At 64.2% G+C, this 55,727-nt stretch carries 61 protein-coding genes (2 of these 61 only partly in view); 38 read left to right on the top strand and 23 right to left on the bottom strand.

Translation table 11 applies throughout. From position 1 onward, the window contains the following. The 4 genes from CK220_RS06130 to CK220_RS06115 form a co-directional block, all read right to left on the bottom strand. Positions 1-638: the 5' portion of an ATP-binding cassette domain-containing protein gene (locus tag CK220_RS06130; protein WP_067003269.1), read on the bottom strand. Its footprint begins 133 nt before the window's first position; 638 of the gene's 771 nt are visible here — the first part of the coding sequence; the start codon lies at positions 636-638; its stop codon lies off the left edge, out of view. 2 nt (positions 639-640) lie between these two features. Then, a complete protein-coding gene (locus CK220_RS06125; RefSeq protein WP_095810647.1) occupies positions 641-1,717 on the bottom strand; it encodes an ABC transporter permease in 1,077 nt (358 codons plus the stop codon). A gap of 181 nt (positions 1,718-1,898) precedes the next feature. Beyond that, positions 1,899-2,840, bottom strand: a complete 942-nt coding sequence (locus tag CK220_RS06120) for a sugar ABC transporter substrate-binding protein (protein ID WP_095810646.1) — start codon at positions 2,838-2,840, stop codon at positions 1,899-1,901. Positions 2,841-3,208: 368 nt separating this feature from the next. After that, positions 3,209-4,240 (bottom strand): LacI family DNA-binding transcriptional regulator, encoded by a 1,032-nt coding sequence (locus CK220_RS06115; protein ID WP_095810645.1) that lies wholly within the window; start codon positions 4,238-4,240, stop codon positions 3,209-3,211. Positions 4,241-4,416: 176 nt separating this feature from the next. Between CK220_RS06115 and CK220_RS06110 the strand changes: the two genes are divergently transcribed. Genes CK220_RS06110 through CK220_RS06095 form a run of 4 tightly spaced genes read left to right on the top strand, consistent with a single transcriptional unit; the run spans position 4,417 to position 7,966 of the window. Beyond that, the gene (locus CK220_RS06110; RefSeq protein ID WP_095810756.1) at positions 4,417-5,523 is read left to right on the top strand and encodes a fatty acid desaturase family protein; all 1,107 of its coding nucleotides are present in this window, start codon (positions 4,417-4,419) and stop codon (positions 5,521-5,523) included. 46 nt (positions 5,524-5,569) lie between these two features. Continuing rightward, positions 5,570-5,884 carry a MocE family 2Fe-2S type ferredoxin gene (locus CK220_RS06105; RefSeq protein ID WP_071100904.1) on the top strand — a complete coding sequence of 105 codons (315 nt, stop codon included), beginning with the start codon at positions 5,570-5,572 and terminating at the stop codon, positions 5,882-5,884. A 17-nt stretch (positions 5,885-5,901) separates the two neighbouring features. Then, the gene (locus CK220_RS06100) at positions 5,902-7,119 is read left to right on the top strand and encodes an FAD-dependent oxidoreductase (protein WP_176478998.1); all 1,218 of its coding nucleotides are present in this window, start codon (positions 5,902-5,904) and stop codon (positions 7,117-7,119) included. A gap of 37 nt (positions 7,120-7,156) precedes the next feature. Continuing rightward, complete coding sequence (locus tag CK220_RS06095; RefSeq protein WP_095810644.1) at positions 7,157-7,966, top strand: 3-methyl-2-oxobutanoate hydroxymethyltransferase; 810 nt, start codon at positions 7,157-7,159, stop codon at positions 7,964-7,966. Between the two features lie 18 nt (positions 7,967-7,984). On the opposite strand, the gene CK220_RS06090 is transcribed toward CK220_RS06095, so the two are convergent. The 5 genes from CK220_RS06090 to hslV form a co-directional block, all read right to left on the bottom strand. Beyond that, positions 7,985-8,944 (bottom strand): DUF1402 family protein, encoded by a 960-nt coding sequence (locus CK220_RS06090; RefSeq protein WP_095810643.1) that lies wholly within the window; start codon positions 8,942-8,944, stop codon positions 7,985-7,987. Between the two features lie 129 nt (positions 8,945-9,073). Continuing rightward, positions 9,074-10,384, bottom strand: coding sequence for an ATP-dependent protease ATPase subunit HslU (gene hslU / locus CK220_RS06085; RefSeq protein ID WP_095810642.1), 1,311 nt, complete (start codon positions 10,382-10,384; stop codon positions 9,074-9,076). A gap of 5 nt (positions 10,385-10,389) precedes the next feature. Continuing rightward, positions 10,390-10,989 (bottom strand): DUF2585 domain-containing protein, encoded by a 600-nt coding sequence (locus CK220_RS06080; RefSeq protein WP_095810641.1) that lies wholly within the window; start codon positions 10,987-10,989, stop codon positions 10,390-10,392. Positions 10,990-10,994: 5 nt separating this feature from the next. Continuing rightward, positions 10,995-11,519 (bottom strand): GNAT family N-acetyltransferase, encoded by a 525-nt coding sequence (locus tag CK220_RS06075; RefSeq protein ID WP_095810754.1) that lies wholly within the window; start codon positions 11,517-11,519, stop codon positions 10,995-10,997. A 49-nt stretch (positions 11,520-11,568) separates the two neighbouring features. After that, the gene (gene hslV / locus CK220_RS06070; protein ID WP_095810640.1) at positions 11,569-12,120 is read right to left on the bottom strand and encodes an ATP-dependent protease subunit HslV; all 552 of its coding nucleotides are present in this window, start codon (positions 12,118-12,120) and stop codon (positions 11,569-11,571) included. 204 nt (positions 12,121-12,324) lie between these two features. On the opposite strand from hslV, the gene hisB reads away from it, so the two are divergent. The 9 genes from hisB (at position 12,325) to coaA (ending at position 18,098) form a co-directional block, all read left to right on the top strand. Continuing rightward, positions 12,325-12,924: an imidazoleglycerol-phosphate dehydratase HisB gene (gene hisB, locus CK220_RS06065; protein WP_095782136.1), complete on the top strand. Its 600-nt coding sequence runs from the start codon at positions 12,325-12,327 to the stop codon at positions 12,922-12,924. Between the two features lie 4 nt (positions 12,925-12,928). Continuing rightward, positions 12,929-13,402, top strand: a complete 474-nt coding sequence (locus tag CK220_RS06060; protein ID WP_095810639.1) for a DUF2628 domain-containing protein — start codon at positions 12,929-12,931, stop codon at positions 13,400-13,402. A gap of 1 nt (position 13,403) precedes the next feature. Next, positions 13,404-14,054 (top strand): imidazole glycerol phosphate synthase subunit HisH, encoded by a 651-nt coding sequence (hisH, locus tag CK220_RS06055; protein WP_095810638.1) that lies wholly within the window; start codon positions 13,404-13,406, stop codon positions 14,052-14,054. Further along, a complete protein-coding gene (locus CK220_RS06050) occupies positions 14,055-14,345 on the top strand; it encodes a DUF1330 domain-containing protein (protein WP_095810637.1) in 291 nt (96 codons plus the stop codon). A gap of 2 nt (positions 14,346-14,347) precedes the next feature. Further along, on the top strand, positions 14,348-15,094 hold the full coding sequence (hisA, locus tag CK220_RS06045; RefSeq protein ID WP_095810636.1) for a 1-(5-phosphoribosyl)-5-[(5-phosphoribosylamino)methylideneamino]imidazole-4-carboxamide isomerase: 747 nt from the start codon (positions 14,348-14,350) through the stop codon (positions 15,092-15,094). Further along, positions 15,091-15,930 carry an arginase family protein gene (locus tag CK220_RS06040; RefSeq protein ID WP_095810635.1) on the top strand — a complete coding sequence of 280 codons (840 nt, stop codon included), beginning with the start codon at positions 15,091-15,093 and terminating at the stop codon, positions 15,928-15,930. Before hisA ends, CK220_RS06040 begins: the two co-directional genes overlap by 4 nt. Continuing rightward, positions 15,927-16,721, top strand: coding sequence for an imidazole glycerol phosphate synthase subunit HisF (gene hisF, locus CK220_RS06035; protein WP_176479006.1), 795 nt, complete (start codon positions 15,927-15,929; stop codon positions 16,719-16,721). Before CK220_RS06040 ends, hisF begins: the two co-directional genes overlap by 4 nt. Before the next feature lie 9 nt (positions 16,722-16,730). Further along, positions 16,731-17,054 carry a phosphoribosyl-ATP diphosphatase gene (locus CK220_RS06030; protein ID WP_095810633.1) on the top strand — a complete coding sequence of 108 codons (324 nt, stop codon included), beginning with the start codon at positions 16,731-16,733 and terminating at the stop codon, positions 17,052-17,054. Positions 17,055-17,138: 84 nt separating this feature from the next. Next, on the top strand, positions 17,139-18,098 hold the full coding sequence (gene coaA, locus CK220_RS06025; protein WP_067002907.1) for a type I pantothenate kinase: 960 nt from the start codon (positions 17,139-17,141) through the stop codon (positions 18,096-18,098). Between the two features lie 114 nt (positions 18,099-18,212). Here the strand turns inward: coaA and CK220_RS06020 are convergent, their stop codons facing one another. The 4 genes from CK220_RS06020 to CK220_RS06005 form a co-directional block, all read right to left on the bottom strand. Next, positions 18,213-19,337, bottom strand: coding sequence for a phosphatase PAP2 family protein (locus tag CK220_RS06020; RefSeq protein WP_095810632.1), 1,125 nt, complete (start codon positions 19,335-19,337; stop codon positions 18,213-18,215). 58 nt (positions 19,338-19,395) lie between these two features. Continuing rightward, complete coding sequence (locus tag CK220_RS06015; protein WP_095810753.1) at positions 19,396-20,016, bottom strand: alpha-ketoglutarate-dependent dioxygenase AlkB; 621 nt, start codon at positions 20,014-20,016, stop codon at positions 19,396-19,398. An 87-nt stretch (positions 20,017-20,103) separates the two neighbouring features. Continuing rightward, positions 20,104-20,541, bottom strand: a complete 438-nt coding sequence (arfB, locus tag CK220_RS06010; RefSeq protein ID WP_095810752.1) for an alternative ribosome rescue aminoacyl-tRNA hydrolase ArfB — start codon at positions 20,539-20,541, stop codon at positions 20,104-20,106. Positions 20,542-20,624: 83 nt separating this feature from the next. Beyond that, complete coding sequence (locus tag CK220_RS06005; protein ID WP_095810631.1) at positions 20,625-22,235, bottom strand: phosphoenolpyruvate carboxykinase; 1,611 nt, start codon at positions 22,233-22,235, stop codon at positions 20,625-20,627. A gap of 342 nt (positions 22,236-22,577) precedes the next feature. Here CK220_RS06005 and CK220_RS06000 point away from each other — a divergent pair, with 342 nt between their 5' ends. From CK220_RS06000 to CK220_RS05920, 17 genes are all read left to right on the top strand, one after another. Continuing rightward, positions 22,578-23,279 carry a response regulator transcription factor gene (locus tag CK220_RS06000; protein WP_006201274.1) on the top strand — a complete coding sequence of 234 codons (702 nt, stop codon included), beginning with the start codon at positions 22,578-22,580 and terminating at the stop codon, positions 23,277-23,279. A gap of 136 nt (positions 23,280-23,415) precedes the next feature. Beyond that, the gene (locus tag CK220_RS05995; protein ID WP_095810630.1) at positions 23,416-25,200 is read left to right on the top strand and encodes a sensor histidine kinase; all 1,785 of its coding nucleotides are present in this window, start codon (positions 23,416-23,418) and stop codon (positions 25,198-25,200) included. A gap of 33 nt (positions 25,201-25,233) precedes the next feature. Continuing rightward, a complete protein-coding gene (locus CK220_RS05990) occupies positions 25,234-25,695 on the top strand; it encodes a serine kinase (RefSeq protein ID WP_095810629.1) in 462 nt (153 codons plus the stop codon). 164 nt (positions 25,696-25,859) lie between these two features. Continuing rightward, positions 25,860-26,261, top strand: a complete 402-nt coding sequence (locus CK220_RS05985; RefSeq protein WP_067002921.1) for a PTS sugar transporter subunit IIA — start codon at positions 25,860-25,862, stop codon at positions 26,259-26,261. After that, positions 26,258-26,554: an HPr family phosphocarrier protein gene (locus tag CK220_RS05980; RefSeq protein ID WP_095810628.1), complete on the top strand. Its 297-nt coding sequence runs from the start codon at positions 26,258-26,260 to the stop codon at positions 26,552-26,554. Before CK220_RS05985 ends, CK220_RS05980 begins: the two co-directional genes overlap by 4 nt. A 169-nt stretch (positions 26,555-26,723) precedes the next feature. Then, complete coding sequence (ahcY, locus tag CK220_RS05975; protein ID WP_095810627.1) at positions 26,724-28,124, top strand: adenosylhomocysteinase; 1,401 nt, start codon at positions 26,724-26,726, stop codon at positions 28,122-28,124. Between the two features lie 188 nt (positions 28,125-28,312). Next, positions 28,313-30,868 carry a PAS domain-containing sensor histidine kinase gene (locus CK220_RS05970; RefSeq protein ID WP_095810751.1) on the top strand — a complete coding sequence of 852 codons (2,556 nt, stop codon included), beginning with the start codon at positions 28,313-28,315 and terminating at the stop codon, positions 30,866-30,868. A 6-nt stretch (positions 30,869-30,874) separates the two neighbouring features. After that, positions 30,875-32,386, top strand: coding sequence for a tRNA (adenosine(37)-N6)-threonylcarbamoyltransferase complex ATPase subunit type 1 TsaE (gene tsaE / locus CK220_RS05965; RefSeq protein ID WP_095810626.1), 1,512 nt, complete (start codon positions 30,875-30,877; stop codon positions 32,384-32,386). Further along, positions 32,383-33,105 (top strand): nucleotidyltransferase family protein, encoded by a 723-nt coding sequence (locus CK220_RS05960; protein WP_095810625.1) that lies wholly within the window; start codon positions 32,383-32,385, stop codon positions 33,103-33,105. The genes tsaE and CK220_RS05960 overlap by 4 nt, the downstream gene beginning before the upstream one ends. Beyond that, on the top strand, positions 33,102-36,221 hold the full coding sequence (gene addB / locus CK220_RS05955) for a double-strand break repair protein AddB (protein WP_095810624.1): 3,120 nt from the start codon (positions 33,102-33,104) through the stop codon (positions 36,219-36,221). The genes CK220_RS05960 and addB overlap by 4 nt, the downstream gene beginning before the upstream one ends. Then, entirely contained in the window at positions 36,218-39,730 is a 3,513-nt protein-coding gene (gene addA / locus CK220_RS05950; RefSeq protein ID WP_095810750.1) for a double-strand break repair helicase AddA, read from the top strand. Before addB ends, addA begins: the two co-directional genes overlap by 4 nt. A 74-nt stretch (positions 39,731-39,804) precedes the next feature. Beyond that, positions 39,805-40,128 carry a thioredoxin gene (trxA, locus tag CK220_RS05945; protein WP_095810623.1) on the top strand — a complete coding sequence of 108 codons (324 nt, stop codon included), beginning with the start codon at positions 39,805-39,807 and terminating at the stop codon, positions 40,126-40,128. Positions 40,129-40,260: 132 nt separating this feature from the next. Beyond that, positions 40,261-40,542, top strand: a complete 282-nt coding sequence (locus CK220_RS05940) for a cupin domain-containing protein (protein WP_095810622.1) — start codon at positions 40,261-40,263, stop codon at positions 40,540-40,542. A gap of 74 nt (positions 40,543-40,616) precedes the next feature. Beyond that, a complete protein-coding gene (locus CK220_RS05935; protein ID WP_095810621.1) occupies positions 40,617-40,865 on the top strand; it encodes a type II toxin-antitoxin system VapB family antitoxin in 249 nt (82 codons plus the stop codon). Next, positions 40,862-41,275 (top strand): type II toxin-antitoxin system VapC family toxin, encoded by a 414-nt coding sequence (locus tag CK220_RS05930; RefSeq protein ID WP_095810620.1) that lies wholly within the window; start codon positions 40,862-40,864, stop codon positions 41,273-41,275. The genes CK220_RS05935 and CK220_RS05930 overlap by 4 nt, the downstream gene beginning before the upstream one ends. A gap of 39 nt (positions 41,276-41,314) precedes the next feature. After that, the gene (locus CK220_RS05925; RefSeq protein ID WP_245428986.1) at positions 41,315-41,476 is read left to right on the top strand and encodes a hypothetical protein; all 162 of its coding nucleotides are present in this window, start codon (positions 41,315-41,317) and stop codon (positions 41,474-41,476) included. A gap of 99 nt (positions 41,477-41,575) precedes the next feature. Then, entirely contained in the window at positions 41,576-41,839 is a 264-nt protein-coding gene (locus CK220_RS05920; protein ID WP_095810619.1) for a hypothetical protein, read from the top strand. Positions 41,840-41,871: 32 nt separating this feature from the next. Here CK220_RS05920 and CK220_RS05915 read toward each other — a convergent pair whose 3' ends face one another. The 6 genes from CK220_RS05915 to CK220_RS05890 form a co-directional block, all read right to left on the bottom strand. Continuing rightward, complete coding sequence (locus tag CK220_RS05915; RefSeq protein ID WP_095810618.1) at positions 41,872-42,291, bottom strand: VOC family protein; 420 nt, start codon at positions 42,289-42,291, stop codon at positions 41,872-41,874. A 29-nt stretch (positions 42,292-42,320) separates the two neighbouring features. Continuing rightward, on the bottom strand, positions 42,321-43,646 hold the full coding sequence (locus tag CK220_RS05910) for a folylpolyglutamate synthase/dihydrofolate synthase family protein (protein ID WP_095810617.1): 1,326 nt from the start codon (positions 43,644-43,646) through the stop codon (positions 42,321-42,323). Positions 43,647-43,858: 212 nt separating this feature from the next. After that, entirely contained in the window at positions 43,859-44,785 is a 927-nt protein-coding gene (gene accD / locus CK220_RS05905; RefSeq protein WP_095810616.1) for an acetyl-CoA carboxylase, carboxyltransferase subunit beta, read from the bottom strand. 97 nt (positions 44,786-44,882) lie between these two features. Further along, positions 44,883-45,722 (bottom strand): tryptophan synthase subunit alpha, encoded by an 840-nt coding sequence (gene trpA / locus CK220_RS05900; RefSeq protein WP_095810615.1) that lies wholly within the window; start codon positions 45,720-45,722, stop codon positions 44,883-44,885. A 2-nt stretch (positions 45,723-45,724) separates the two neighbouring features. Beyond that, positions 45,725-46,975, bottom strand: a complete 1,251-nt coding sequence (gene trpB / locus CK220_RS05895; protein ID WP_095810614.1) for a tryptophan synthase subunit beta — start codon at positions 46,973-46,975, stop codon at positions 45,725-45,727. Between the two features lie 91 nt (positions 46,976-47,066). Next, entirely contained in the window at positions 47,067-47,726 is a 660-nt protein-coding gene (locus CK220_RS05890; protein WP_095810749.1) for a phosphoribosylanthranilate isomerase, read from the bottom strand. 110 nt (positions 47,727-47,836) lie between these two features. On the opposite strand from CK220_RS05890, the gene CK220_RS05885 reads away from it, so the two are divergent. After that, the gene (locus tag CK220_RS05885) at positions 47,837-48,055 is read left to right on the top strand and encodes a hypothetical protein (protein ID WP_095810613.1); all 219 of its coding nucleotides are present in this window, start codon (positions 47,837-47,839) and stop codon (positions 48,053-48,055) included. A 43-nt stretch (positions 48,056-48,098) separates the two neighbouring features. On the opposite strand, the gene CK220_RS05880 is transcribed toward CK220_RS05885, so the two are convergent. The 4 genes from CK220_RS05880 to CK220_RS05865 all read right to left on the bottom strand — a co-directional run bounded on the left by CK220_RS05880 (position 48,099) and on the right by CK220_RS05865 (position 51,491). Then, positions 48,099-48,857, bottom strand: a complete 759-nt coding sequence (locus CK220_RS05880; RefSeq protein WP_095810612.1) for a M48 family metallopeptidase — start codon at positions 48,855-48,857, stop codon at positions 48,099-48,101. 119 nt (positions 48,858-48,976) lie between these two features. Then, positions 48,977-49,459 (bottom strand): DUF2852 domain-containing protein, encoded by a 483-nt coding sequence (locus CK220_RS05875; protein ID WP_067002952.1) that lies wholly within the window; start codon positions 49,457-49,459, stop codon positions 48,977-48,979. Between the two features lie 116 nt (positions 49,460-49,575). Continuing rightward, on the bottom strand, positions 49,576-50,718 hold the full coding sequence (locus CK220_RS05870) for a benzoate/H(+) symporter BenE family transporter (protein WP_095810611.1): 1,143 nt from the start codon (positions 50,716-50,718) through the stop codon (positions 49,576-49,578). A gap of 2 nt (positions 50,719-50,720) precedes the next feature. Continuing rightward, on the bottom strand, positions 50,721-51,491 hold the full coding sequence (locus tag CK220_RS05865; protein WP_095810748.1) for an alpha/beta hydrolase: 771 nt from the start codon (positions 51,489-51,491) through the stop codon (positions 50,721-50,723). 213 nt (positions 51,492-51,704) lie between these two features. On the opposite strand from CK220_RS05865, the gene infC reads away from it, so the two are divergent. The 7 genes from infC to pheT all read left to right on the top strand — a co-directional run. After that, on the top strand, positions 51,705-52,241 hold the full coding sequence (infC, locus tag CK220_RS05860) for a translation initiation factor IF-3 (protein WP_095810747.1): 537 nt from the start codon (positions 51,705-51,707) through the stop codon (positions 52,239-52,241). A gap of 278 nt (positions 52,242-52,519) precedes the next feature. Beyond that, complete coding sequence (locus CK220_RS05855; RefSeq protein WP_067324658.1) at positions 52,520-53,167, top strand: isoprenylcysteine carboxylmethyltransferase family protein; 648 nt, start codon at positions 52,520-52,522, stop codon at positions 53,165-53,167. 182 nt (positions 53,168-53,349) lie between these two features. Beyond that, on the top strand, positions 53,350-53,553 hold the full coding sequence (gene rpmI, locus CK220_RS05850; protein WP_027166935.1) for a 50S ribosomal protein L35: 204 nt from the start codon (positions 53,350-53,352) through the stop codon (positions 53,551-53,553). 39 nt (positions 53,554-53,592) lie between these two features. Further along, positions 53,593-53,994 carry a 50S ribosomal protein L20 gene (gene rplT, locus CK220_RS05845; protein WP_040968947.1) on the top strand — a complete coding sequence of 134 codons (402 nt, stop codon included), beginning with the start codon at positions 53,593-53,595 and terminating at the stop codon, positions 53,992-53,994. A 186-nt stretch (positions 53,995-54,180) separates the two neighbouring features. After that, the gene (gene pheS / locus CK220_RS05840) at positions 54,181-55,233 is read left to right on the top strand and encodes a phenylalanine--tRNA ligase subunit alpha (RefSeq protein ID WP_245428984.1); all 1,053 of its coding nucleotides are present in this window, start codon (positions 54,181-54,183) and stop codon (positions 55,231-55,233) included. Continuing rightward, positions 55,230-55,667 carry a GFA family protein gene (locus CK220_RS05835; RefSeq protein WP_095810609.1) on the top strand — a complete coding sequence of 146 codons (438 nt, stop codon included), beginning with the start codon at positions 55,230-55,232 and terminating at the stop codon, positions 55,665-55,667. The genes pheS and CK220_RS05835 overlap by 4 nt, the downstream gene beginning before the upstream one ends. Further along, positions 55,664-55,727, top strand: the start of a protein-coding gene (pheT, locus tag CK220_RS05830; protein WP_095810608.1) for a phenylalanine--tRNA ligase subunit beta. It continues 2,345 nt past the right edge of the window; the window shows 64 of its 2,409 coding nt (coding positions 1-64); its start codon is at positions 55,664-55,666; its stop codon lies beyond the right edge, outside the window. Before CK220_RS05835 ends, pheT begins: the two co-directional genes overlap by 4 nt.

Below are 55,727 nucleotides of genomic sequence, written 5' to 3'. Positions count from 1 at the left end.
AGGTCGAACACCTGGCGCATGTTGTGGCTGATCAGGATCAGCGGCTCGCCGTTCTCCTTCAGCGTGCGGATGATGTTTTCGACCTGCGCCGTCTCCTGCACGCCGAGCGCCGCCGTCGGCTCGTCCATGATGATCAGCTTGGAAGCGAAGGTCGCGGTCCTGGCGATCGCCACGCATTGGCGCTGCCCGCCCGACATGTGGCGGATGGTGCTGGAGAGGTTCGGGATCTTCACCGCGGTGCGGATCAGCGCCGCCTCGGTCGCCCTGCGCATCGCCTTGCGGTCGAGGATCGAGAAGGGGCCGAGGTTGAACAGCACCTTCTCGCGGCCGAGGAAGAGGTTCGACGGCACGTCGAGGTCGTCGGCCAGAGCGAGGTTCTGGAACACGGTCTCGATGCCCGCCTCGCGCGCCTCGATCGGGCCGGCGAAATTCACTTCCTTGCCGTCGAACCAGATCTTGCCGTCGGTGCGCTGCTCGACGCCGGTGATCTGGCGCACGAAAGTCGACTTGCCGGCGCCGTTGTCGCCCATGATGGCGACATGCTCGCCCTTGCGCAGCTCGAAATTCGCCTCCTGCAGGGCGTGCACGCCGCCATAATGCTTGGTGAGGTTTTCGGTTTTCAGAACGATGTCGGACATGGTCAAGCTCCTATCGCCCGGCGGCGTTGGCGCCATTGATCGAGAACGACTGCGCCGACGATGATCACGCCCTTGACCATCTCCTGGTAGTAAGCGTCGAGGCGCAGGAAGGTGAAGCCGGAGATGATGACGCCGAAGATCAGCGAGCCGATCACCGTGCCTATAATAGACCCGCGGCCGCCCGAGAGCGAGACGCCGCCGATGACCGCCATGGCGATGGCGTCGAGCTCGTACATCACGCCCATGCCGGCCTGGGCGGTGAGGTTCTTGGAGGAGAGCACCACCGCGGCGATCGAGGCGAGGATGCCGGCAATCACATAGACCAGCACCTTGTGGTTGGCGATCTTGATGCCGGACATGCGCGCGGCATCCTCGTTGGAGCCGATGGCGTAACAGTGCTTGCCGTATCGGGTGTAACTCAGGATGAGCTGGAACAGGATCGCCAGTGAAATGAAGATGATGACCGGCATCAGCCCCTTGCCGATGGCCGCGAAGCTGTCGGTCGGGAACGAGATCGGCTGGCCCTTCGACCACCATTTGGCGATGCCGCGCGCCGTGACCATCATGCCGAGCGTGGCGATGAACGGCGGAATGCGGGTGTAGGCGATCAGGGCCCCGTTGATCAGGCCGGCAATCAGGCCGCAGCCGATCGCGACCAACAGCGGCACGATGACCGGCAGGTCGGTCCAGCCATAGGCGATGAACATCGCCTTCGGATTGGGATTGCCGTTGACGGTCGCAACCTGCGCGAAACTCATGGCGATCATGGCGGTGGCGCCGACGATCGAGCCCGAGGACAGGTCGATGCCGCCGCAGATGATGACCTGCGTGACGCCGATGGCGATGATGCCGACGATCGACACCTGCAGGATGATGATCTGCAGCCGTTGCTCGTTGAAGATAGCATCGACGTTTTCGCGGGTGTTGAAGAGGAAGCTGTCGCCGAGGAAGACGCGGCCGATCAGCTCGAACGCGCCGACCAGGATGACCAGCGCCAGGAACACGTTGAACTCGGCAGGCCAGGGGCGCTTCTTGGCGTCATAGCTCAGCCCGCCAATGCCATGCGATGTCTGTGACACGTCTTCTTCCTCCGAATGACCGCGCCCGCTCTCCCGCCCGGTGGGGCGGGAGAAGGAAGGGAACGACGCTGCTCTGTCTGCAGCCGATTTCAGCCAGCTCGATGCGTCGGAGCGCCGCTCCAGATTTGTCCTCACGCAAGTCCGTACGGAAAACTTCCGCTGGAATTGCGTTGGCGCGGCCTCAGTTCTTCTTCAGGAACTTGTCGATGTTCGCCGGCGTCACGAGCTGGAAGGGGATATAGACCTTGTGCTCCACCTTCTCGCCCTTGGAGAGCTTCAGCGCCGCATCGAGCGCGCCGGCGCCCTGGCCGGCCGCGTCCTGGAAGACGGTGACGTCGAGATCGCCCGCCTGCATCGCGGCCAGCGCATCCTGGGTGGCGTCGACGCCGCCGACCACGACCGACTTCATGTCGATATTGGCGGCCTTCATCGCTTGGATCGCGCCGATGGCGCTTTCGTCGTTGTTGGCGATGACGCCGTCGAACGGCTTGCCGGACGACAGCCAGTTGGTCATCAGATTCTGCGCTTCGTCACGCTTCCAGTTCGAGGTCTGCTTGTCGATGATCTTGATGAAGCTGCAGTCCGGCGTGGCAATCACGTCGTCGATATCCTTGGTGCGCTGCACCGCCGCCTGATTGGAGAGCTCGCCCATGATCACATAGACATTTGCTTCCTTCTTGCCGGCTTCCTTGAACAGGCGGCACACCTCCTTGGTCTCGAGCGTGCCGGACTCGGCTTCGTTCGAGGCGACGAAAGCCTGGTTGTCGGGCAGCTTGTCGACATTGACCGGCTCGCGGTTGACATAGACCAGCGGGATCTTGGCCGCGGCCGCCGCATCCGACATCGCCTGAGTGGCCGAAGTGTCGACCGGGTTGACGATGATCGCGTCGACGCCCGAAGCGGCGAAGTTCTTGATCTGGTCGAGCTGCTTGGCCACGTCGTTCTGCGCATCCTCGACCTGCAGTTCGACGCCGTCCATGCCCTTGGCCTGGGCGATCATGCCGTTGCGCAGCACAGTCAGGAAATTGTCGTCGAAAAGAGCCATCGAGACGCCGATCTTGGCGGCGAAGGCGGACGAACACATCAGCGCCGAAAGCGCGACGCCCAAAAGCAGTTTCTTCATTTTAGTTTCTCCTCCACTTGGTGTCCGGCTGCACCGATTGAACCGGAATCCCCGCTCATTCCGGGGAATCTCTCCCATGGCCCTTCCGGCGGCGTTTTCCTCGCATAATGGAACGCCTGGTCCTCTGTTTGAAACAGATGTTCCGGAACGAAAGAACCAAAATACCCAGTTGGTGAAATATTTATTCCATTTCGCTTGCAGCCGTCAAGGGAGATTCGAAATGGACGTGCCGGTTTTTCGATGGAGGCAAGCGTGCAGCGCCCTCGCGGTCGGGCAGGCAAACGTTCTGCGGCGGAATCCTGGGCGATTTCACGTCGCGAAAGAATTCCATCAGCCTGATGGATCACATCATTCCAACGCGCGGCGGCTTAGATGTTTTCCGGCAGATAGATGTCGAAGGGGAGAAAAGTCTGGCCGGGCGCATTGGCGGCGCCGCTCTCGATGGCATGCGCCATCAGCCCGACAAGCTCGCGGCAGAGCGCCGCCAGCGGGGTCGAGATCACCATGGTGAGAATGTTGTCGGCGAGTGCGGCGCGCGATTCGGCGTTGATCTCGTTGCAGATGACCACCGGCATATGCGCCGGCTTCGCCGCCCTCAACGCCGCGACCGCGCCCTCCATGCCGCCGCCGGCGACATAGCAGCCGGCAAGGTCGGGATGCCGGGCCAGAAGATCGAGCATCGCATCATGCGTCACCTGGTTGGCCTCCAGGTTGACCAGCGTCTCCATGACCGTGAAATCCGGCGCATGCTCGCGAAAATAGGAGCGGAAGCCGATCTCGCGCAGCTCGTGGCCATGGAAGCGGTGGCTGCCGACGAAAAGCGCGACCTTGCCTGGCTTCCTGGCCGCCTTGGCGATCATCCAGGCTGCGGTGCGTCCGACCTTGCGGTTGTCGAGCCCGACATAGCCTTCGCGGATGCCGGCGGCGAAGTCGGACAGCAGCGAAAAGACCGGCTGCCCTCGCGCCTTCAGCGCTTCCACCACCGCCGTCAGGGTCGGATGGTCCGGACCGACCACGGCGATGGCGCTGGATTTGGCTGCCAGCTTGCGCATCTGGGCGGCGATCTCATCGGGCGCCAGCGAAGCGGCGAAGTCGATCGTCGCAGTGCCCCGGAAACGTTGCGATTGCGAGACCGCAAGCTCCAGCTCACGCGCGAAATCGCCGTAGAAAACGTCATTGCCCCGCAGCAGCAGGAAGCCGAGACGGTACTCGGGCAATTCCTGGCGCATGCGTTGCCTGATCAGGCCGGCGGCGTGATAGCCGATGTCGGTCGCCGCCTCGTAGACGCGGCGCGCCGTCTCCTCGCGCACCGGCAGGCGATTGTTCAGCACCCGGTCGACCGTGGCGACGCTGAAGCCGGAAACGCGCGCGAGATCGGTGATTGTCGGCCGCTTTGCCATGAGCGCTCCATCACTTGCCTGACTCAGATTAGCTCATTCTGATAGAAAATGATAGAATCTATCTTTGTGACATTGAGGCTATCATGGCTTGGCGCTATGGTGAAGTCGAAGCCAGCCATAGGCGAGGCGCGGCATTGCCGAGGGCCATTCGCCAGGTGCTGATGGAGGAACCCGCAATGACGGCAATCTCGTCTCCGGCGCCGTCCGGACGCGACTACAGCCTGACCGGCCGCGACGCCAAGCGGGCGGTTGAGAACGGGCTTTCGGCGGCCGAGTGGTACCATACGGAGATCCCGCGCAAGCAGATGAAGGAGCTGATGCAGCGCTCCGACCAGCCGGCGATCCGCGACACCATCATCTGGCTCGGTGCGCTGATCCTCAGCGGTGCAGGCGGCGCCTGGTTCTGGGGCAGCTGGTGGTGCGTGCCGTTCTTCTTTGCGTATGGCACGCTCTACGGTTCCTCGACCGACTCCCGCTGGCACGAATGCGGCCACGGCACGGCCTTCCGCACCCAATGGATGAACGATGCGGTCTACCAGCTCGCCTGCTTCATGATCATGCGCAATCCGGTGACCTGGCGCTGGAGCCATGCGCGCCACCACACCGACACCATCATCGTCGGCCGCGACCCGGAGATCGCCGTCATGCGACCGCCGGACCTTTTGCGTGTTGTGCTGAATTTTTTCGGCATGCTCGATGCCTGGCATGCAATGACCGACATGGTGCGCAATGCCGCCGGCATCATCAGCGCCGCGGAAAAGACCTTCATTCCGGAACAGGAGCAGCCCAGCGCCATTCGCATTGCCCGTATTTGGCTCGCCATTTATGTCGCGACCTTTGTGCTGGCGCTCTATCTGCATTCATGGCTGCCGCTGATGCTTGTCGGCCTGCCCCGCCTCTACGGCGCCTGGCATCACGTCATGACCGGGCTGCTGCAGCATGGCGGGCTGGCCGACAATGTCATCGACCATCGGCTGAACAGCCGCACCGTTTACATGAACCCGATCAGCCGGTTCATCTACTGGAACATGAACTACCATGTGGAGCACCACATGTTCCCGATGGTGCCCTACCACGCGCTGCCGAAGCTGCATGAGATGATCAAGCACGACCTGCCGGCGCCGACGCCGTCGATCCTGGCCGGCTACCGCGAGATGATCCCCGCCTTCCTGCGCCAGCTGCGCAACGAGGACTACTTCCTCAAGCGCGAGCTGCCGCCGACGGCAAAGCCCTATCGGGAAGAGCTGCACAACGACAATCCGGTAGCGGCCGCGGCCGAGTGAGCGGATCCGACACAAGCGACAACGAAGAATTTCGCCGGAGGACGACATGAGCGACTGGGTCGAGGCCTGCGCGGCCGGAGACATCGACGAAGAGGACGTGATGCGGTTCGATCACGCCGGCCGCACCTATGCCATCTATCGCAGCCCGGAGGACGAGTATTTCGCGACCGACGGCCTGTGCTCGCATGAGAAGGTGCATCTGGCCGATGGGCTGGTGATGGACGACATCATCGAATGTCCGAAACACAATGGCCGCTTCAACTACAAGACCGGCGACGCGCGCGGCGCGCCGGTCTGCGTCAATCTCAAGACCTATCCGGTCAAGGTCGACGCCGGCAAAGTCCTCATTCAGGTCGGGTGACGGCGGTGGCGGGAGGAATGGTCATCATCGGCGCCGGCGAATGCGGCGGGCGCGCTGCGCTCACCTTGCGCGACCTCGGTTTCGACGGGCCAGTGACGCTGGTCGGCGACGAGCCGCATCTGCCCTATGAACGGCCGCCGCTGTCGAAGGAGGCGATGACCAGCGAGGCGCCCCTCATCAAGGCGATCGCCAGCGACGAGCTTCTGGGCGAACGCTCGATCCGCCACATCCATTCCGTTCGGGCCGTCGCGATCGACCGCGCCGCGCATCTCGTGCGCCTCTCCGACGGCTCTTCGCTTGCCTATGACAAGCTGCTGCTCGCGACCGGGTCCGTGCCGCGCAAGCTGCCGATGCCGGGTCTGGGCGGCCGTTGCGTTTATCTCAGGACCTTCAACGACGCGCTCGCCATCCGCGCCCATCTCAAGCCGGAGAACCGCGTCGCCATCATCGGCGGTGGTTTCATCGGCCTCGAGCTTGCCGCTTCGGCGCGCAAGCTCGGCGCCACGGTCGCGGTGCTGGAGGCGCAGCCGCGCATCCTGATGCGCGGCGTGCCGGCCGAGATCGCGGAAGTCATTCATAAGGCGCATGAGGCCGAAGGCGCGAAGGTGCTTACCGGCCAAGGCATCACGGCGATCGCCGATGACGGCACAAGAGTTCGCATCACGCTTGCCGACGGGCAGGAAATTGTCGCCGATTTTGCCGTGATCGGCATCGGCGCCGTGCCGGTGACGGCGCTCGCCGCCGAAGCAGGACTGGCGATCGACAACGGTATCGCCGTCGACGGGAACCTGCGCAGCGCGGATCCGGATGTTTTTGCGGCCGGCGACTGCTGCTCGTTCCCGCTCGCCGTCTATGGCGGCCGGCGCGTGCGGCTGGAAGCCTGGCGCAACGCGCAGGAGCAGGGCGCGCTCGCCGCGAAGAACATGCTGGGCGCCAACGAGGCGCATGCCGCGGTGCCGTGGTTCTGGTCGGATCAATATGGGCTTACGCTGCAGATCGCCGGACTTTCGGACGAGGGCCGCTCGACCGTACGGCGCGACCTCGACGACGGCGCCTTCATTCTGTTCCACCTGGCCGAGGACGGCAGGCTGGTCGCCGCCAGCGGCATCGGCCCCGGCAATGCGGTGGCGCGCGACATAAGGTTGGCCGAGATGCTGATCGCCAAGCGGGCGATGCCCGCGCCTGAGGCGCTCGGCTCGCAATCGGTCAAGCTGAAGTCGCTGCTGGCGGCGTAGACCCGAATAATCGCTGGAACCGAGGGGATCCACGGACATGGCACGCAACAGACCGACCGTCGCCGATTTGCAATCGCTGAAGGGTAAGCGCCAGCTTTCGAAGCTGCGCGTTTTCTCGCTGGAGGAGGCCGAGGCCGCCGAGCGTGCCGGCATCGACCTCATCTCGGTCCCCTACGATCTTATGTTCGACCCGCGTTTTCGCGACGCCGCGCCCACCTGCTTTGCCATTCCCGGCGACGAACGCATCAAGCTGGGTGCAACCACCGACGAGATCCTGCGCATGGCGGTGAAGCTGCGCGCGGCCAGCGCTGACGCCATGTATTGCTCGGCCAGCTTGCAGACCATCCGCCGGCTGCGCGACGAGCATATTCCGGTCTGCGGTCATGTCGGGCTGATCCCGGCGCACGCGACCTGGACCGGCGGCTTCAAGGCGGTCGGCAAGACGGCCGAGAGCGCCGCCCTCGTCTGGAAGCAGGTCAAGGACCTCGAAGCGGCCGGTGCCTTCGCCGCCGAGATCGAAGTTGTGCCGGCCGCGGTTGCAAGCGCGATCTCGCGGCGGACGCCGCTGATCATGATCTCGATGGGTGCAGGCGCCGGCTGCGATGCGCAATATCTGTTCTCGGAAGACGTGCTCGGCAGCAATCGCGGCCATTATCCGCGCCATGCCAAGCGCTACCGCGACTTCGCGGCGGAATTCGACCGCCTGCAGAGCGAGCGCATCGCCGCCTTCCGCGAATATGCCGACGATATTCGGTCGGGCGCCTATCCGGAGCCGCGGCACATGGTCGAGGCGGATGCCGAGGAAATGCGCAAGTTCGAGGCGTTTCTCGTCTCGGAAGGCTACTGAGCCACCCGGCTCAGCCCGCTAGAACAGCGTCTTCAGCTCGTCCAGCTTGTCGTTGACCAGCCAACCGTAATAATTCTCCTCGGGCAGCTTTTCCGGTTCCCCGGCGGCGCGACGCTTCTCGTTCTCCTCCTCCAACGCATAGGCGCGCTGCTCGGGGTTGCCGACATTGTAGAGCGTGGCGGTCAGGCCCGGATTGTGCGAGATGTCGAAGCCGGCGATGCTTTTGTAGGCGTCGATCGATTTCCTGATGGTCGCAGCGACGTAAGGCAGCGTGAGGTCGGGATCCATGATGGTCTTGTAGACCGTGTTCGGGTCGTTGACGTCGAGTTCGGGCAGGCCGGAGACCTCGTGCACGAGATCGCTCATCTGCAGCGCCGTCAGCGGGTTCAACTGGCCGAGTCCGAAAGTCTGGCCGGCATAGTAGGGTTGGAAGAAAGTGGCGCCGAAGCGGTCGTTAGGGAAGCTGGTCCCGCCGACTGTCTTGCCGCGGAAGGAATGGTTCCACACCTGCTCGCGGCATTCCCAAAGATCGTAGCTGTCGGTTATGCCGGCGCATTTCTGGAATTGCGGCCGCTCAACGAAATCGCTGACGTCCTCCCCTTCATAAGCAAAGGTGAGCTTGCTCGACAGGTAGGACATCGCCTTGACGTAATAGGTCTGCAGCCGATCATAGGCGTCCACATTATAGGTGTGCTCGCCGACGATGGCGCCGACGATGTGCATCGGATCGATGCCATAGGCGGCCGCCACTTTCCTGATCTTGGCGCGCAGCTCGGCATCGTTCTGCAGCAGCGCGTAGACCTTGCGATACTTGGCCTGGAAGCTGGTGTTGGTAGCCTGGGTGCGCCGGCTGGAAGCGCCCGGAATATCCGGCTGCACGCTGTTGCGATTGCCCGGCGGCACCATGGTCGCCGCGTTCGCCGTTGCCACCGCCGCGGCCAATGCCAGGCCAACAAAAAGAAGTATGCGTTTCTTCATCCACCGCCGCCTTCAAGTCGGCGGCAAACTAGGTAAAGCGCATGGGAGAGTCGAGACGAGGCAAGCCTCCGACGGGACGAAAGCTGGCCAGATGGTACCATCTGGCCACACATCGCCGGGCTTCGCCTGTTAGAGGATGAACCGTGACAGGTCGGTGTTGCGCGAGAGATCGCCGACATGCTTCTGCACGTATTCGGCATCGATGGTGACCGCCGTGCCGTGGCGGTCCGGCGCGTCGTAGGAAATCTCGTCCAGCACCCGCTCCATCACCGTCTGCAGCCGTCTGGCGCCGATGTTCTCGACATTGGCGTTGAGGTCGACGGCAATGCCGGCGAGCGAATCGATGGCGTCGTCGGTGAAAGCCAACTCGACGCCCTCGGTCTTCATCAGCGCAATATACTGCTTGATGAGGCTGGCCTCCGTTTCGGTGAGGATGCGGACGAAATCCTGCTTCTCCAGCGCACGCAGTTCGACGCGGATCGGCAAGCGGCCCTGCAGCTCCGGAAGCAGGTCCGAAGGCTTGGAGACGTGGAAGGCGCCCGAGGCGATGAAAAGAATATGGTCCGTCTTGATCGGCCCGTATTTGGTCGCAACGGTGGTGCCTTCGACCAGCGGCAGCAGATCGCGCTGAACGCCTTCACGCGAGGGGCCGCCCGAAATGTCGCTCCTGGCCGCGATCTTATCGATCTCGTCCAGGAACACGATGCCGTCATTCTCCGCTGATTCCAGCGCCCGGCGAACCACCTCGTCCTGGTCGAGTAGCTTGTCGGACTCGTCACTGATCAGAAGCGCGTAGGATTCCTTGACCGTCGTCTTGCGGGTCTTGGTCTTCCTGCCGCCCATCGCCTTCGACAGCATGTCGTTGATGTTGAGCACGCCGATATTGGCGCCCGGCATGCCGGGGATCTCGAAGCCTGGCATGCCGCCAGTGCCGGTGTCCGCCACCTCGATCTCGATCTCCTTGTCGTCGAGCTCACCGTCGCGCAGCCGCTTGCGGAAGCTGTCGCGCGTGGCCGGGCTCGCGGTCTTGCCGACCAAGGCTTCGAGCACGCGCTCTTCGGCGTTGATGTGGGCGCGCGCATTGACGTCCTCGCGCATCTTCTCGCGCGTCAGCCCGATGGCGACCTCGACGAGATCGCGCACGATCTGCTCGACGTCGCGGCCGACATAGCCGACCTCGGTGAACTTGGTGGCCTCGACCTTGACGAAAGGCGCGCCGGCCAGCCGCGCCAGGCGGCGCGAGATCTCGGTCTTGCCGACGCCGGTCGGGCCGATCATCAGGATGTTCTTGGGCATCACCTCTTCGCGCATCTGGCCGTCCAGCTGCTGGCGGCGCCAGCGGTTGCGCAAGGCGATCGCCACGGCGCGCTTGGCGTCTTTTTGGCCGATGATGAAGCGGTCGAGTTCCGAAACGATTTCGCGGGGAGAAAAGGTGCTCATATTACTCAAATTCCACTTTGCCACTGCCTGATGGACTCGAACGGATGCAGCAGCATGATCACGTTGAGCGTCAGATTGTCCCGGATGATGTAGCCCGTGCCGAACTCGAAAATGAGCGCCAGGGCCACGATCACCCATATAGGGAGCTTTCGCGCCATCACAAATCCGAGCGCCATGAACAGCGTGTCGGACACCGAATTGATGATGCTGTCGCCGTAGTAGTTGAGAGAGATAGTGCCGGCGCGGTAGCGGTCGATGATGTAGGGGCTGTTTTCCAGGACTTCCCAGCCGCCTTCGATGAGGACGGCGAAAGCCAGCCTCAGCCCGACCGGCGAGCGCGGGAACAGAGCCCAGGCCAGCGCATAGAACAGGAAGCCGTGGATGATGTGCGAGAAGGTGTACCAGTCGGCGATGTGCTGGGAATTCTCCGAGCTGTTCACCACACCGTGCCAGAGCTTGACGTAGCCGCAGGTGCAGATCGGCGGATGGCCCATGCCGTAGAGGATGCCGGCCTGGAAAACGACCAGAGCCAGCACCAGCAGCAATCCCATGCGCCAGCTGTCTTCATAGGCAGAAAGCGTCTTGTCTTGCCCGGATGCGGTCATTGTGATCAGTCCCCCTCTTCTTTGTCGCTTTCGGCCGCATCGACGGCCATCAGCACGACGTCCCCATATTCCGAATGCCTGCGGCCGATCGGCCTGAAGCCGGCCTTTTCATAGGCACGGATGGCGCGGCCATTGTCGGGATGTGGATCGATGACGACGCGCGGCGCGCCTTCCTCGAACAGTTCCGCGACGAACTGGCGGACGATGGCCGAGCCATGGCCGATACCGACCAGGTCCGGCGGCCCGATCGACACATCGATGCCAAGCGTGCCGAATGGCTGGTCGGCGTAAGGATGGTCGTCCTCGAGATGCGGATCGTAGCTCTGCAGGTAGGCGATCGGCCTGCCGCCCAATTCGACGATCAGCGGCTCCACCGAAACCGAATCGATATGCTCGCGTATCTCGGCGATCTCCTTTTCCGGATCGCCCCACCATTCGGCGATATGCGGCTCGGCAAGCCAGCGGGCGATCATCGGCAGATCCTTTTGGGTGACCGGCCGAAAATCGTAGCTGTCTTCCTGTTCGACCATGATCTTTTCCAAAAACCGGTTCCCATTTTTTGGGATCATGGCCGGCCGCCTAGGCGGCATCGAGCGTTTCGACGACGAAGCTGCTGTTGGTGTAGACGCAAATATCGGCGGCGATCTGCATTGCCCTGCGGGCGATCTCCTCGGCGTGCTTGTCGGTGTCCATCAGCGCGCGGGCGGCGGCCAGCGCGTAGTTGCCGCCGGAGCCGATGGCCATGACGCCATGTTCCGGCTCGAGCACGTCACCGGTGCCGGTCAGTGCCAGCGAGACCGACTTGTCGGCGACCAGCATCATTGCCTCCAGGCGGCGCAGATAGCGGTCCGTGCGCCAGTCCTTGGCGAGCTCGACGCAGGCACGCGTCAGTTGGTCAGGATATTGTTCGAGCTTGGCTTCGAGGCGTTCGAGGAGGGTGAAGGCGTCGGCGGTGGCGCCGGCAAAACCGGCAATGACACTGCCGTCCTTGCCGATGCGTCGCACCTTGCGGGCGTTGCCCTTCATGATGGTCTGGCCAAGGCTGACCTGGCCGTCGCCGGCGATGACAACCTTGCTGCCCTTGCGCACGGTGACGATGGTCGTGGCGTGCATGGTCAGTTCATTCGACATTTCCTGCTCCGATTCGCGCTATCCCTCAAAGGCGATTGGCGCGGTACGAGTGACTTTGATCGGCCATATGTATGCATAGGGCGAGTGATTGCAAACCGTCCGACGGCAAGGCCGATACGGTCCGGAATGGCAACTGGCAATCGCCGGATCATGCTGATAGAAGGCTCTCGTTTTCAAGCCCGCGCCTCTGAACAGGACAGACTGATGCCGCCCCGTTCCGCAGAAATCAGCCGCAAGACCAAGGAAACCGAGATTTCCGTATCGGTTCATGTCGACGGCACGGGTAAATCCGACATTTCGACAGGTGTCGGCTTCTTCGACCATATGCTCGATCAGCTGTCGCGTCATTCGCTGATCGACATGACGATCGAGGCCAAAGGCGATCTTCACATCGACGACCATCACACGGTCGAGGATACCGGCATTGCGATCGGCCAGGCGCTGAGCAAGGCTTTGGGGGAGCGGCGCGGCATCATGCGCTATGCCTCGATCGACCTGGCCATGGACGAGACGCTGACCCGGGCGGCGATTGACGTTTCCGGCAGGCCGTTCCTGGTCTGGAACGTTTCCTTCTCGTCGCCGAAGATCGGCACATTCGACACCGAGCTGGTGCGCGAATTCTTCCAGGCGCTGGCGCAGAATGCCGGCATCACGCTGCATGTGACCAACCACTACGGCGCCAACAACCATCATATCGCGGAAACCTGCTTCAAGGCCGTGGCCAGGGCGCTGCGCGTGGCGCTGGAGCCTGACCCGCGCCAGCCCGATGCGGTGCCGTCCACCAAGGGATCCCTGAAAGGATAACCCTATGGCCATCTATGTCGTGATGGAGCCGCCCGCGGGCGGCAACACGGAGGACGCCACCCTGGTGCGCGACAGCTTCACCTGGCTCGGCTTCCTGTTCTCGCCGATCTGGCTCGCCTGGCATCGCCTCTGGATCGAGGCCCTGCTCACCTTCGCGGCCATGGCGGCCCTCTCCATGCTCGGCGAGAAACTAAGCCTTGAATGGGCTGGATCGGCGCTCTCGCTGCTGGTGTCGCTCTATATCGGCTTCGAAGGGCAGGCCCTGCGGATCGCGGCGCTCCGCCGCCGCGGCTGGCGGGAATGGGGTGTCGTCGAGGCCGGCAGGCTCGGCGATGCCGAGGTCCGTCACGCGCTCGAAGCCAACGAGCGCGCGCAGGACCAGTCGCCGATGCCGCACATCGTGCCCGACACCAACCTGGCGCGGCCGGCTCAGACGGGCATGGCGCTGGGGCTGACCCATACGCCGGGAAGGCCCTGACATGCGGGTTGCGATCATCGACTATGGGTCGGGCAATCTGCGCTCGGCCACCAAGGCCTTCGAGCGCGCCGCGCATGAAGCGGGCATCGCAGCGACCATCGATCTCACGGCGGACGCCGAGCGGGTGCGCAGCGCCGACCGCATCGTCCTGCCGGGCGTCGGCGCCTATGCCGACTGCGCGGCCGGCCTGCATTCAGTGGCCGGCATGTGGGAAGCGGTGGAAGAGGCGGCGCTTCGCAAAGGGCGGCCGTTCCTCGGCATCTGCGTCGGCATGCAACTGATGTCGGAACGCGGGCTGGAAAAGACCGTCACTAAGGGTTTTGGCTGGATTGCCGGCGACGTCAAGGAAATCACGCCCAAGGATCCGGCACTGAAAATCCCGCAGATCGGCTGGAATACGATCGAGCTCGCGCGCAAGCATCCGCTGTTTTCGGGCATCGAGACCGGTCCGAAAGGGCTGCACGCCTATTTCGTCCATTCCTATCACCTGGAGGCGAGGAACCCGGCCGAAGTGGTGGCGACGGCCGACTATGGCGGCGCGGTGACGGCGGCCGTTGCCCGCGACAACTTTGCCGGCACGCAGTTCCATCCCGAGAAAAGCCAGGCGCTCGGCCTGGCGCTGATCACCAATTTCCTCAATTGGAGGCCCTGAATGAGCAAGAAGGGCTACTGGATCGCCATGATCGATGTCCGCGACCCGGACACCTACAAGAAATACATCGAGGCCAACGCAAAGGCCTTCGCCAAATTTGGCGCGAAGTTTCCTGTTCGGGCCGGCCGCCATACCGACCCGGAGGGGGCAACGGGAAACCGCCATGTCGTGGTGGAGTTCGACTCTTACGAGAGGGCGCTCGCCTGCTATGAGTCGCCCGAGTACCAGGAAGCCTTGAAATTCCGGCTGGCGGCATCGACCGGCCACTTCGCCATCGTCGAGGGCGCCTGATCGTGATCCTGTTTCCGGCAATAGACCTCAAGGACGGCAAATGCGTGCGCCTGAAGCACGGCGACATGGCAACCGCCACCATCTACAACGATGACCCGGCGGCCCAGGCAAGAGCCTTCGAAGAGCAAGGCTTCGAATGGCTGCACGTCGTCGACCTCAACGGGGCCTTCAAGGGCCAGAGCGTCAATTCCGCGGCGGTCGGCGCCATCCTCAAGGCGACGAAGAACCCGGTGCAGCTCGGCGGCGGCATCCGCACGCTGGCGCAGATCGAGGACTGGCTGGACCGCGGCCTGGCGCGGGTCATCCTTGGCACCGTTGCGGTGCGGGAGCCCGAACTGGTCAAGGAGGCCTGCAAGACCTTTCCCGGCAAGGTAGCTGTCGGCATCGACGCCAAGGGCGGCAAGGTGGCGGTCGAGGGCTGGGCCGAAGCCTCGGAACTCGGCGTCATCGAATTGGCCAAAAAATTCGAAGGCGCGGGCGTGGCCGCCATCATCTACACCGACATCGACCGCGACGGCGTGCTCTCCGGCATCAACTGGGATGCCACCATCGACCTCGCCGAGGCGGTGTCGATCCCGGTGATCGCTTCCGGCGGATTGGCCTCGATTGCCGACATCGTGCGTATGACCATGCCCGATGCGAAGCGCCTGGAGGGCGCGATCTCCGGCCGCGCGCTCTATGACGGACGCATCGACCCGGCGGAGGCGCTCGCCATCCTGCGCGGCAACCACGCGGAGGCACGAGCGTGAACATCTCGATCATCCTGGCGTCCTATGACAGCGGCCACTTTCACGGCCGCTGCGGGCAAGGCCCCGATGCGCTGATCTCCGGCGGACTGGCCGAGGCGCTGAAGCTTGCCGGTCACGACGTCGAGGTGCGCGACATCGGCAAGGTCGTCGAGGACGAGCAGGAGCGCGAGATCGGCACGGGATTTGCCGTCTGCAACACCGTTTCGGGCGAGGTCCGCATCGCGCTGGACAATGGCCGGTTTCCCATCGTTCTGGCCGGCAACTGCCTGACCAGCGCAGGCGCGGTGGCCGGTGAAGGCGCGGACGCCATCATCTGGGCCGACCAGCATGGCGACCTCAACACGCCCGAAACCTCCGCCTCGGGCTTCCTCGACGGCATGGCGCTGGCAACCGCGCTTGGCTTGTGCTGGCGGCGCATGGCGGCGCAGATTCCCGGCTTCAAGCCGATCGAGCCGGCCCGCTGCGTCCTGGTCAACGCACGCGACCTCGATCCGGCCGAGACAGAGCTTTTGCAGGAGCTGCCGATCATTCGTACCGAGTGTCCGGACTGGGCAGCCGCCGCGGCGAAGCTGAAGGCCACGGGTGCGGAGCGCATTCATATGCATGTCGACCTCGACGTGCATGATCCGGAAAAACTGCAGGCCAATCGCTACGCAACGCCTGGCGGCCCGGCGCCGGAGCAGGTCCGCACCGCGATGTGCGGCCTTGCCGGCCCGCTCAGCATCGCCGGACTTACCATTTCCGCCTACGATCCGGCGTTCGACCCGAAGGGCGAGGTGCCGCCGCAGGTCGGCGAGCTGGTGGTCGACCTTTTGTCGACCATGGAGGGGCGCTGATGCTGAAAGCCCGCGTCATTCCCTGTCTCGACGTCAAGAACGGCCGCGTGGTCAAGGGCGTCAATTTCGTCGACCTGGTCGATGCCGGCGATCCGGTCGAGGCCGCCAAGGCCTATGACGCGGCGGGCGCCGACGAGCTCTGCTTCCTCGACATCACCGCATCGTCCGACAATCGCGAGACGATCTTCGACGTGGTCGCCCGCACGGCCGAACAATGTTTCATGCCGCTCACCGTCGGCGGCGGCGTGCGCCAGGTGGCCGACATTCGAAGGCTGCTTCTGGCCGGCGCAGACAAGGTATCGATCAACACGGCGGCAGTGAAGAACCCGGATTTCGTCGCGGAAGCTGCCGACAAGTTCGGCAACCAGTGCATTGTCGTCGCCATCGACGCCAAGAAAGTATCGGCGGCCGGCGAGGCCGACCGCTGGGAGATCTTCACGCATGGCGGGCGCGAGAAGACCGGCATCGACGCGGTCGAGTTCGCCAGGAAGATGGTCGATCGCGGCGCCGGCGAGATCCTGCTGACCTCCATGGACCGCGACGGCACCAAGGCCGGCTACGACATCGCGCTGACCCGCGCGATCGCCGATGCCGTGCGTGTGCCGGTCATCGCTTCGGGCGGCGTCGGCACGCTTGATCACATGGTCGAAGGCATCCGCGACGGCCATGCCGGCGCCGTGCTTGCCGCCTCGATCTTTCATTTCGGCACCTACACCATCGCCGAGGCCAAGGCGCATATGGCGGGCGCCGGCCTGCCGGTGCGGCTGGACTCGACTGTGCATCGGACTTAAACCACTGCTATGGCTGAATTTTCGCTCGCCGAGCTGGAAACGATAATCCATCAGCGCGCCCATTCCGGCGACCCGGAGTCATGGACGGCGAAACTGTTCGCCAAGGGTATGGACAAGGCGGCGCAGAAGCTCGGCGAGGAAGCGGTCGAGGCCGTGATCGCCGCCGTTCGCGGCGACAGGCAGGCGCTCGTTTCGGAAAGCGCCGATCTTCTGTATCATTGGCTGGTCGTCCTCGGGATCGCGGGCATTCCGCTGGCGGACGTGCTGAAGGAGCTCGAGGGCCGCACCGGCCGCTCGGGCGTCGCCGAAAAGGCGTCCCGGTCCCGGGGCTGACCGCTAAAGACGGATAGAGCATGATGTCGTCCGAAAACCGCTCCACACTTTTCGGCATCATGCTCTAGGAGGGCAGGAGACTCGATGGACCAGCTTGCTCCGACCGAGAAATACTCCCCCTTTCGTTTCTTCTCGGCCGAGCAATGGTCGCAGTTCCGCGCCGACACGCCGCTCACGCTGACCGAGGACGAGATCGACCGGCTGCGTTCGCTCAACGACCCGGTCGACCTCGAAGAGGTCAAGCGCATCTATCTCTCGCTTTCCCGTCTGCTTTCGGCGCATGTCGAGGCGAGCCAGCTGCTGTTCAGGCAGCGCCAGGCCTTCTTCAACGCGCAGGATGTCGTCAAGACGCCCTTCATCATCGGCATCGCCGGCTCGGTCGCGGTCGGCAAATCGACCACGGCGCGCGTGCTCAAGGAACTGCTGGCGCGCTGGCCGTCGAGCCCGAAGGTCGATCTCATCACCACCGACGGCTTCCTCTTGCCGAACGAGATCCTGCGCCGCAACAATCTGATGGAGCGCAAGGGCTTTCCCGAAAGCTACGACGTCGGCGCCCTGCTCCGCTTCCTGTCCGGCATCAAGTCGGCGCAGCGCGACGTCCGGGCACCGGTCTACTCGCACCTGACCTACGACGTCATTCCGGGCGAGTTCGTCACCATCGACAGGCCGGACATTTTGATCTTCGAAGGCATCAATGTTTTGCAGCCGGGCAAGCTGCCGAAGGACGGCAAGATCGTGCCGTTCTTGTCGGATTTCTTCGACTTCGCCATCTATATCGATGCCGACGAGAAGCTGATACACCAGTGGTACACCCAGCGCTTCATGCGGCTGCGTGAGACTGCCTTCCGCAACCCGGACTCCTTCTTCCACCGCTATTCGCAGCTCTCGGAGGATGCCGCCCGCGCCATCGCCGAGGGCCTGTGGAGCAACATCAACCTGAAGAACCTGCGCGAAAATATCCTGCCGACCAGGGCGCGCGCCGATCTCATCCTGCGCAAAGGCGCCAACCACCTGGTCGAAGAGGTGGCGTTGCGGAAACTCTGATCCAATCCGGCGGACCGGCAGCAGTCCTAAAGCGCATCGCGCTGGCGCCGATTCAGGCGACGCGCTTTCCAATCTTTGTCCTGATCGGCGTCGGCTTCGACAAGCAGGCGGGTCTCAGCAGACCGTAGCGGCCGCCACGGGACGGTTGACGACTCCGATCGGCATGCTCGGCACGAGGCGACGGTCCGCAGGGATCAGCTTGCGAGCGACGATGTAAATCACACACACGACGATGACGGCGACATAGCCGTCTATGGCATAGTGCCATGCCAGATAGACCGAACTGACCGCAACAAAGGCCACGTAGAACAGAGCGAAGGCGCCGAGAAGGCGGCTGTATTCGCGCACGAACAATGCATTGAGCATCGCAAGACCGACGTGAACGCTTGGAAACGCCGAGATACCCGTGGCAAAGTCGGTCCGCTTGGCCTCATACAGCGACCATAGATATTGCTGGTAGGCCGCAGCGGAGTTGCTTGACGCAGCCCCGCGGGCCAGGAATGCAAGCTGTTCACCAAACCGCGCCGTGTCTCCCGTGACCGCGCCGTAAAATGCCGGACCCGCCGACAGGAACAGCGCCGCCAGGATGTTCCCGACGAGGATCCAGACTGCCATAAAGCAGGCGAGATAGCGCGTTCGGACCGATGCCACCATCGGCGATGTCGCGACGAAGAACAAGCCGACGAAATTCAGCAGAAACCAGAAGACGTTGTAGTTCCATTCTATTATGGCGCGCACCAGATCACTTTCGGCCACGGAGTAGAGCCAGCGCCATGGATCGGCGCCCAAATGGAGGAAAGCGTCGATGTCGGCGTGCAAGACATCGAATTGAAAACCGCCTTGCCAGGCTGACATTCCGTTTTTCACGGAAGTGAAATTGCCCTGAAAGATCATGAGCGCCATCAGAAGGCACAATCCCGATAGCGAGTATGCCAACCGCCCGGTGGAAAACACTCTTTTCGCAACCAAACGTCGCCGGGAATTGAAGCGATGTATAATGAGAATGGTGTCGGCAAGAATGGCTATTGTGGGCAGTGCGAAGCCGTTGAGAGAAATCCAGGACCCGAAATATATCGAGAAGGCGAGGCGGTCGGCGGCGCCAATCGCGTTCAGAAAGATCAGCCCAGCCAAAACGTAAATGACGATGGCCAGATAGAGACCCGAATCCCTGCGAACGAGTTGGGCTGCTTCCGTGACGATTGCCCACAGGCCGCGGAGGACCGAATAGCTTTCCGTCATTGCCGAGCCCCAAGCTGCAGTAGCTGCCCGTCCTTATGAGAAAAACTTGTAGATTTGGTTAGCTTGCGGGCACCGTTACCCGCCGCAGCGTAAGATTAATCCGGCCGCCATTCCTCAACAGCGCCGAGGTCGCGGGGTAGATACGGTCGACGCCGTGGAATGAGAGGCGCCCCTCGCCGCCGAGCACGACGACATCGCCGCTCTTCAGCCTGAACGACTTCGCGCCGCCTTCGCGCGTGGTCTGACCGACCCGGAACAGGCAGTCGTCGCCGAGCGACACCGAAACGACGGGTGCCGCGAAATCCTGCTCGTCGCGGTCCTGGTGCAGGCCCATCTTGGCCTCGCTCGAATAGAAATTGACGAGGCAGGCTTCCGGCGGATGCGGATAGGCCGCCACCTCGCGCCACACTTTCAGCAAGGCTTCGGGGATCGGCGGCCAGGGCGCGCCTGTCACCGGGTGCTCCGGCTGGTAGCGATATCCGCGCTCGCGGTCCGTCACCCAACCGAGCGCGCCGCAATTGGTCATGCGCACGCTCATCTCCTTGCCGGTGCGCGGCATGGCAGGCACATAGAGCGGCGCCGCCTGCACGATCCGCCTGATTTCCTCGACCAGCGCTTCCTGGTCCGTGCGCGGAAGATAGCCCGGCATATGGCGAACGCCCTTGGGCAGAACGAGCATGGGATTCGATCCGATCGGTTCGTCCGAGCATGCCACCGGCAGAACGGCTTCGCGACCTGAAAGCCGCCACCGTCGGATCTCGGCTCCTTAGTCGCTTTCGACCCGGCCGCGCAGCTTCTTCACCGTCGAGCGCCCGGCCTTGGTCTTGAGGCGCCGCTCGACGGCGCCCTTCGACGGCTTCGTCTTCTTGCGCGGCGGCGGCGGCGGCTCGGCCGCCTTGGCGACCAGTGCCGTCAACCTGGACCGCGCGTCGGCGCGATTCTGCTCCTGGGTGCGGAAACGCCCGGCTTCGATGACGATGACGCCATCTTTGGTGGCGCGCTGGCCGGCGAGCTTGATGGCGCGCTCCCGCACCCGCTCCGACAAGCCCGGCGCATTCGCGGCGTCGAAGCGCAGCTGGACGGCGGTCGCCACCTTGTTGACGTTCTGGCCGCCCGGGCCGGAAGAGCGGATGAAATCCTCGTGCAGGTCGTCCGGATGGATGACCGCGTCACTGGCGATGATGATCCTGTCGTCGGCATTCATGCGCACAGTCATGGCGCGGCGGCGGGAAAAAGAAAAGGCCCGGCCGAAGCCGGGCCGTGGGGGAAAGATGTTCGGAGCGGCAGCTATTCCGCCGCCTCCTGCAGGCGCGGTGCCGCGCCGCGGATGGCCGCGTCGACATGCGTTTCGAATTTCTCGAAGTTGGCGGCGAACATGTTGACCAGCTTGGAGGCCTGCCGGTCATAGGCCGCCTTGTCGGCCCAGGTCGAGCGCGGATCGAGAATGGCGCCGTCGACGCCCGGCACCGCCACCGGCACCTCGAAGCCGAAATTGGCGTCGGTGCGGAATTCGGCGGCACTGAGCGAGCCGTCGAGCGCCGCGCCGAGCAGGGCGCGCGTCACCTTGATCGGCATGCGACGGCCGGTGCCATAGGCGCCGTCGGTCCAGCCGGTGTTGACCAGCCAGCAATCGACGCCGTGGCCGGCGATCAGCTCACGCAGCAGATTGCCGTATTCTGACGGATGGCGCGGCATGAAGGGCGCGCCGAAGCAGGTCGAGAAGGTCGCCTCGGGCTCCGTGACGCCCTTTTCGGTTCCGGCGACCTTGGCGGTATAGCCGGAAAGGAAGTGATACATCGCCTGCGCCGGCGTCAGCCGGGCGATCGGCGGCATGACGCCGAAGGCGTCGGCCGTCAGCATGATGATGTTCTTCGGATGGCCGGCGCGGCCGGTCCTCGAGGCATTGGGAATGTAATCCAGCGGATAGGCGCAGCGCGTGTTCTCCGTCAGGCGGCCGTCGTCGAAATCCGGCACGCGGGCGTCGTCGAGAATCACATTCTCCAGCACCGTGCCGAAGCGCTGCGTGGTGGCGAATATCTCCGGCTCCGCCTCGGCCGACAGTCTGATCGTCTTGGCGTAGCAGCCGCCTTCGAAGTTGAAGATGCCGTGCGGCCCCCAGCCGTGCTCGTCGTCGCCGATCAGCGTGCGCGATGGATCGGCCGACAGTGTCGTCTTGCCTGTGCCGGAAAGGCCGAAGAAGACGGCCGCGTCGCCGGCGGGTCCCTCATTGGCCGAGCAATGCATCGGCATCACGCCTTTTTGCGGCAGCAGGTAGTTCAGCACGGTGAACACCGATTTCTTCATCTCGCCGGCATAGGACGTGCCGCCGATCAGCACGATCTTGCGGGTGAGATCGACCGCGATCACCGTCGCGGCGCGGGTGCCGTGGCGGGCCGGGTCGGCGCGGAAGGACGGCAGATCGATGATCGTCATCTGCGGCACGAAGCGGTCGAGCTCGGCGGCTTGCGGGCGGATCAGGAGATTGCGGATGAACAGCGAATGCCAGGCGAATTCCGTCACGACACGAACCGGCAGCTGGAACTCGGCGTCGGCGCCGCCGACGAGATCCTGCACATAGAGATCCTTGGCCGCAGCATGGGCGCGGAAATCGGCAAGGAGCGTCTCGAACTGCGCCGGCGAGATCGCCTTGTTGTTATCCCACCAGACATGCGGGGCGGTGCTGTCGTCACGCACGACGAACTTGTCCTTAGGCGAGCGTCCGGTGTGCTGGCCGGTTTCGGCAACCAGCGCGCCCTGCGCAGTCAATTTCGCCTCACCGCGGCCGATCGCTTCCTCATAGAGCTCGGCGGCGCCGAAATTATATCGCACCGTGCCCGTGGTCCTCAGGCCGATCGCGTCAATAGCGCAGTCGGGGTTGCGTTTGCCGGCTTCCGACATCAAATTTCCTCTCCGGATTTTGGCCGCGTCTGACCGGTCATTGCCGGAACGCGCAAGGGATTGAGATAGGGTCACAATCAGAAAAGGCGAATGATATCAAATCATTAATCGATTTAAAAAATTTGAAAGTTGTTTAAATCGTTTATATGTGCAAAAAATCGCAGAGGTTGCCCAAAGGATTGGCAGGCTTCGTTCGTCCAATCCGGTTATGGGTGCGATCGTGTGTAGCGGCAGGCCGCCCGTGACTTCGGACAGGGCCCGTGCCACATTTTGTACCCAATTTGTCCTGCAAAAGCCCTTTCTCGACGACAGAAGGGACAGCTCATGAGGGAGCCGCTTGAAATGGCAACAATCGCGCTTGTCGACGACGACCGCAATATTTTGACTTCGGTGTCGATCGCGCTCGAATCCGAGGGCTACCGCGTCGAAACCTACACCGACGGCGCGTCGGCGCTCGAAGGCCTGGCGGCGCGGCCGCCGAACCTTGCCATCCTCGACATCAAGATGCCGCGCATGGATGGCATGGAGCTGTTGCGCCGGATGCGGCAAAAATCCGACCTGCCGGTGATCTTCCTGACCTCGAAGGACGACGAGATCGACGAACTGTTCGGCCTCAAGATGGGCGCCGACGACTTCATCCGCAAACCGTTCTCGCAGCGCTTGCTTGTCGAGCGGGTGCGCGCGGTGCTGCGCCGCACCAGCGCCCGCGAGGCGGCCGCCAAGGCGCCCAGCCAGCAGGCGCGCTCGCTCGAGCGCGGCCAACTGGTGATGGACCAGGAGCGGCACACCTGCACCTGGAAGGGCGAGCCGGTGACGCTGACGGTGACCGAGTTCCTGATCCTGCATTCATTGGCGCAGCGCCCCGGCGTGGTAAAAAGCCGTGATGCGCTGATGGATTCGGCCTATGATGAGCAGGTCTATGTCGACGACCGCACCATCGACAGCCACATCAAGCGGCTGCGCAAGAAGTTCAAGGCCGTCGATGACGACTTCGAGATGATCGAAACCCTTTACGGAGTCGGGTACCGGTTTCGGGAAGCTTGATATAGTGAATGTGATAGCGAATAGTGAATGGTGAATGGTGCGAGCGGCCAGCACCATGACCTCGGCCCTACCTTTGAGGCCCATTTTCCATTCACCATTCACTATTGACCATTCACCGGACAGGGACTGCTAGTTGATGGCAGTGGAAGTAGAGCGAGGCAGGCGGGCGGGCGCGGCGAAGCGCCCGTCGCGTATCGTGCCTGCATTCCTGTCGAAGATCACGGTGCCGATGCGCCGCTTCCTCGGCCACCACATCTTCTCCAGCCTGACGCGGCGCATCCTGTTTCTCAACCTGGCCGGCCTCGCCGTGCTGGTCACCGGCATCCTCTACCTCAACACCTTCCGCGACGGGCTGATCGACGCCCGCGTCGAAAGCCTGATGACGCAAGGCGAGATCATCGCCGGCGCCATCGCGGCCTCGGCGACGGTCGAGACCGACTCGATCAGCATCGATCCGGAAAAGCTGCTCGAGCTGCAGGCCGGCGAAAGCCTGGGGCCAGGCTCCGACCAGCTCGACAATCTCGACTTCCCGATCAATCCCGAGCGCGTGGCGCCGGTGCTGCGGCGGCTGATCTCGCCGACCCGCACGCGCGCCCGCATCTACGACCGCGACGCGAACCTGCTGCTCGATTCGCGGCATCTCTATTCGCGCGGCCAGATCCTGCGCTACGACCTCCCGCCTGTCGACGACGAGCAGCCCGATTTATTGGAGCGCGTCGAGAAATTCGTCTTCGACTTCTTCCGCAACAAGGACCTGCCCGTCTATCACGAACAGCCCGGCGGCAATGGCGCGGCCTTCCCCGAAGTGGTCAAGGCGCTGACCGGCAGTCCCTCGACCATCGTGCGCGTGAGCGAGCAGGGCGAGCAGATCGTCTCGGTGGCGGTGCCGATCCAGCGCTTCCGCGCCGTGCTCGGGGTTTTGATGCTGTCCACCGAAGGCGGCGACATCGACAGGATCGTCGCAGCCGAACGCAGGGCGATCCTGCGCGTGTTCGGCATCGCGGCGCTCGTCACGGCCATCCTCTCGCTGCTGTTGGCCTCCACCATCGCCAATCCGCTGCGGCGGCTGTCGGCTGCCGCCGTACGGGTGCGGCGCGGCGTCAAGAACCGCGAGGAGATCCCTGACTTCTCCGACCGTCAGGACGAGATCGGCAATCTGTCGATCGCGGTGCGCGACATGACAAACGCGCTCTATGCGCGCATCGAGGCGATCGAAAGCTTCGCCGCCGATGTCTCGCACGAGCTCAAGAATCCGCTGACCTCGCTGCGCAGCGCGGTCGAAACGCTGCCGCTGGCCAAGAACGACACCTCACGCGCGCGCCTGATGGAAATCATCCAGCACGACGTGAAGCGGCTCGACCGGCTGATCACCGACATTTCGGACGCGTCGCGGCTCGACGCCGAATTGGCGCGCGAGGATGCCTCGACGGTCGATCTGAAGAAGTTCGTCACCGATCTTGTCGCGGTCTCGCGCGAGGCGACGCGCAACAAGAAGTCGGTCGAGATCGAGCTCAAGGTCGCCAAGCTGCCGCAGGGCGTCAAAGGCTATGTCGTCGTCGGCCATGATCTGAGGATCGGCCAGGTCATCACCAACCTGATCGAGAACGCGCGTTCCTTCGTTCCCGAGGAACACGGCCACATCACCATCTCGCTGGCGCGCGCCGGCAAGTTCAACATCGTCACCGTCGACGACAACGGTCCGGGCATCAGAGCCGAAAAGATCGACCGCATCTTCGAGCGCTTCTATACCGACCGGCCCGCCGGCGAGGCGTTCGGCCAGAACTCCGGCCTGGGCCTGTCGATCAGCCGCCAGATCGTCGAAGCGCATGGCGGAACGCTGACGGCGGAAAACATCCCAGGGACCAAGCCGGGCGAGATCAAGGGTGCGCGCTTCGTGGTGACGCTGCCGGCCGAAGGCTGATCTCCGTTCCAGACACGATTCGAAGAAACGATCATGTCCGATCCTGCCGTGAAGCCCGAAAATATCCACGCAACGGCGATCCTGATCGGCGATCGCGGCGTCCTCATCACCGGGCCGTCCGGCGCCGGCAAGACGACGCTGGCGCTGACGCTGATCGACCATTGCCGGGTGCGCGGGCTATTTTCGCGGCTGATCGGCGACGACAGGCTGCTTGCCGCCCCGCGTCACGGGCGGCTGGTCTGCCGGGCGCCGGCCACCATCGCCGGTCTCGCCGAGGTGCCTGGCTTCATTCCGAGCCCGCTGCCGTTCGAGCCGGGCGGCGTGATCGACCTGCACGTCCGGCTGGTGCCGAAAGAGGAAATGGCCCGCTTCCAGGAAGAAATCAGCGAGCCGGTCGCGGGCTGCCCGGTGCCGCGCATCGATCTTGCCGAGCGCAATGTTGTCACAGGTGTGCCGGCCGTGATGGCGCGGCTGTCGATACCGCCTTTTTCATGATCCGGTCCGTATTTTTTGCTGCAATGCGTCAAAATGGCCCGGGCCCTCGCAATTTTGGGCTTGTCAACCGGCCGTGCGTCGACAAGATAGCGCTCCCGCCGCCTGGAATGGTTGGCGAACATAAAATACGCCAGTGAAGCGGCGATGACGGGAGCCACCAAAACATGATCGGACTCGTGCTCGTGACGCACGGTCAACTCGCCACCGAGTTCCGGCATGCCGTCGAACACGTGGTGGGGCCACAGGACAATTTCGAAACGGTCGCGATCGGCGCCGATGACGACATGGAGAAGCGCCGGGCCGACATTGTCGACGCCGTGGCGCGCGTCGACACCGGGGCCGGCGTCATCGTGCTCACCGACATGTTCGGCGGCACGCCTTCCAACCTCGCCATCTCGGTGATGGAATCGGGCCGCACCGAGGTTATCGCCGGCATGAACCTGCCGATGCTGATCAAGCTCTCCTCGGTCCGCAAGGGCGACAACATGGCCGCCGCGCTCGACGAGGCACAGGCCGCGGGGCGCAAATACATCAACGTCGCCAGCCAGCTCCTGAGCAGCAAATGAACGCCCATGCGTCGGAAAAGGACGAGGTGGTGCGAGAGTTCCCGATCGTCAACCAGCGCGGCCTGCATGCCCGCGCCTCGGCCAAGTTCGTCCAGGTCGCCAGCGGCTTCGACGCCACCATCCATGTCGAGAAGGACGGCGTGAAGGTCGGCGGCACCTCGATCATGGGCCTGATGATGCTGGCGGCAAGCCCCGGCTATTCGATCCGCGTCACCGCCACCGGTCCGCAAGCCGGTCCGGCCATGGACGCGCTGGAGCAATTGGTCGCCTCGCGCTTCGGCGAGGAAATCTGAGGGTCGCCGACCCTAACGCGCATTGTCTCGAAGACATGCACGAATAAAGATTTCTTTATATCCCATTGTCGTTTGGCAGCCGATCTGCTAGTCAGGCCCGCAATCCGCGCCCTCCATGCGCCGTCCCGGCGCCGGCGCGCTTTGAAGACAATCACACCGGAGCACTGCCATGACGGGTAGCAAGGACTATGTGGTCGCCGACATTTCGCTTGCCGGCTGGGGCCGCAAGGAGATCGAGATCGCCGAAACCGAAATGCCGGGCCTGATGGCCTGCCGCGAGGAATTCGGCGACAAGAAGCCGCTCAAGGGCGCGCGCATCACCGGTTCGCTGCATATGACCATCCAGACCGCGGTGCTGATCGAGACGCTGAAAGCGCTGGGCGCCGATATACGCTGGGCCTCCTGCAACATCTTCTCCACCCAGGATCACGCCGCCGCGGCGATCGCCGAGGCCGGCATTCCGGTCTTCGCCATCAAGGGCGAGTCGCTACAGGACTACTGGGATTACACCGACCGGATCTTCCAGTGGGCCGACGGCGGCACCTCCAACATGATCCTCGATGACGGTGGCGACGCCACCATGTACATCCTGCTCGGCGCGCGCGCGGAGGCGGGTGAGGACGTGCTGTCCAATCCGGGCAGCGAAGAGGAAGAGATCCTGTTCGCCCAGATCAAGAAGCGCATGAAGGCTTCGCCCGGCTTCTTCGCCAAACAAAAGGAAGCGATCCGCGGCGTAACCGAGGAGACGACCACCGGCGTCAACCGGCTCTACCAGTTGCAGAAGAAAGGCCTGCTGCCCTTCCCGGCGATCAACGTCAACGACTCCGTCACCAAGTCGAAATTCGACAACAAATACGGCTGCAAGGAATCGCTGGTCGACGGCATCCGCCGCGGCACCGACACGATGATGGCCGGCAAGGTCGCGGTCGTCTGCGGCTACGGCGATGTCGGCAAAGGCTCTTCGGCCTCGCTCCGCGGCGCCGGCGCTCGCGTCAAGGTGACCGAGGTCGACCCGATCTGCGCGCTGCAGGCGGCGATGGACGGCTACGAAGTGGTCACGCTGGAAGACGCAGCCCCCACCGCCGACATCGTCATCACCACCACCGGCAACAAGGACGTCGTCACGCTCGACCATATGCGGGCGATGAAGGACATGGTGATTGTCGGCAACATCGGCCACTTCGACAACGAGATCCAGGTGGCGTCTCTGCGCAACCTGAAATGGACCAACGTCAAGCCGCAGGTGGACATGATCACCTTCCCGGACGGCAAGCGGATGATTCTTCTGTCCGAAGGCCGCCTGCTCAACCTCGGCAACGCCACGGGCCATCCGAGCTTCGTCATGTCGGCTTCGTTCACCAACCAGGTGCTGGCTCAGATCGAGCTCTTCACCAAGCACGGCCAGTACCAGAACCAGGTCTATGTGCTGCCCAAGCACCTCGATGAGAAGGTGGCGCGGCTGCATCTCGGCAAGCTTGGCGCACGTCTCACCGAGCTCTCTTCCGAGCAGGCGGCCTATATCGGCGTGACGCCGCAGGGCCCGTTCAAGCCTGAGCACTACCGCTATTAACCAAAACGACAATATCTACAACATATTGAAGCCGGGTGTTGACTTTCCGCCCGGCTTCATTTTTTGCGCCTGTGATTCTTCACGCCGATTCCGGCAGGCGTTATTGTTGTGATTCGCGGTCCGGGGACAGTTGGGCCGGGGACGCATTCAGGGCGGTCTTGCATTCAAGCGGCGAAAAGGACCAAGACATGCCGGGGGATAACCCGCCACGCGCGGGAAAGGCCGTTTCCGGCGGCCACGAGGATTCGATCACGACCGGCTCCGCCGCGACGGGCGGCGCTCTCCTATGGCGCGCCGGCGCCCGTCTCGGCACGCTTCTTGCCACCGCCACGTTTGCCGCCCCATCGCTTAGCGTTGCGGCGCATGCCGATACCGGCGCGGCCGCGGCGGTCAGCACGGTCGAGGTGATGCAACTTGCCATGTTTGCCGGCGTCATGGGGGCAGCACTGGTCTCGGCCATCTTCCTGATCCGCGAGCGGGCACGGACGGCGTCGCAAAATGTCCAGCTCAGGGCGCGAATCGCCGACGTCAACGCGGCCCTGCAGCGCTCCGAGGCGCTGCTCAATTTGCGCGACCAGCGCGTCGTCGTGTGGAGTTCCGAGATCAAGAAACCGGAGCTGATCGGCAGCCTGCCGCTCGAAAGCGGCGCACCGGACGAGCGGTCCGCCTTCCTCGCTTTCGGCCGCTGGCTGATGCCGCGCTCCGCCGCGGCGCTCGAGAACGCCATAGCGGCGCTGCGCGACCAGGCGAAGACTTTCGACCTTGTCATCGAAACGCAGGCAGGCATGCCGCTGGAGGTGCATGGCCGCAAGAGCGCCGCGCATGTCTTGGTGCGCTTCATCTCACTCTCGGAAACGCTGCGCAGCCAGGCGCGGCTGAAGATCGAGAACCAGCGGCTCAGCGCCGACTACGATACCATGCTCGGCCTGCTCGACGCGCTGAAGATGCCGACATGGCTGCGCGCGGGCGACGGTCGGCTGAAATGGGTCAACCGCGCCTATGCCGAGGCGGTGGAAGCGGAAAGCGCGGAAGCCGCCGTGCGCGAGGCCAAGGAGTTCCTCGGCGGACAGGCGCGCGAGCAGATTGCCGAACAGCACAAGTCGCGCCCCGTCTTCGAGCAGACATTGTCGACGGTTATCGAGGGCGATCGCCACATGTTTTCGGTCACCGACTTTGCCAGCGGCGACGGCTCGGCGGGGCTCGCCTGCGACATCAGCGCCATCGAGACGATCCGCGCCGAATATGAGCGCACCGTGCGCAGCCATGCCGACACGCTCGACCAGCTCAACACGGCCGTGGCGATCTTCGATACGGACGAAAACCTGCGCTTTTTCAATCAGGCATTCCAGAAACTGTGGGGCCTGGATGGCGGCTTCCTCCACAGCGCCCCCTCCAACGCGCTGCTGCTCGACCGCCTGCGCAGCGAAGGCAAGATCGCCGAGCAGCCGGAATGGCGGCGCTGGAAGGAGAACCTGCTCGGCGCCTATCGCGCCGTCGAATCGCAGGAGCATTGGTGGCACCTGCCGGACGGCAAGACGATCCGCGTGGTGGCCAACCCGCAGCCCAAGGGCGGCGTCACCTGGGTGTTCGAGAACCTGACCGAGAAGATGGACCTCGAAAGCCGCTACCAGACCGCCGTACGCGTGCAGGGCGAGACGCTGGACAATCTGGCGGAGGGCGTGGCGGTGTTCGGCCCGGACGGACGGCTGCGCCTGTCCAACCCCGCCTTTATCGCGCTGTGGGGGCTGGCGCCGGACGCGATCAAGCCTAACGTGCATGTCTCGGCGATACGAGACTTTTGCGACCAGCGCGCGGCCGACAGTCCGTGGGGCGGCTTCGTCGCCGCCATCACCGGCTTCGACGACGAACGCCGCGACCGCCACGGCCAGGCGGAGCTCGTCAACGGCACGGTGCTGAGCTATGCCGTGATCCACCTGCCCAATGGGCAAGTGATGATGACTTTTGTCGACGTCACCGACACCGTCAATGTCGAGCGGGCGCTGAAGGACAGGAACGAGGCGCTGGAGAAGTCAGACCAGTTGAAGAACGAATTCGTGCAGCACGTCTCCTACGAACTGCGCTCGCCGCTGACCAACATCATCGGCTTCACCGAGCTGCTGTCGCTGCCGACGACGGGGCCGCTGACGCCGAAGCAGCGCGAATATGTCGAGCATGTGGGCTCGTCGTCCTCGGTGCTGCTCACCATCGTCAACGACATCCTGGATCTTGCGACGGTCGATGCCGGCATCATGCAGCTCGACATTTCCGAGATGAGCATCGACAGGACGATCGCTGCGGCCGCCGAGCTGGTCGCCGACCGGCTGGAGGAGCATCAGATCAAGCTCAAGGTCGACGCTGCATCGGCGCCGAAGAGCTTCCACGGCGACGAGATCCGGGTCCGCCAGATCCTCTACAATCTCTTGAGCAATGCCGCGAACTATGCGCCGGCGGCGAGCACGATCACGCTCACGTGTCGTCAAATGGCCGACGGCGTCGAATTCTCGGTGCATGATGACGGGCCGGGCATGCCCCCGGACGTGCTGGAATCGGTCTTCCGCCGCTTCGAGCCACGCGCCAATGGCGGCCGCCGGCGCGGCGCCGGGTTGGGGCTGTCGATCGTCAAGAGCTTCGTCGAATTGCATGGCGGAACGGTGCGCATCGAGACCGGCGCGGACAAGGGCACGACCGTGATCTGCACCTTCCCAGAGACGCCCTCCGGCGGCATCCGCGAAGCGGCCGAGTAACACGCTTTGGCAGAAACAGTGTTGGAACGATTTCTCGCCGACGAGGCGGCGACCGCAAGGCTTGGCGAAGACCTTGCCATGGCGCTGCGGGCTGGCGACGCGATTGCGTTGAAGGGCGATCTCGGCGCCGGCAAGTCGACGTTGGCCCGCGCGCTCATTCGGGCGCTTGCCGACGATGCCGGCCTCGAAGTGCCCAGCCCGACCTTCACGCTGGTGCAGAGCTACGAGACGCGGATACCCGTGCACCATTTCGACCTCTACCGCCTGTCTTCGCCGGACGAGCTCGACGAGCTCGGCCTCGATGACGCGCTGGCGCAGGGCGCGGCACTGATCGAATGGCCGGAACGGGCCGGCGACCAGCTGCCGGCAAATGCGCTCCAGGTCGAGCTTATCGAGCAGGGCGCGGGCCGCTCGGCAAGGATCTCCGAACAGGGAGCCGCCTTCGAGCGCGTGGCGCGCTCGCTGGCGATGCGCGATTTCCTGGCCTCCGCCGGCTGGGGCGAAGCGAGCCGCCGTCATTTTGTCGGCGATGCGTCCGCCCGTTCCTACGAGATCGTCTCGCTTGCCGGCCAGGCGCCGCGCGTGCTGATGAACTCGCCGCGCCTTGTGCTCGGTCCGCCGGTGCGCGACGGCAAGCCTTACGCCCTGATCGCTCACACCGCCCAATCGGTCACCGCCTTCGTCGCCATCGACCGGGCGCTTCTCGCCGCCGGCGTCAGCGTGCCGGCTATCCATGCGCAGGACCTCGACCAGGGCTTTCTGCTGCTCGAACATCTCGGCTCGGAAGGATTTGTGGGCGGCGACGGCCAGCCGATCGCCGAACGCCATGAGGCAGCGGCGGAGCTGCTCGCTATGATGCACGGCAAGGCCTGGCCGGTTCGCATGGAGGCCGCGCCGGGCGTGTACCACGACGTTCCGCCCTTTGACCGCGAGGCGATGCTGATCGAGGCCGATCTTCTGGTCGACTGGTATGTGCCGATGGTCACCGGCAAGCCGGCAAGCGACGCGTTGCGTGCCGGCTATCACAAGCAATGGAACGCGGTGCTCGACGGGCTCGAGGGCCAGGAATACACGCTGATGCTGCGCGACTTCCATTCGCCCAACATCATCTGGCGCGCAGAGCGTTCCGGCCTTGATCGGCTCGGCATCGTCGACGTGCAGGACGCGCTGATCGGCCCGGCCGCTTACGACGTCGCCTCATTAGCCATGGATGCGCGTGTCACCGTTCCGCCCGAGATCGAGCGGCGGACGGTCGAGGCCTATGTCGCGGCGCGGCGTTCGGCCGGCACCTTCGACGAAGCCGGCTTTGCAAAGGCCTATGCGATCATGGCGGCGCAGCGCAATTCGAAGATCCTCGGCATCTTCGTGCGGCTCGAAAAGCGCGACGGCAAGCCCTACTATCTGAAGCACCTGCCGCGCATCCGCGATTATCTGAGGCGGGCGCTGGCGCACCCGGCGCTTGCCGGCCTGAAGGAATTTTACATGGCCCACGGCCTGCTCGAGGAGCGCTCGCCATGAAGCCGAAGACCGCGATGGTGCTTGCGGCCGGTCTCGGCAAGCGCATGCGGCCGATCACCGAGACGATACCGAAGCCGCTGGTGAAGATCGCCGGCAAGACCTTGCTCGACTGGGGACTGGACAGTCTGGAAGCCGCCGGCGTCGCCAGGGCCGTTGTCAACGTTCACTATCTGCCGGAGCAGATCATCGCCCATGTCGCTGGCCGCCGGGCGCCGAAGATCCTCATTTCCGACGAGCGCGCGGGCTTGCTGGACTCGGCCGGCGGCATCGTCAAGGCTCTGCCGCTCTTGGGCAGCGAGCCTTTCTACATCATCAATGCCGATACGTTCTGGATCGACAGCGGCGAGCCCAGCCTGGATCGCCTTGCCCTTGCATGGGACGCCGCCAGAATGGATATTCTGCTGATGCTCACCGATCTCGACTCAGCGACCGGACACTGCGTCGGCACCGATTTCCTCGTGGCGCCGGACGGCGGGCTGCGGCGTTCCAAAGGCGACCCTGCCGGCCTGATCTATGCCGGTGCGGCGATCATCCATCCGCGCATCTTCAAGGATGCGCCCGAAGGTCCGCATTCGATCAACGCCTATTTCGACAAGGCGATCGCCGCCGGCCGCCTGTTCGGCATGGCGATGAGAGGCCGCTGGATCACCGTCGGCACGCCGGATGCCATTCCGACAGCCGAAGCGGCGGTCACCGGCGCGCTCGCGAAGGCGGTATGAGCGGCTCGCGCCGCGTCTTTTCCATCCCGCCCGGAGCGCCGTTCCTGCCGACGCTGGCGGAGGCGTTGCTTGAAGGCCGCCTGATCCCCGGCTTCCGCTTCGACGGCGAGCCGCTGGCGCTGGCCGATGCGACCATCTATGTACCGACGCGGCGCGCGGCACGCGCCCTGCGGGGCGCCCTCGTCGACATGCTCGGCAGACGCTCGGCCATCCTGCCGACGGTGCGGCCGCTCGGCGAGTTCGACGAGGACGAGGCCGCTTTTGACGCCGAGGCGGCGCCGGCGATAGACCTCGCACCGCCGATCGCGGCGCAGGAAAGGCTGCTGTTGCTGGCGCCGCTGGTGCGCGCCTGGAAGGAAAGCCTGCCGGCGCATGTTAGGGAGCGTTTCAACGAGGAATTCGTCGTGCCGACCTCGGCCGCCGACGCCATTTGGCTTTCGCGCGACCTTGCCCGGCTGATGGACGAGATCGAGACCGAGGGGTCGGACTGGGCGAAGCTCGCCACGCTGGTCACCGGCAACCTTGCCGGCTGGTGGCAGGTGACGCTCGATTTCCTCGGCATCGTCACCGAGAACTGGCCGGAGTTGCTCAAGGAGCGTGACCGCTCCAATCCGGCCGCGCACCGCAGCGCGCTGATTCGGCTGGAAGCGGCGCGGCTGAAGCGCAGTCCGCCGACCGGACCGGTGATCGCCGCCGGTTCGACCGGTTCCATTCCCGCCACCGCCGAGCTGCTTGCCATGATCGCCGGCCTGCCCAACGGCGCCGTCGTGCTGCCCGGGCTCGACCGCGAGCTCGACGACGCGTCCTTCGCGGCGATAACGGCGCCCGGCGCGCGGCCGGCAACACTTGGTCACCCGCAATACGGTCTCGCAAAGCTGATCGGCAGCATTGGCATTGAGCGTCGCGACGTCGAGGAAATCGGCGCTGCGTCAAGACCGCTTGAATTGCGCGCCGCCCTTGTCGGCGAGGCGCTGCGGCCGGCTGAAACCACCGAGCATTGGACGGAGACGCGGCCGCGTTTCTTGGTCAGCGATGTCGAACAGGCGCTGGCCGGCGTGACGCTGGTCGAGGCTGCCAATGAGCGTGACGAGGCGGCGGCGATCGCGATTGCGCTGAAGCGTGCGGTGGAAGTGCCGGGCAAGCGCGCGGCGCTCGTCACCGGTGACCGCGCCCTGGCGCGACGCGTCTCGGCCGAGCTGCTGCGCTTCGGCGTCGTCGCCGACGATTCCGGCGGCACGCCGCTATCCAACACGCCGGCCGCCAGCCTGCTCAGGCTGGCGCTAAGCGCTGCATTCCGGCCAGGCGATCCGGTGGGTCTGCTGTCGCTGCTCAAGCATCCGCTGCTTGGCCTCGGTCTCGAACGCCAGAGCGTGCGCAAGGCGGCCGAGCTGATCGAGCTGGTAGCGCTGCGCGGCGGCACCGGCCGGCCGGACGTCGCTTCCCTCGACGCGCTGTTCGAGACGCGGCTCGCGGACCTTAGTGGCGACAGCCGTCAGCCCTTCTGGTTCCAGCGCCTCACGGTACGCGGTATCGAACAGGCGCGGGGCGTGCTCAATCGCCTCACCGAAGCGCTATCCCCGCTCGCGGTGATGCGCGACAAGAAGGACGCCGATATCGCGACATTGACGCGGGCAAGCGTCGTGGCGCTGGAAGGTCTCGGCCGCGCGGCCGACGGCAGCCTTAGCCACCTCTACGCCGGCGACGCCGGCGAGAAGCTCGCCGAGCTGCTGCGTGGGTTGGTTGCCGCGTCATCGCCTTTTACCTTCGCTGCGGGCGAATGGCCCGACGTGATGGAGGCGCTGATCGCGCCGGAAACGGTCAAGCCGTCGCAAGGCACCGACCGCAACATCGCCATCTGGGGCGCGCTGGAAGCCCGCCTGCAGAGCGTCGACACGCTGGTGATCGGCGGGCTCAATGAAGGGGTCTGGCCGCGCAAGCCCGAGAGCGACCGGTTCATGTCGCGGCTGATGAAGACCGGCATCGATCTCGAGCCGCCGGAGCGGCGCATCGGCCTTGCCGCGCATGATTTCCAGATGGCGATGGGTACTGAAACGGTGGTGCTGACGCGCTCGGCCCGATCGGGCGATGCGCCGGCGGTGCCGTCGCGCTGGGTGCAGCGCATCCTCACCTTTATCGGCAAGGACCAGGCGACGGCAATTGGCCGGCGCGGCGACGCGCTGCTTGCCTGGGCGCGCGCGCTCGATGCCGGCGACAGGAAGGATTTCGCGCCCCGCCCGCAGCCGAAGCCGCCGCTGCACCTGCGGCCACAGCATTTCTCGGTCACCGAGATCGAGACGCTGCGGCGCGACCCCTATGCGATCTATGCCAGGCGGATTCTCGGCCTGATGCCGCTCGACCCGGTGATCCGCGACCCCGGCGCTGCCGAACGCGGCACCTTGTTCCACGAAATCCTGCACCTGTTTTCGCGAAGGGTGGAAGATCCGAGGACGCCGGACGCGCTGGCAAGCCTCATCGAGGCCGGCCGAGCGTGCTTTGCTGACGTGGCACTTCCGCCCGATATCGAGGCGGTGTGGTGGCCGCGCTTCGAACAGCTCGCGGAAAACATCATCGAATGGGAGCATACCCGCGCCGATGCCGTCGCCAGGCGCTATGCCGAGGAACGCGCCGAAAAGACCGTTGTCGGCCGCACCGGCGTCACGCTTTCGGGCTATGCCGACCGGGTCGACCTGCTCGCCGGCGGCATGGCCGACATCCTCGACTACAAGACCGGTTCCTCGCCTTCGAAGGCGCAGGCGCATACGCTGCTGTCGCCGCAGCTTGCGCTGGAGGGCGCGTTGCTGAGACGAGGCGCCTTCAAGGAGCTCGGCATTTGCGAGCCCTCGCAGCTTGCCTTCGTGCGGCTGAAGCCGAATGGCGAGGTGTTCGAGGAATCGATCCTCGAATACAACCGCAAGCCGAAGACCGCCAACGAGCTGGCCGAGGAAGCCTGGGCGCGGCTGGAGCGGCTGCTGTTCCACTATGCTGACCCGACCACCGGCTATCTATCGCGCGCGCTGCCGTTCCGCGAGGGCGAGGCCGATGGCGACTACGATCATCTCGCGCGCGTGCTCGAATGGTCGGCCGGCGGCGCAAGCGAGGACGAGGCGGAAGGATGAGATATCCGATCCCCTCCGACACCGCCGCCAGCCAGGCGCGCGCTTCCGATCCGGGCAATTCCGCCTGGGTCTCGGCTAATGCCGGCTCGGGCAAGACGCATGTGCTGGCGCAGCGCGTCATCCGGCTCCTGCTCAACGGCACCGATCCGTCGAAGATCCTGTGCCTGACCTACACACGCGCCGCCGCCGCCAACATGTCGAACCGCGTGTTCTCGACACTGTCGGAATGGACCGCGCTTCCCGACGCCGAGCTCGCGACACGGATCGCGGCGCTTGACGGGCGGGCGGCCGACCGCGATACGATGCGGCGCGCTCGCCGGTTGTTTGCCGAGGCACTGGAAACGCCGGGCGGCCTGAAAATCCAGACCATCCACGCCTTTTGCGAATCGGTGCTGCACCAATTCCCGCTGGAAGCCAATATCCCGGCGCATTTCGAGATGCTCGATCCGCAGATGGAGGCCTCGCTTTTCGCGGATGCGCGCCGCGACATGATCTCGGGTGCCGGCGCCGGTGTCGAAGGTCTGGCGGAAGCTTTTGCCACGGTGCTGGGGCGCGGCGGCGAATTCGGGCTCGACATGCTGCTGTCCGAGATCGTCGGCAAGCGCGACGAACTGCGAGCCTTTGTCGAAAAGCTGGGCAAGGACCGGGATTTCCGGCCCCTGTTCGCCGAATTCGGCTTCAAACCCGGACAGACGGCAGATGGCATTGCCGCTTCGGTCTGGCCGCTGCCGGGCTTTGTGCTGAGCCAGTTCGTTGACTTCGCGCGCGCCGCCGAAGCCGCCGACGCGCGGCAGGTGCTGAACAACGTGCTGCCCTATGCGCAGATCGCTTTTGCCGAAGTCGATCCGATCAGGCGACTGCGACTGCTCGCCAAGGCATTTCTGCGCTCCGATGGCGACCCTTACGATCCGCCGAAGATCTTCAAGAAGGCGCTGGTCGACAGGCAGCCCGACCTGGCCGAGCGCTATCTCGCGGCGGCCAAGGCGATCCTCGACGTATCGGACCGGCTGGCGCTGTTCCGCATGCTCGAAGGCACGGCCGCCGCGCTCACCGTCGCCGGCTGGCTGATCGCCCGCTACGAGCAGCTGAAGCGAAGCCGCGGCTTCCTCGACTTCAACGATTTGATCACCCGCACGGTCAGCCTGCTGTCGCGGCCAGATGCCGGTCCATGGGTGCAGTACAAGCTCGACCAGGGCATCGACCATATCCTGCTCGACGAGGCGCAGGACACCAGTCCCGACCAGTGGGAAGTGGTGAAGAAGCTGGCAGAAGAGTTCTTTGCCGGGCTCGGCCAGCGCGAGGCGGTGCGGCGCACGGTGTTCGCCGTGGGCGACGAGAAGCAGTCGATCTATTCCTTTCAAGGAGCCGCACCGGATTCCTTTGCCGAGAGCCGGCTTTTGTTTGCCGGGCGCGTGCGCGACGCGGAAGCCGCCTTTGCCGACCTGAAGCTCACCTGGTCGTTTCGTTCGAGCGACGACGTGCTCGCCGCCGTCGACCGCGTCTTCGCCGAGCCAGGCGTGCGGCGCGGCATCAGCCACGATCCCGATCCGCTCAGCCACAAGGCGATCCGCACCGATGCGCCGGGCTATGTCGAGGTGTGGCCTTCGATCGGCGCTGAGATGGTCGAGGAGCCCGACGACTGGACCTTGCCGGTCAACCATGCCAGCGCGCCCGCGGTGCGCGTGGCCGAACATGTGGCAACGACGATCCAGAACTGGCTCCGCAACGGCGAGGTCATCGAAGGCAAGGGCCGCAAGCTGACAGCCGGCGATATTCTGGTGCTGGTGCGCAAGCGCGATCGCTTCGTGCATGCGCTGTCGCGCAGCCTCAAGAACCGGCGGATCCCGGTCGCCGGCGCCGACAGGCTGAGCCTGCCGGGCCATATCGCCGTGCAGGACCTAATCGCGCTCGGCCATTTTTTGATCCAGCCGGAGGACGACCTGTCCCTGGCCGCCGTGCTACGCAGCCCGATCTTCGAGGTCTCCGAGGAGACGTTGCTTACGCTCGCCGGCGAGCGGCCAAAGGGGCAGTCGCTGATCGCATGGCTCCGGCAGCATGCCGGTGGAGACGAGGCCCTGGCCGCCGTCGTTAGCCGGCTCGATACCTGGGCGACTGAGGTGGCGTTCAAACCGGTGTTCGAGTTCTATGCCGCCGCGCTTTCGCGCGACGGCCTGCGCCGCAAGATGACGGCCCGGCTCGGGCCGGAAGCCGGCGACATCCTGGACGAATTCCTGAGTTTCTGTCTGGCCGAGGAACGCACCGGCCTGCCGGGGCTGGAATCCTTCCTCTCGACGCTGGAAAACAGCGGGCCGGAGATCAAGCGCGAGATGGACCAGACCCGCAACGAGGTTCGGGTCATGACCGTGCACGCCGCCAAGGGCCTGGAGGCCCCGGTCGTCTTCCTGGTCGACGGCGGCTCGGCGCCGTTCAGCGACCAGCACCTGCCGCGGCTGATGGCCTTCGAAAGCTCTGGCACTGAGTGGAAGGGCAAGGGCTATCTCTGGCGCTCGGCCAGCGACGTCGCCAACGGCGTTTCGAAAGCGGCCTCGGCGCGGGCGCGCGAGCTTGCCGACGACGAATACCGGCGGCTGCTCTATGTCGGCATGACGCGCGCGGAGGACCGGCTGATCGTCTGCGGCTACCACGGCAAGCGGGCGCCAAGCACCGGTACGTGGCATTCGATCGTCAGCCGGGCGCTGTCAGGAGCGCCGGAAAGCGATGAGCGTCGGCATCCGGCCACACCCGATGTGGCGGTGCATCGCTTCCATATGACCAAGCTGCCGCCGGTGGCGCTCAATGAAGCCGACGAGACAGTACTGTTCGAGGACGCCGCGCCGCTGCCGGACGGCCTGTTCCGGCCGCTGCCGCCCTATGAGGACTTGCCGCGGCCGCTCTCGCCTTCAGGCGCCTCGGCGTTGATCGACGAAGCGACGGAAAGCTTGCCCGACACGCGCTCGCCGGTGCTCGACGCGGAAACCGAACCCGGCTTTGCGGTGATGCGCGGGCTGGCACTGCACAAATTGCTGCAGGTGCTGCCCGGCATCGCCGAGCACGAAAGGCGGAGCGCGGCCGAACGCTATCTGGCGCGCGCCGGCGGCGACTGGCCAGCCGAAGAGCGCGACACCGCGCTGGAGGCGGTGCTTTCCATCCTGTCCGACAGCCGCTTCGGGGCGCTGTTCTCGCCGTCCTCGCGGGCGGAAGTCGCCGTCATGGGCAGCTTGGAGGTGAAGGGCAAGCTGCGCTCCATCTCCGGCAAGATCGACCGGCTGGCCGTCACCGCGGAAATGGTCTCGATCGTCGACTACAAGACCAACCGGCAGGCGCCGACCGGCCTGGCCGAGGTGCCGCCGGCCTATGTCCTGCAGCTTGCGCTCTACCGCGCGCTGCTTCAGCCGCTCTATCCGGGCCGCGCGGTGACGGCCGCGCTGCTGTTCACCGAGACGCCGCGCCTGATCGGGCTGCCGGCAGCGGCCATGGACGACGCCCTTGCCCGACTCACGGGAGCGTGACACAAGAACTGCTTGAACATCGCCACCTCAGCCACCACATTTGGTGCAACCCGAGTTTTCGAAAGGATTTCAGCATGGCCACCGTCAAGGTCGACAAGGGCAATTTCCAGGCCGATGTGCTCAATGCCAAGGAGCCGGTCGTGGTGGATTTCTGGGCCGAGTGGTGCGGTCCGTGCAAGATGATCGCCCCGGCGTTGGAAGACATCGCCAAGGAGCTCGGCTCGAAGGTGAAGGTCGCCAAGCTCAACATCGACGAGAATCCCGAGTTGGCCGCGCAGTACGGCGTGCGCTCGATCCCGACGCTGATGATCTTCAAGGGCGGCGAAGTGGCCGACATGAAGGTTGGTGCGGCGCCCAAGACCGCGCTGTCGCACTGGATCAATGGCAACCTCGCCTGAGCCATGCGCAAGTTTTTTGAGATCAAGCCCGGCCAATCGCGCCGGGCTTTTTCTTGGCGTCATGGCTGACCGCTTTCTGGCCCTGACATGCAAGCGCGCCATCTCCTTTGCTAGCGGAAAAGGGAGATCGCCATGACCGGAACAGCCAAGGCCACCGTCTTCGTCGACAATGAGCGGGTGATCGTCACCGAGTATCGCTTTGCGCCGGGCGCCAACACCGGCTGGCATCGCCACGGCCACGACTATGTCGTCGTGCCGCTGATGGACGGCAAGGTGAAGCTGGTGACCAAGGACGGCGAATCCTTCGCCGAGATGAAGCAAGGCGCGCCTTATTTCCGCAGGGAAGGCGTCGAGCACGATGTCATCAACGCCAATGACGGCGAATACGCCTTCATCGAGATCGAGCTGAAGTGAGATGGCGAGCCATCAACTGCCATCTTGATGGCAGCTTCTGACCGGCTTATATTCCTCCTAAACGGAGGGGCCATATGGCCGAACCACAGCTCTCAGTCCGTAGCGCAAAAGCACGGGATCTCGCGCATCGACTTGCTCGTCGCGAAAATCGCTCCATAGCCGATATCGTCGAACGCGCGCTCGAATCCTACGAGATTCGTGAAGCGGGACGCGAACCCGCATCCAGCTTCTATGCCCGCCTGGCGGCGAGCAGTGGCACCGACATCGATCTGGAAAAAATTATCCGCGAAGGCCGCCAGGTTCATACGGGACCTGAGCTTTGATCTTCGTCGACACCAACGTGATTTCGGAGACTCTTAAGAAGGTCCCTAACCCAGCCGTTCTGGCTTGGCTTGTCCAGAACGATGCCGAATTGGCCCTTCCCACAGTGGCGATTGGTGAAATCGCTTTCGGCATCGAAAAGATACGACCTGATGAACGCGCCGGTCGCCTGGAGCAAGGGCTTTCTCAGTGGCGCCACCGCTTTGCCGACCGTATTTTTGGACTGACGGAAGAGGCTGCGCTGGCTTATGGCGAGATCCTGGGGACCGCCTGGCGCCAAGGCCGTGGCATGTCGGCTCCCGACGGCATGATTGCGGCGATCGCACGCGTCAACGGTGGTCGGCTGGCAACACGCAATCTGACCGACTTTGGCTCCGCCGGTCTTGACCTGATTTCACCGTGGGATTTCTGAGTCGCCTCTTGGCATCGCCATGGTTACGACTATGTCGTCGTGCCGCTGATGGACGGCAAGGTGAAGCTGGTGACCAAGGACGGCGAATCCTTCGCGAAAATGAAGCAAGGCGCCCCCTACTTCCGCAGGGAAGGCGTCGCGCGCGACGTCATCAACGCCAATGACGGCGAATACGCCTTCATCGAGATCAAGCTGAAGTAGTAGGCGGCACGGCCGCTGGCAGTGGGCCAGTTTGAATTTTAGAGCGATTGCCTGTGGCCCCCATTGCGCAACACGAGAAATGCCGCTGAATATGCGGGCATGAGCACCCCATTGGATCCCGACGACCCGAAAGACGCATGGCAGTTGCGCTTTTCGACGACTGTCTACAATTTCGGCGTCGCCTTACGTGAGCTGCACGACAGCAATCCTTGGCCTGAACTGCCCTTGCTGCCTCATGCCATGAATTGCCTGATGACCGAACTATGGGATCATTACTTTAGCCAGACGGAAATACGCGAGGCTTTCGAGGCCGCGATAGCAGACATGCCGAGCTACGCGGGCGGCGACGAGATCAGGCCGTAGCAGACGCTGGTGTCCACCGATTCACTACCCGGTCACCAGTCGGCGACGCGATCGCCGCCGATGAATTGCGCGCTTTTGGCAGTGTATTCGAACAGCTCGATCCTGACGCCGTTGGGGTCTTTGATCCAGGCCTGCCAGGTGTCGTCGCAAGCGAGCTTCTTCGCCGTGACCTCGACTCCATTCGACCGGATATGGGCGATCGCCGCGTCCATGTCTTCCACCTCCAGGCAGAAGTGGTTGATCTGGTTCGCCTCGCTGTAGCGGGCCTCGCTCTTCTCGAACACCTCGACATGGCTGCGGCCGCCGCAATCGAGATAGAAACCGAAGATCTTGCCGTCGCGCAGGAAATTGAACCGCGTGTCCATGCCGAGCACATTCCGGTAGAAACCGCGCGTCGCCTCCAGGTCATGCGCGAAGATGCAGACATGGGCCAGCTGCTTCACCTTGATCACGATTGCTCCTCGCGACTGCCTCGGCGCTATCAGGTCGGCGGCGTGCCGTTCTCGTCCAGCACAGCGCCGGCGAAATAGAGAGAGCCGCCGATGAGAATGCGCGGCGCCGGACCGTCCCAGCTGTCGCGCAACAGCATCAGCGCATCGGCGACGGAGTTGACCGGCTCGGCCGACAGGCCGGCCTCGGTGGCGCGCAGCGCGAGCTCGTCATTCGGCACGCCGGCATCGCTCTTGCTCACCGGCACGGTGTAGACATGGCGGGCAAGCCCCTTGAAGGCGCTGAAATAGCCGGTCTGGTCCTTGGTGTTGATCATGCCGGAGACGAGGATCAGCGGGCGCGGGTTCTTTTCCTCCTGCTCGGCCAGCGCTTCGGCGATGACGACGCCGGCGCCCGGATTGTGCCCGCCGTCGAGCCAGATCTCGGCGCCTTTTGGGGCAAGGTCAACCAGCCTGCCCTGCGTCAGCTTCTGCATCCGGGCCGGCCAGGCGGCACTGGTCATCGCTTTTTCGGCGGCGCGATGGCTTATCTCGAAGCCGGCGGCCTTGACCGCGGCGATCGCCGCGGCGGCATTGGCGAACTGATGCCGACCGGGCAGGCGCGGCAGCGGCAGGTCCATCAGGCCGTCCTCGTCCTGATAGACCATGCGGCCGTTCTCCTCGAAGGCGAGGAAATCCTGGCCGTAGACGACGGTCGGGCAATCCAGCCGCTCGGCAGTCTCGATCAGCACCTCAAGCGCGGTCTCGCTTTCCTGCGCGCCGATCACCACCGGGCAGCCGCGCTTCATGATGCCGGCCTTTTCGGCCGCGATCAGCTCAACGCGGTCGCCGAGATAGGCTTCGTGATCCATCGACACCGGCATGATCACCGAGACCGCAGGCCGCGAGATGACATTGGTGGCATCGAAGCGGCCGCCGAGCCCGACCTCGATGATCGCCGCCTCCGCCGGATGCTCGAAAAACAGGATGAAGGTGACGGCGGTGAGAATCTCGAAGACGGTGATCTTCTGGCCCTGATTGGCCTTGGCGACGCGCGCGATGGCCTCGGCAAAGACATCGTCGTCGACCAGCTTGCCGCCGCCCTCGGCCGCCAGCCGATAGCGCTCGTGCCAGTTCACCAGATGCGGCGAGGTGTGGACGTGGACGAGGTGACCAGCCGCCTCCAGCAACGCCCGCGAGAAGGCGGCGCAGGAGCCCTTGCCGTTGGTGCCGGCGATGTGGATGACCGGCGGCAGCCGGTCCTGCGGGTTGCCGAGACGCTCGAGCAGGCGAGAGATGCGGTCCAGCGAAAGGTCGAAACCTTTCGGATGGAGCGTCATCAGATGTTCGATTTCACGATCGGCGGCGAGCGTTGTCATGGCGGAATCCTAGAGCATTTGCGGCGAAAGAACAGGATCGCCTTCGATGCTTTTCGTTCGTGCGCATTTGCGGACGCAGAACCGCTGCGCACTTTTGCTGGAATTGCTCTGCATGACCCTGAAACCGAAATCGGGTTCGGAAGATATCATGCGCAAATAGCTACTGCGCAGCGCAGCTGGCGCAATCGCGGTCGGCGGCAAACGATGTCGCGTCAGGCCTGCGGCCGGGATTCAGCGTTGACGACCGCCGGCGGCAGGATCTCAGGCTCCAATGGCTTCTCGGCCACTGGGGTCTTGAGCAGCATCTTCAACAATCGTGCGATGGTCGGGCGCATCTCCAGACGCGAGACCACCATGTCGACCATGCCGTGTTCCATCAGATATTCGGCGCGCTGGAAGCCATCGGGAAGCTTCTCGCGGATCGTCTGCTCGATGACGCGCGGCCCGGCGAAGCCGATCAGCGCGCCGGGCTCGGCGATGTGGACGTCGCCCAGCATGGCATAGGACGCGGTCACGCCCCCGGTGGTCGGGTTGGTCAGCACCACGATATAGGGCAGGCCGGCTTCCTTCAGCCGGTCGACGCCGACTGTCGTCCGCGGCAACTGCATCAGCGACAGAATGCCCTCCTGCATGCGGGCGCCGCCCGAGGCGGCGAACAGGATCAGCGGCCGCCTGCGCTGCAAAGCGACCTCGAAGGCATGCACGATGGCCTCGCCCGCGGCCATGCCGAGCGAGCCGCCCATGAAGGCGAAATCCTGCACGGTAACCACCACCGGCAGGCCTTCGATGGTGCCGACTGCATTGAGGATCGCGTCCTCAAGGCTTGTCTTGGCCTTCGCCTCTTTCAGACGATCCGTGTAGCGCTTCTCATCGCGGAACTTCAGCGGATCCTGGACGACCTTGGGGTTTTCGAGCGTCTCGTATTTGCCGTCGTCGAAGAAGTATTTCAGCCGCTCCTTGGCCGAGATCTTCATATGGTGGCCGGAAGACGGGATAACGAACTGGTTGGATTCGAGGTCCTTGTGGAAGATCATCTCGCCAGTCTCGGGATCCTTGATCCAGAGATTTTCCGGCATGTCGGTGCGCCGCCCGAGCATCGAATTGATCTTCGGGCGAACGTAATTGGTGATCCAGTTCATCGCTTCCGCTCCTGTCCCGACGAAGAGACGTTCAGCAATTCCAGGAAAAGTGTGTGGCGGTTTTCCGTCCGGAATTGCGTAAAAACAAATAGTCAGACTATTCGGCGGCAGCAAGGCGGGCCGAGCGGACGCCCTGGGCAAGCCCGCTGACCAGCGTGGCGACCGCTTCGGCCGGATCGGCGGTCTTCTCACCCTTGGGTCCGAGCACATTGGCCACCGCGTTGACGATCGCCGTGCCGACGACGACGCCGTCGGCCGAGGCGCCGATGGTGCGCGCCTGCTCGGCGGTCTTCACACCGAAGCCGACGCAGACCGGCAGTGCGGTGTGGCCCTTGATGCGCTTGACCGCCGCCGACACCTTGGCCGTGTCGGCCAAGGCCGAGCCGGTGATGCCCGTCATCGACACGTAGTAGACGAAGCCGGAGGTGTTCTCGAGCACCTTCGGAAGGCGCTTGTCGTCGGTGGTCGGCGTCGCCAGGCGGATGAAGTTGATGCCAGCCTTGAGCGCCGGGATGCAGAGCTCCTCGTCCATTTCCGGCGGCAGGTCGACGACGATCAGGCCGTCGATGCCGCTCGCCTTGGCATCGGCGAGGAAGCGATCGACGCCGTAAATGTAGATCGGGTTGTAGTAACCCATCAGCACGATCGGCGTTTCGTCGTCGCCGGCGCGGAATTCGGACGCCATCTTCAGCGTCTTGACCAGCGTCTGGCCGCCTTTCAGCGCCCTGAGACCCGCCGCCTGGATGGCCGGGCCGTCGGCCATCGGATCGGAGAACGGCATGCCGAGCTCGATGACATCGCTGCCGGCGCCGGGAAGCGCCTTCATAATAGCGAGCGAAGTGTCGTAATCCGGATCGCCGCCCATGAAATAGGTGACCAAAGCCGGACGGCCCTCGGATTTGAGCTTCGCCATGCGGCGGTCAATGCGGGTCGTCATTGTCAGATCTCCATGCCCAGCATCTTGGCCACCGTGTGCACGTCCTTGTCGCCGCGGCCGGACAAATTGACGATGACGATCTGGTCCTTGTCCATTGTCGGCACGATTTTCATCGCATGCGCGATGGCGTGCGCCGATTCCAGCGCCGGGATGATGCCCTCGACGCGGGTCGTCAGCTGGAAGGCCTCCAGCGCCTCGTCGTCGAGGATCGGCTCATATTCGACGCGGCCGCTATCGCGCAGCCAGGCATGCTCGGGCCCGACGCCCGGATAATCGAGACCGGCCGAGATCGAATGGCCGTCGAGGATCTGGCCGTCCGCGTTCTGCAAGAGATAGGTGCGGTTGCCGTGCAGCACACCCGGCGCGCCGGCATTCATCGAGGCGCAGTGCTCGACGCCGTCGAGGCCGCGCCCGCCGGCCTCGATGCCGATGATGCGCACATCCTTGTCGTCGAGGAAGGGGTGGAACAGGCCGATGGCGTTGGAGCCGCCGCCGACGGCGGCGATGATGACGTCGGGCAGTCGGCCTTCCTGCTCCAGTATCTGGGCGCGCGCTTCCGTGCCGATCACCGACTGGAAGTCGCGCACCAGCTCCGGATAGGGATGCGGGCCGGCGGCGGTGCCGATCAGGTAATAGGTGTCCTCGACATTGGTGACCCAGTCACGCAGCGCCTCGTTCATGGCGTCCTTCAGCGTGCCGTGGCCGGCGGTGACCGGCCGCACCTCGGCCCCGAGCAGCTTCATGCGAAAGACGTTCGGGCTCTGGCGGGCGACGTCGGTGGCGCCCATGTAGACCACGCAAGGATAGCCGAAGCGCGCAGCGACCGTGGCGGAAGCGACGCCATGCTGGCCGGCACCGGTCTCGGCGATGATGCGCTTCTTGCCCATGCGCTTGGCGAGCAGGATCTGGCCGAGGCAATTGTTGATCTTGTGCGAGCCGGTGTGGTTCAGGTCCTCGCGCTTGAAATAGACCTTGGCGCCACCCCCGAGGCCTTTCGCCGAGGAAACTTCACGAAGATGCCTTGTCAGGCCTTCGGCGAAATAGAGCTTCGACGGCCGCCCGGCATAATGGGTCGAAAGGTTCTCCAGCTCCGCCTTGAACTCGGGATCGCTCTTGGCCTTGTTCCACTGTTGCTCGAGATCGAGGATCAGCGGCATCAGCGTCTCGGCGACGAAGCGGCCGCCGAAAATGCCGAACATGCCCTGCTCGTCGGGCCCGGTGCGGAAGGAATTGGGCATAGCCGGCTTGTTCATCGCCGATCTCCTGAGTCTTTACTTCTGAGCATGTCCTTATCGGAAAACCGGTTCCCACTTATCCGGACATGCTCGGGTTTTGAAAACTTCCTCAGGCGGCGCGGTCGTCGCGCGCGGCCCTGACGGCCCGGAAAAACTGCTCGATCAGCGCCGGATCCTTGATGCCCGGAGCGCTCTCCACGCCGGAGGAGATGTCTATTCCGGGCGGATTGGCCAGTCTGAGGGCATCACCGACATTGGCGGCGTTGAGCCCTCCGGAAAGCATGTAATCGAGGCCGGCGTCAAGGCCGGCAAGGATGCGCCAGTCGAAGGCGACGCCGTTGCCGCCCGGCAACTGCGATCCCTTGGGGGGCTTGGCGTCGAACATCAAGCGGTCGGCAATGCCGACATAGGGCTTTATCCGCTCGAGATCCGCGGCTTCGCTGACCGACAGCACCTTCATCGCCGGCAGGCCGTAGCGGGTCTTGAGCCCGGCCACCCGCGCCGGCGTTTCGGAACCATGCAACTGCAGCATATCCGGCTGCATCTTCGCAACAATCTCGTCGAGATAGGCATCATCGGCATCGACGGTGACGGCGACCGCCTTGGCCTTGCCGATGGCCGCCTGGCGCAGACCGCCGGCCTCGGCCGGATCGACGAAGCGCGGGCTTTTGGCAAAGAAGATGAAGCCGACATGGCTGGCCCCGCCGGCAAGGGCAGCGGCCATCGCGGCGTCGGTCTTCAATCCGCAGATCTTGATGTCGAGCGTCATGGCGCGGGATTGGCACGAAACGGCCGAAGAGTCGAGAAAAAGCATGCCGTTGCCGGGCGAACGGAAAGCGCTACCTTTCGAATAGGGACACAGGCGGGAGCAGGAAGATCATGACCGACAGGACCATCGCCGAACTCAGGCAGAAGATCGCGCAGGCGCGCGAGGTGATCGCGCATCTGATGGACAAGTCCGCTTTCAACGGCGCCGAGGCGCACCGGGCGCTCGACTATTTCGGCAGCGACGCCTTCGACCGGAATTTTTTGCCGTGGCCGCATGCGAGCGAGGAAGGGCTACGGCCGGAGGAACTCAACGCGGCGAATGACGATTGAGCGGTTTTGGTGGGCCGCCAGCCATACGGCGCCACGGCGATGCCTACTCAAACACGATCGCCTGCAGCGCGCCGCCGTTGCGCTTCAGCCAGTCCTTGCAGCGGTCGGTATCGGGGCAGAGCTTTTCGCACAGCTTCCAGAATTTCGGGCCGTGGTTCATCTCTTTCAGATGCGCGACCTCATGCGCCACCAGGTAATTGATGACCGGCGGCGGCGCCATCATGATGCGCCACGAGAAGGAGAGATTGCCCTCCGAGGTGCATGACCCCCAGCGGCTGGAGGTATCCTTGTAGCGGATCGCCTTGGCGCGCTTGCCGATCGCCTCGGTGTGCTTGACCACCAGCTTCTCGATCTCGCGCCTGGCCTCGCGTTTCAGGTAATCGGCGATGCGGCGCGGCAGGTGGACGCGCTCGCCATGGACAATGAGCAGCGGGCCGCGCTCGTCGCGCGCGATGGTGACGGTGCCGCGTTTGGCCGGCTCATGGACAATGCGGTGCGGCACGCCGCGGATCGGGATCTTGATGCCGGGCCGCACCTGCGGGCGCATCGGCACCTTGGCCAGGCGCTGCTCCAGCCAGTCCTGATGGCGGTCGAGGAACTTCTCCACCTCGCCGCGACGCAGGCCGGGCGGCACGGTTATGCGCAACCCCTGGCCGCCGGTATCGATACGCAGTGTCAACCGCCGAGCCCTCGCGCTCTCGACGATTTTGAGCGGCAGGGTGCGGCCGGCGACGCAATGCTCGCGCTCGACGACGGGCTTGGGTTCTGGCTTGGTCAGATTGCGAAAGAAGCCGAGGGTCATGGCTGGACGATACGCGATTCGAGAAAAACGACCAGTGGAGTGAGGCTACATGGAGAACAAAAAAGAAACGGCGCCGCTCGCGCGACGCCGCATGTCGGGCCCAGCCTTATGATTGGGGCTCAGTCGTCAAGGAGGTTCGACCCCTTGCCGCGCTTCGGCCCCGTCGCTCCGGTCGGACCACTCGTCGTGGTCGGCGCGGTCCGCTTGTTGCGCTCGGCCATGAAGCGGTCGAACTCTTCCTGGTCCTTGGCACGGCGCAACTCGCGGGCATACTCGTCGAACTCGTTCAGCATCTCGTCGAGCTTGCGGCGCTCCTCGGCGAGGCGCTCGAGTTCCTTCTCGCGCCAGTCGTCGAAAGCGACGTTGCCGGTGCGGGACGAGCCATGGCCCCAGCGGGCGGCCTTCTCCGAGCCGCGGCGGCAGCCGGCGAAGATGCCGTCGGTGGCGCGGTTGACATCGCGCTTGAACCCTTCGAGCCGGTCGCCCCAGATGATGTAGGCGAGCATGGCGAAGCCGAGCGGCCAGAACACCATGAAGCCGATCACCATCAGCGCGATGGTCGCCGGCGTCCAGGCCGGACGGATCAATGCACTTGTGTTCATTTTCTCCCAATCCTTCCGTTGGAGACAGCCAAACCGGCTGCGTGGAATCGAAATGGGAAGGCGAAATCGGCGATTCAAGGCAAATCCGGCCAAAACCGGCGAAAGGCCTGAAATGATTATCGCTTTTTGAGTTTCTCGAGGAAAAGCACTGACATTCCGGCGACCAGCCCCCAAAAAGCCGCGCCGACGCCGAACAAGGTGAGCCCCGAAGCGGTCACCGCAAAGGTGACCGTGGCCGGCATGCGCTCGCCCGCGTCGTGAAGCGCGATCGACAGTGCGTTGGCTAAAGGCGCCATCAGCGCCAGGCCGGCGACCAGCACGATCAGGCTCTGCGGCAGGACGGCGAAGATCGCCACCAGCGAAGCGCCGAAGATGGCGAAGACCAGATAGGCGAGCGCATAGAACGGCCCGGTCTTCCAGCGCTCGGCGAGATCCGGATGGACATCCGGGCCGGTGCAGATCGCCGCCGAGATCGCCGCCAGATTGGTCGTCGAGGCGCCGAACGGCGCCGAAAGCAGCGAGAAAAGGCCGGTGACGCCGATCAGCGGGCCAGGTTCCGGGTGGTAGCCGGCGGCTTTCAGCACCGCGAGACCGGAGAGGTTCTGCGAGGCCATGGTGACGAGGTAGAGCGGCAAGGCCAGGCCGATGATCGCCGAAACGGTGAAATGCGGCGCAATCAGCGTCAGTGTCGACAGTTCCGGCGCCGGCAGGCCGCCGACACGGCCGGTGAGGAAGGCGGCAAGGCCGCCGCCGATCAACACGACGAGGACCGAAACCGCCGGGTTGAACAGCCGGATGACGAAGAAGGCGGCGATCAGCGGCAGGATCAGCCACGGATCGGCGGGAATGGCCTTGACCGCGTTGATGGCGAAGCCGACCAGGATGCCGGCCAGCATGCCGGACGCCACCGAGGCCGGAATCTGCGCGATCAGCCGGGTCAACGGCTTGAACAGGCCGGTGGCGATCAAAAGGATGCCGGTAACGATGAAGGCGCCGACGGCTTGCGCCATGGTGAAGCCGCTGGAGGCCGCGATCAGCGCTAGGCCCGGCGTCGACCAGGCGGTGATGACCGGCATTTTCGTGCGCCAGGACAGCCACAGGCATTCGATGGCCATGGCCAGGCAGATCGCCGTCACCCCGCTCGCGGTCTCGATCTGGGTGGCGCCGATCGCCTTGGCGGCGGCAATGACGATGGCCAGCGTGCCGCCAAAGCCGACGATGGCGGCAACGAAGGCGGATATCGGGATGGAAATGCGCATGCTTACGAAACCCGCTGGATCAGGTCGCCGACGGCGCGCTTGAGCATGTCGAGATCCTCCGGGCGGGAGAGGCGATGATCGCCGTCGGGAATCAAAGACAGCGTGACGTCATCGGCCGGCAGCAGTGCGGCGAGCTTCAGCGCATGGCCGGACGGGACGTCCGGATCAGCCAGGCCCTGCAGGATATGCACCGGGCAATGAGTGTCGATCGGCCCGGTCATCACTCGGTTCGCGCGGCCGTCCTCGATCAGCGCGCGCGTGTAGATATAGGGCTCGGCGGAATAGTCGGAGGGTTCCTCGAAGAATCCCTTTTTCGAAAGGTCGCGCTTCTGCGCCTTGGTCAGCACCGGCTCGATCAGCTCGACGGTGAAGTCGGGCGCCGGCGCAAGCAGCACTAGGCCGGCGATGCGGTCGTCACCGGCCTTGCGCAACTCCTGCACCATGCGCAGCGCAATCCACGCTCCCATGGAGGAGCCGACCAGGATCTGCTTGCCCTTGCTGAAGCGGTCAAAGACGGCGAGGCTCTCGGCCAGCCATTTCGAGATCGTGCCCTTGGCGAATTCGCCGCCCGATTCGCCGTGGCCGGAATAGTCGTGGCGCAGATAGGCCCGGCCTTCGCGGCTCGCCCAGGCCGACAGCGCCTCGGCCTTGGTGCCCAGCATGTCGGACTTGTAACCGCCCAGCCAGACGATGCCCGGCGCTGAGCCCGGCGCCTGCCTGACAGCGATCTGCGTTCCGTCCACGTCGATGAAAACTGGTGCGCTGGCGTTCATGACCTCGTCCTTCCCGCCGGTCTTTTGACACATCCGGCGGTTCGCGGAAAAGTGCTCGCACCTTTTCTTTGCTTGGTGCAGGCAATCGCAAGCTTGGAGGTGATTTCCTGGCGGGGCTGTGCTATTGACTCCGGCCGCGCGCTCACCACATAGGCGCGTCCACCTATTTGAATCTAAAGAACCTTGAACGAAACGGCCGAGGAGACCACGACCATTCGCAGACCTTTCAAAGCAGCGGCACCCACCAAGGACGGTCCGCGCTCCAATCGAGACATCCGGGTGCCCCGGGTCCAGCTTATCGACGCCGACGGCCAGAACCGCGGCGATGTTTCCATCAACGACGCGCTGCTGCTGGCCGAAGAGGCCGGGCTCGATCTCGTCGAGATATCGCCCAACGCGCAGCCACCCGTCGTCAAGATCCTCGATCTCGGCAAGCTGAAATACGCCAATCAGAAGAAGGCGGCCGAGGCGCGCAAGAACCAGAAGGTCATCGAGATCAAGGAGATCAAGATGCGCCCGAACATCGACAGCCATGACTACGAGACCAAGATGAAGGCCGTGCGGCGCTTCTTCGAGGAAGGCGACAAGGTCAAGCTGACGCTGCGCTTCCGCGGCCGCGAGATGGCGCACATGGAGCTCGGCATGCAGCTCCTGAACAAGGTGCGCGAGGAAGTCGCGCCGATCGCCAAGGTCGAGGCCGAGCCGAAGCTCGAAGGCCGCCAGATGATGATGGTGCTGGCGCCCCGCTGACGGTGCGCCTCACGTTTCCTTTCCGTCCTGGAGCCATTTCGGCGCGACCGCCGCAAACTGTCGCGTCGATCACGGTTTCGAGAAAGAGAATTGACCGGCGGGCGCTGCTTGGTGCTCCAAAATCCGCCTGAATTGCCGCGCACCGCGTCCCGACGATCGGCGGGGCGCCTGTTTTTCTATCCGATCGCCGGCTACTCGATGATCGAGTCCTCGATCGCGAGCCCATTCGACGATCGGGTTTTCCCGATCGCGAGCAAAACACGACGATCGGATTGGCCATGGTCGATGAAACGAAGATCCCGACCGACAACCAGATAGAAGGGTTGGGCGGCTATCAGTATATGCGCCGCATCGTGCTGGCCGTGCTCATCGTGGTGCTGTTTGCGGCACTCTTGTTCGGCCAGTCGACGTTCCCTCCCGAGACGCCCGTGCACGAGACGATCGAGATGTTCGGCGTGCTCCTGATCTTTCTCGGCATCGTCGGGCGCCTGTGGTCGACGCTCTATATCGGCGGCCGCAAATCCTCCGAAGTGGTCACCGGCGGGCCCTATTCGATCACCCGCAATCCGCTCTATTTGTTCTCGACCGTGGCGGCAGCCGGCGTGGGCGCGCAGATCGGCTCGTTTTCCGGCATCATCCTCTTCGCGGTCCTTTGCGCCGGCGCGTTCCACATCGTCATCCTGCGCGAGGAGCGCTATCTCAAGGAAGTGCTCGGCGCTCCCTACAAAGCTTATCTGGCGCGGGTGCCGCGCTTCTTTCCGAAACTCTCACTCTATCAGGAAGGCGACACTGGCAGCTTCAAGCCGCGTCTGCTCTTGAACACGCTGCTCGACGGACTGGTGTTCCTGGTGGCGCTGCCGGCCTTCGAACTGATCGACGGCGCGCAGCAGTCGGGCGTGCTGCCGGTGTGGTTCACGCTGCCCTGAACGGGACAGCGCGTCGCATGGCGTGAGGTGTTGCGCCCGCGCCATCTTTGATCTATAGGACCGCCGTTCCAAGAAAACCGCCCGGCAGGGCATGCCGTGGCGGTTTCATTTGCTTTTCGGGCTTTGGTCGGCCCGAAGCGAGAAAAGAAGCGCGATGGTGCGCCACAATACGGAGTAGCAAAATGCCCAAGATGAAGACCAAATCGGCCGCCAAGAAGCGGTTCAAGATTACCGCCACCGGCAAGGTGTTGTCGGCTGCCGCCGGCAAGCGCCACGGCATGATCAAGCGTTCCAACAAGTTCATTCGCGATGCCCGCGGCACGATGGTTCTGGCTGAACCGGACGGCAAGAAGGTCATCAAGAATTTTCTGCCGAACGGCCTCTAAGCATTTCGGTCCGGAACAGCGTTTTAAGGAGATCATGACATGGCACGCGTAAAGAGAGGCGTTACCGCCCACGCCAAGCACAAGAAGGTCCTGAAAGCCGCCAAGGGCTTCTACGGCCGTCGCAAGAACACCATCCGCATCGCCAAGCAGGCGGTGGAGAAGTCGCTGCAGTACGCCTATCGCGACCGCAAGAACCGCAAGCGCTCGTTCCGCGCGCTGTGGATCCAGCGTATCAACGCGGCGGTGCATGAGCACGGCCTGACCTATGGCCGTTTCATCGACGGCCTGAACAAGGCCGGCATCGAGATCGACCGCAAGGTCCTTTCGGACATGGCCATCCACGAGCCGCAGGCTTTCGCAGCGCTTGTGGCCAAGGCCAAGGTCGCGCTCGAATATTTGAAGAACACCACGCCGAATGCTTTTGAGAGCGCTGTCGCCTAAGCCAGCGCTTCCCAAGCATTCGCTATTCTGATTTGGGGAACCCGCGCTGGCACGGCTGGCGCGGGTTTTTCTTGTGCCTGATGCAAACAAATTGGTGACGCACCGGACCCCCGGTGGTTGCCCGATCGAGAGAGTTTCGCCGTGAACGCCACCGCTGGAAATTTTGAAACCCTTGAAGCTTCTTTGATGGCCGACATCGCGGCCGCGGCCGACGAGCAGGCCATCGAGGCTGTGCGCGTCTCGGCGCTGGGCAAGAAGGGCTCGGTCTCCGAGATGCTGAAGACGCTCGGCGCCATGAGCGCCGAGGAGCGGCAGGTCAAGGGCCCGGCGATCAATGGGCTGAAGAACCGCGTCACCGAGGCACTCACTGCGCGCAAGGCGGAACTGAAGGATGTGGCGATCGCCGCCCGGCTCGCCGCCGAGACCGTCGACGTGACGCTGCCGGTGCGCCAGTCGCCGGCCGAGCGCGGCCGCATCCATCCGATCAGCCAGGTGATCGACGAAATAGCGGCGATCTTTGGCGACCTTGGCTTCGCGATCGCCGAAGGTCCGGACATCGAGACCGACTATTACAATTTCACCGCGCTCAACTTCCCTGAGGGACATCCGGCGCGCGAGATGCACGACACCTTCTTCTTCCAGCCGGACGAGAAGGGCGAGCGCAAGCTTTTGCGCACGCACACCTCGCCCGTGCAGATCCGCACCATGGAGCAGCAGAAGCCGCCGATCCGCATCGTCATCCCCGGCAAGACCTACCGGCAGGATTCGGACGCCACGCACTCGCCGATGTTCCATCAGGTCGAGGGGCTGGTGATCGACAGATCAGCCAACATCGCCAACATGAAGTGGGTGCTGGAGGAATTCTGCAAGGCCTTCTTTGAAGTGCCGAGCGTCAAAATGCGCTTCCGGCCGTCCTTCTTCCCGTTCACCGAGCCCAGCCTCGAGGTCGACATCCAGTGCGACCGCTCGCGGCCGGGCGAAGTGCGTTTCGGCGAAGGCTCCGACTGGATGGAGATCCTGGGCTGCGGCATGGTGCATCCCAACGTGCTGCGTCACGGCGGGCTCGATCCCGACGAATACCAGGGCTTTGCCTGGGGCATGGGCATCGACCGCATCGCCATGCTGAAATACGGCATGCCGGACCTGCGCGCCTTCTTTGACGCCGACGTGCGCTGGCTGTCGCATTACGGCTTCCGGCCGCTCGACATGCCGACGCTGTTCGGAGGCCTTTCCACATGACCGCTCCCCACACCGGGGGCTGCCGCTGCGGTGCGGTGCGGTTCGAGGCGTCAGCCGAGCCGCACCACATCAGCTATTGCCATTGCGGCGATTGCCGGCGCGCCAGCGGGGCGCCGGTGTCGGCCTTCATCGGCTTCACGGCCGACCAGATCGCGCTCGAAGGCAAGTCGCTGAAGAGCTACCGCAACGGCCCGGTGGCGCGCTCGTTCTGCGGCATCTGCGGCTCGCCGATCGCCTATAGCGACGAGCGGTTGACCGGCCATATTTACTTCACGCTCGGCGCCATGGATATGCCCGCCTATTTCAGGCCGGCGCTGCATGCGCATGTGCGCGAGCAGCTTCCTTTCCTGCATATGCCGGACGACTTGCCACGCCATCTCAGAACCAGCGTGCCCAGACCGGACGGGCAAAGACCAGACGGAACAAAGTCATGAAATTCACCCTCTCCTGGCTCAAGGACCATCTCGAGACCGACGCCTCGCTTGCCGAGATCG

Origin of the sequence: Mesorhizobium sp. WSM3860 (genome assembly GCF_002294995.1) — a bacterium.
GTDB lineage: Bacteria > Pseudomonadota > Alphaproteobacteria > Rhizobiales > Rhizobiaceae > Mesorhizobium.
This window is presented reverse-complemented; position numbering and strand designations above follow the sequence as displayed.

Coding starts and splice junctions, on each gene's coding strand:
- CK220_RS06120 (WP_095810646.1), bottom strand. CDS start 2,840: ATGAAGAAACTGCTTTTGGGCGTCGCGCTTTCGGCGCTGATGTGTTCG.
- CK220_RS06115 (WP_095810645.1), bottom strand. CDS start 4,240: ATGGCAAAGCGGCCGACAATCACCGATCTCGCGCGCGTTTCCGGCTTC.
- CK220_RS06110 (WP_095810756.1), top strand. CDS start 4,417: ATGACGGCAATCTCGTCTCCGGCGCCGTCCGGACGCGACTACAGCCTG.
- CK220_RS06105 (WP_071100904.1), top strand. CDS start 5,570: ATGAGCGACTGGGTCGAGGCCTGCGCGGCCGGAGACATCGACGAAGAG.
- CK220_RS06100 (WP_176478998.1), top strand. CDS start 5,902: ATGGTCATCATCGGCGCCGGCGAATGCGGCGGGCGCGCTGCGCTCACC.
- CK220_RS06095 (WP_095810644.1), top strand. CDS start 7,157: ATGGCACGCAACAGACCGACCGTCGCCGATTTGCAATCGCTGAAGGGT.
- CK220_RS06090 (WP_095810643.1), bottom strand. CDS start 8,944: ATGAAGAAACGCATACTTCTTTTTGTTGGCCTGGCATTGGCCGCGGCG.
- hslU (WP_095810642.1), bottom strand. CDS start 10,384: ATGAGCACCTTTTCTCCCCGCGAAATCGTTTCGGAACTCGACCGCTTC.
- CK220_RS06080 (WP_095810641.1), bottom strand. CDS start 10,989: ATGACCGCATCCGGGCAAGACAAGACGCTTTCTGCCTATGAAGACAGC.
- CK220_RS06075 (WP_095810754.1), bottom strand. CDS start 11,519: ATGGTCGAACAGGAAGACAGCTACGATTTTCGGCCGGTCACCCAAAAG.
- hslV (WP_095810640.1), bottom strand. CDS start 12,120: ATGTCGAATGAACTGACCATGCACGCCACGACCATCGTCACCGTGCGC.
- hisB (WP_095782136.1), top strand. CDS start 12,325: ATGCCGCCCCGTTCCGCAGAAATCAGCCGCAAGACCAAGGAAACCGAG.
- CK220_RS06060 (WP_095810639.1), top strand. CDS start 12,929: ATGGCCATCTATGTCGTGATGGAGCCGCCCGCGGGCGGCAACACGGAG.
- hisH (WP_095810638.1), top strand. CDS start 13,404: ATGCGGGTTGCGATCATCGACTATGGGTCGGGCAATCTGCGCTCGGCC.
- CK220_RS06050 (WP_095810637.1), top strand. CDS start 14,055: ATGAGCAAGAAGGGCTACTGGATCGCCATGATCGATGTCCGCGACCCG.
- CK220_RS06030 (WP_095810633.1), top strand. CDS start 16,731: ATGGCTGAATTTTCGCTCGCCGAGCTGGAAACGATAATCCATCAGCGC.
- coaA (WP_067002907.1), top strand. CDS start 17,139: ATGGACCAGCTTGCTCCGACCGAGAAATACTCCCCCTTTCGTTTCTTC.
- CK220_RS06020 (WP_095810632.1), bottom strand. CDS start 19,337: ATGACGGAAAGCTATTCGGTCCTCCGCGGCCTGTGGGCAATCGTCACG.
- CK220_RS06015 (WP_095810753.1), bottom strand. CDS start 20,016: ATGCTCGTTCTGCCCAAGGGCGTTCGCCATATGCCGGGCTATCTTCCG.
- arfB (WP_095810752.1), bottom strand. CDS start 20,541: ATGAATGCCGACGACAGGATCATCATCGCCAGTGACGCGGTCATCCAT.
- CK220_RS06005 (WP_095810631.1), bottom strand. CDS start 22,235: ATGTCGGAAGCCGGCAAACGCAACCCCGACTGCGCTATTGACGCGATC.
- CK220_RS06000 (WP_006201274.1), top strand. CDS start 22,578: ATGGCAACAATCGCGCTTGTCGACGACGACCGCAATATTTTGACTTCG.
- CK220_RS05995 (WP_095810630.1), top strand. CDS start 23,416: ATGGCAGTGGAAGTAGAGCGAGGCAGGCGGGCGGGCGCGGCGAAGCGC.
- CK220_RS05990 (WP_095810629.1), top strand. CDS start 25,234: ATGTCCGATCCTGCCGTGAAGCCCGAAAATATCCACGCAACGGCGATC.
- CK220_RS05985 (WP_067002921.1), top strand. CDS start 25,860: ATGATCGGACTCGTGCTCGTGACGCACGGTCAACTCGCCACCGAGTTC.
- CK220_RS05980 (WP_095810628.1), top strand. CDS start 26,258: ATGAACGCCCATGCGTCGGAAAAGGACGAGGTGGTGCGAGAGTTCCCG.
- ahcY (WP_095810627.1), top strand. CDS start 26,724: ATGACGGGTAGCAAGGACTATGTGGTCGCCGACATTTCGCTTGCCGGC.
- CK220_RS05970 (WP_095810751.1), top strand. CDS start 28,313: ATGCCGGGGGATAACCCGCCACGCGCGGGAAAGGCCGTTTCCGGCGGC.
- CK220_RS05960 (WP_095810625.1), top strand. CDS start 32,383: ATGAAGCCGAAGACCGCGATGGTGCTTGCGGCCGGTCTCGGCAAGCGC.
- addB (WP_095810624.1), top strand. CDS start 33,102: ATGAGCGGCTCGCGCCGCGTCTTTTCCATCCCGCCCGGAGCGCCGTTC.
- addA (WP_095810750.1), top strand. CDS start 36,218: ATGAGATATCCGATCCCCTCCGACACCGCCGCCAGCCAGGCGCGCGCT.
- trxA (WP_095810623.1), top strand. CDS start 39,805: ATGGCCACCGTCAAGGTCGACAAGGGCAATTTCCAGGCCGATGTGCTC.
- CK220_RS05940 (WP_095810622.1), top strand. CDS start 40,261: ATGACCGGAACAGCCAAGGCCACCGTCTTCGTCGACAATGAGCGGGTG.
- CK220_RS05935 (WP_095810621.1), top strand. CDS start 40,617: ATGGCCGAACCACAGCTCTCAGTCCGTAGCGCAAAAGCACGGGATCTC.
- CK220_RS05920 (WP_095810619.1), top strand. CDS start 41,576: ATGAGCACCCCATTGGATCCCGACGACCCGAAAGACGCATGGCAGTTG.
- CK220_RS05910 (WP_095810617.1), bottom strand. CDS start 43,646: ATGACAACGCTCGCCGCCGATCGTGAAATCGAACATCTGATGACGCTC.
- accD (WP_095810616.1), bottom strand. CDS start 44,785: ATGAACTGGATCACCAATTACGTTCGCCCGAAGATCAATTCGATGCTC.
- trpA (WP_095810615.1), bottom strand. CDS start 45,722: ATGACGACCCGCATTGACCGCCGCATGGCGAAGCTCAAATCCGAGGGC.
- trpB (WP_095810614.1), bottom strand. CDS start 46,975: ATGAACAAGCCGGCTATGCCCAATTCCTTCCGCACCGGGCCCGACGAG.
- CK220_RS05890 (WP_095810749.1), bottom strand. CDS start 47,726: ATGACGCTCGACATCAAGATCTGCGGATTGAAGACCGACGCCGCGATG.
- CK220_RS05885 (WP_095810613.1), top strand. CDS start 47,837: ATGACCGACAGGACCATCGCCGAACTCAGGCAGAAGATCGCGCAGGCG.
- CK220_RS05880 (WP_095810612.1), bottom strand. CDS start 48,857: ATGACCCTCGGCTTCTTTCGCAATCTGACCAAGCCAGAACCCAAGCCC.
- CK220_RS05875 (WP_067002952.1), bottom strand. CDS start 49,459: ATGAACACAAGTGCATTGATCCGTCCGGCCTGGACGCCGGCGACCATC.
- CK220_RS05870 (WP_095810611.1), bottom strand. CDS start 50,718: ATGCGCATTTCCATCCCGATATCCGCCTTCGTTGCCGCCATCGTCGGC.
- CK220_RS05865 (WP_095810748.1), bottom strand. CDS start 51,491: ATGAACGCCAGCGCACCAGTTTTCATCGACGTGGACGGAACGCAGATC.
- CK220_RS05855 (WP_067324658.1), top strand. CDS start 52,520: ATGGTCGATGAAACGAAGATCCCGACCGACAACCAGATAGAAGGGTTG.
- rpmI (WP_027166935.1), top strand. CDS start 53,350: ATGCCCAAGATGAAGACCAAATCGGCCGCCAAGAAGCGGTTCAAGATT.
- rplT (WP_040968947.1), top strand. CDS start 53,593: ATGGCACGCGTAAAGAGAGGCGTTACCGCCCACGCCAAGCACAAGAAG.
- pheS (WP_245428984.1), top strand. CDS start 54,181: ATGGCCGACATCGCGGCCGCGGCCGACGAGCAGGCCATCGAGGCTGTG.
- CK220_RS05835 (WP_095810609.1), top strand. CDS start 55,230: ATGACCGCTCCCCACACCGGGGGCTGCCGCTGCGGTGCGGTGCGGTTC.